This is a genomic window from Nitrospira sp. (genome assembly GCA_024760525.1).
Taxonomy (GTDB): domain Bacteria; phylum Nitrospirota; class Nitrospiria; order Nitrospirales; family Nitrospiraceae; genus Nitrospira_D.
In genome coordinates this window covers 3,433,536-3,491,206 of record CP060499.1, presented here as the reverse complement: position 1 = coordinate 3,491,206, position 57,671 = coordinate 3,433,536, and the positions used below count along the sequence as shown (strand labels likewise).

Genomic DNA, 57,671 nt, shown 5'->3' with positions numbered 1-57,671 from the left:
CTTGAAGGCACAAGCGGGAAAGATTCTTCCCAACGAGAATCAACTTGCCCATCTCAGTGCCCGTGTCCCAGGGCGGATCGTGGCCGTCTATGCCAATCTGGGCGACCGAGTCAAATCCGGCGACCGTCTGCTCCTGCTTGATAGTCCGGCGTTCGGAGAGGCGCAATTGGAGTATCGTAAGACCAGGACGGCGGTGCGGGTGACGGAAAAGGCGCTCGAACGGGCTCACGCGCTCTTGGATCGTGGTGCCATCGGGGCCGGTGAGTATCAACGGCGCGAGGCTGACTCCGAAAACGCCAAAGCCGATCTCTACGAAGCCGAAGAGAAACTGCATCTCCTTGGCATGACGGAGCGGGAGATTGAACGGCTGGGGACTGAGAAATTGCCGCATGCCGAGGTCGCGCAGGTATTTCTGCGAGCACCGTTCTCCGGTGAAGTGGTCGAACGGAATGCGACGGTCGGAGAAGTTGTCGATCCCAATAAGATGCTGTTCGCCGTTGCGGACCTCTCGACGGTCTGGGTCCGCGCGGATTTTCCGGAACAACAGGCCGGGCGATTGCAGGCCGGACTTGGCGTGGAGGTGCGTGTGGCGGCCTATCCCGATGCCGTCTTTCGCGGCGCCATTAGTTATGTGGGCGCCATGGTCGATCCGGCGACTCGCACAGTCATGGCGCGCTCGGATATTGCCAACCCTGACCGACGCCTGCGTCCGGAAATGTTCGCCGACGTGACGTTGCTCACGCCGGACCAGTCGGTCTTGGCCCTGCCCCATGCGGCCGTCCAGCAGGTCGGCAGCCGGACAGTGGTGTTTGTCGTGCAAGGCCCCCGCCGGTTCGAATTGCGCGAAATAAAGGTCGGAGAGTCGTCGCAACATCATATCGAAGTCAAGAGCGGTGTGAAGGAAGGCGACGAGGTGGTGACTCAGGGAAGCTATGCCTTGAAGTCCGAGGCCCTCCGCGAGCAACTCTCGATGGGAGGCCCGCTATGATGGAACGGCTGATCCGAATCTCGCTGAAACAGCGGCTGATCGTGCTTCTTGCGGTTGCGGCGTTGATCGTGGCAGGGGTCGCCTCGTTCAACCGTTTGCCCATCGATGCGTTTCCGGACGTGACGCCCGTTCAAGTCCAGGTCATCACCCGTATTCCTGCGCTTGCCCCCCCGGAGATCGAGCGGCTCGTGACCTTTCCGCTCGAAATCGAATTGACCAACCTCCCAGGCAAGACGGAGTTGCGGTCGGTCTCGCGCTTCGGGCTCTCGGTGGTTACGGTCGTATTCGAGGATGCGGTCGACATCTATTTCGCCCGGCAACTCATTTTGGAACGACTACTCCAGGCGCGATCCAAGCTCCCGAAAGGAGCTGACCCGATGCTCGGACCGGCAAGTACGGGTCTCAGCGAAGTGTTCATGTATCTCGTGGAAGGGCCATCGCGCGATCTACGTGACTTGCGCACGCTTCAAGACTGGGTGGTTCGGCCCATGTTGCGGTCGGTGCCGGGGCTGGCGGATGTCGACACCTTGGGCGGGTTGGCGAAGCAGTACGAGGTTCTGGTGGATCCGAACAGACTGACGAGTCTGGGGCTCACCCTGCGCCAAGTTCAAACGGCCGTCACGGAGAACAACCAGAACGCCGGCGGGAGTTATATCGAGAAGGGCGGCGACAAGCTGATTGTCACCGGACAAGGACTGGCTCGATCCTCGGAGGATTTGGAACGCATCGTCGTCGCGGCGCATAAGGGGACGCCGGTGTACCTCCGAGACGTGGCGCAAGTTCGCCAAGGGCATGCCGTCCGGTTAGGAGGCGTCACGCGAGATGGAGAGGGGGAGGTGCTCGAAGGCATCGCCGTGATGCTGCGGGGAGGAAACAGCCGAGAGGTGGTATCTGCGGTCAAGGACAAGGTTGTGCTGATCAATCGTGTATTGCCGGCCGGCGTGACGGTGATGTCGTTCTATAATCGCATCGAGCTCGTGACTCGGGCCCTCGATACGGTCGAGCGCGCGTTGTTGGAGGGGGCCGCGGTTGTGGTCTTGGTCCTCTATGTGTTCCTCCGGAATGTGCGCGGCGCAGTCGTGGTCTCCTTCATGTTGCCGCTGGCAGCGTTGGCCACCTTCCTGATTATGCAACGCACGGGTCTTTCGGCCAATTTAATGTCGTTAGGCGGGCTAGCGATTTCGCTCGGGATGATCGTCGATGCGGCGATCGTGCAAGTGGAAAACGTGGAGCGTCACTTGAGTGAGCAATCAGAAGGCCGGGCTCCTCTGACGACCGTGTCAGAACGGCTGCCCGTGGTGTTGCGCGCCGTGCTGGAAGTGCGGCGACCAAGTCTATTCGGGGAGTTGATCATCGCGCTGACCTTTGTCCCGCTCCTGACCCTGCAAGGTCTGGAAGGCAAGATGTTCGTGCCGCTGGCGTTGACCGTGGTGATCGTCCTGCTGAGTTCGCTCATCCTCTCCATGACCGTGGTTCCGGTACTGGCCGTTCTGCTCATGCGGCCGAGCAAGGCGGCAGATGGAGGACGCGGGTTGACGACGGTGCGCAGACTGTATCGGCAGTTCTTGGAGTGGGCTATTCGCAGAACGCGGCTTGTGGTTGTGACCGCGGTCGGAGTCTTGATAGGAGGCTTCGCGCTGATCCCTTATATCGGGCGAGAGTTCGTGCCCGTTATGGACGAAGGGTCGATTGTGGTGAATCTGGTACGGCTGCCAAGCATCAGCCTCAACGAATCACTCAAGATAGCGGGACAGGTCGAACGTCTGTTGCTGGATATTCCGGAGGTGCGTTCCGTGGTGTCGCGTACCGGCGCGAACGAATTGGGGACGGATCCCATGGGGATGGAACTCAGCGACATGTATGTCTTGCTCAAGCCTGAATCCGAGTGGAAAGTCCGTAGCAAGCGTGCCATCGAAGCCCAAATCCGCAGCCGGCTGAGTCAGATGCCCGGCATTGCATTCGGGTTATCTCAGCCGATCTCGATGCGTGTGGATGAATTGGTGTCGGGAGTCCGGTCACAGGTCGCGGTCAAACTGTTCGGCGACGACCTCGACATTCTATGGACCAAGGGAGAAGAGATCGCCCGAGTGATGCGGCAGGTCCCCGGTATGTCCGACCTTCGAGTGGAACAAGTCGCGGGTTTGTACTATTTGACACTCGACATCAACCGATCCATGGTTGCGCGTCACGGCATCAATGTGGCCGATATCACGGAAGTCATCGAGGCTATCGGTGCCGGGATCGGCGCCGGGGAAGTCTTCGAAGGGCAGTGGAGGTTTCCCATCATGGTGCGATTTCCGGATGATCGTCGGGGTGATGTCGAATCGATCGCGGCGCTATGGGTGACGGCGCCGGACGGCTCCCGCATCCCGCTGAGAGAACTTGCCGACATTCGAATTGTCGAGGGACCGGCGCAAATCAGCCGGGAACATGCCAGCCGCAGGATTGTCATCGAGGCGAACGTCGTCGGGAGAGACCTGGTCGGCGCGGTCCAGGAGGCGCAATCGGCAGTCTCCGAACTGGTCCAGCTGCCGCCTGGTTACTATGTAACCTGGGGCGGGCAGTTTCAAAATCAGCAGAGTGCCATGGCTCGCCTCACCATCGTTGTCCCGTTGGTCATCGGACTTATTTTCATCCTTTTGTTCTTTACGTTCGGAAACCTCCGGCAGGCGGCTCTGATTCTTCTGGCCATTCCATTTGCCATGGTCGGCGGCCTCGCGGCGTTGCTGATCGGAGGACTCTATCTCTCCGTTCCGGCGTCCGTCGGTTTCATCGCTCTGTTCGGAGTCGCAGTGCTCAATGGGATGGTAAAGATTGCCTACATCAACCAATTGCGACAGCAGGGGATGTCGCTTGACGAGGCGGTGCTGACCGGTATGGTCTTGCGGCTTCGCCCGGTATTGATGACCGCGTTCGTGGCGGCGCTTGGACTTACCCCGTTACTCCTCGTGACGGGACCAGGCTCCGAAATCCAACGGCCGCTCGCGACCGTCGTGATCGGCGGATTGATTTCGTCGACAGCGTTGACCCTTGTAATGTTGCCGGTGCTCTATCGGTGGATGGAGCAGAAGGTCGTTCAACGACGGGAGACGCAGTCTTCCACACTTGCTCCAGGGCCTAGGGATTGTCTTACTTCATGAAAGGTTCCGGAATGGTTACGGGCACGGTGTTCAGTCGACTTCTCCACCCTAGTTTCCAGCGTTGATGCAGTCACAGATGAACCGTTCACAAAGTCACATTCCATCCGGTATCTGGGCACTGGGCTTCGTCAGCATGCTGATGGACATCTCATCGGAAATGATTCACAGCCTGTTGCCGTTGTTCATGGTCACAACGCTTGGCGCAAGCACCATTGCCGTCGGTCTTGTCGAAGGTTTAGCCGAATCCCTTGCTCTGGTCGTCAAAGTATTTTCCGGCACGCTGAGCGACTATCTTGGAAAACGTAAGGCGCTGGCCGTGTTTGGCTATGCGTTGTCCGCAATCACCAAACCCCTCTTTGCGCTCGCTCCGGGGGTGGGCATGGTGTTAAGCGCACGATTGCTGGATCGAGTCGGAAAGGGAGTACGGGGGGCACCGCGGGATGCATTGGTGGCGGACATCGCACCGCTACATCTCCGAGGCGCAGCGTTCGGTTTGCGGCAGTCGCTGGATACTGTCGGCGCGTTCGTTGGCCCATTGGTGGCCGTCGGATTGATGCTTCTTTGGGCCAATGACTTTCGGGCAGTTTTCTGGGTAGCTGTTATCCCGGGCGTGATGGCCGTGGCCCTCCTGGTTTTCGGGGTTCGGGAGCCTGAATGCCGTCAAACCGAGACAAGGACAAACCCGATTCGGAGGGATAATCTCCGGCGGCTCGACTCCGCCTATTGGTGGGTGGTGGGAATAGGATCGGTCTTCACGTTGGCACGGTTCAGTGAGGCCTTTCTTGTCCTCCGCGCCCAGCAAGGGGGAATGCCCATCGCTCTCGTCCCTTTAATCATGGTTGCCATGAATCTAATCTATGCATTATCGGCGTATCCGTTTGGCAAGCTCTCGGATACGATGAGCCACACGAAGCTGCTGGTATTAGGACTGATCGTCCTGATGGCCGCCGATGTGGTGTTAGCCGTCAACAATCACTGGGGTGTGGTGCTGGTGGGCGTCGTCTTGTGGGGTGTACATATGGGGATGACGCAAGGTTTGCTCGCCGCTATGGTTGCCGGTGCCTCACCCGCGGATTTACGCGGGACAGCATACGGCTTTTTCAATCTGGCCTGCGGGTTGGCTCTGCTGGCCGCAAGCGCGCTCGCGGGCATCGTATGGGAACAATTCGGCGCGCCATTCACATTCTATGTGGGGGCAACGTTTGGTGCTTGTGCGATCGCGCTGGTAGCCTTTAAGGAGGGCCAATCTTCACGTGCCTGAATGGTCCTGCAATAAAAGCCATCGTGAGTGTCGGGCCACTCGGAAAGGATGCAAGAATGTCCGTCTTTAGTTCGTTAGGACTGTTTGTGCTCGCCGGCTTATGTGAAATCGGCGGCGGATACTTGATCTGGCTCGCGATGAGAGAGGGCAAGCATTGGAGCTACGGCGCGGCGGGCGCTGCCATTCTGATTCTGTATGGCGTGATTTCAACCTTACAACCGGCACACTTCGGACGAGTCTACGCGGCATACGGTGGAATGTTTATCCTGCTGTCCTTACTGTGGGGTTGGGCTCTCAACGGCGCTCGCCCGGACCGATTCGACATCATTGGAGGTGTTATTTGTTTTGTGGGCATGGCCGTCATCATGTATGCGCCCCGCACGACTGTCTAGGAGCAATCTCCTCCCGGCCATTACTCATGGGCATGCTCAGCGCGCAATCTGGAGTTTAAGATCGTCGAAATAGGTGATGGCATCCGATTTCGTCCAGAGTCCGATATGGCCGGAGGTGAAGGTCTGGTCACACAGATCAAAGACCGGCTTCTCATCGAAGAATACTTGGATCTGGCATCCTTTCGTGACGACACGAAGTGTATGCCACTGTCGGATATCAATGATCTGATCGAAGTTCTTAAGCATATGCCGGATGCCCTTGACGACCCGGTAGATGCGAACATTCTGTTCCAGTGGATTCGCTCTCGTCAGGTAGTAGTTGCGATCATCGGTGGCCCGCCAAATCAGGCCGCCTCCCATATCGGCTTTGCCCTCAATCGGCAAAAATGAGACCTGAAGCTCGAGGTCGGATGCATTGATCCCCGTGATAAGTACCGTCTTATACGCGTGCTCTGCACCCTTTCCCATAAGTTGACCCAGAACGCGAGAGGGACTTGGTGCGCGATCAGTTTCAAGGACCTTCCACTCACCGGCGGGTCTTCCATCAAACAAGGTACCCACCTGAAACTCAGTGGGAAGTGCTTGTGGTGGATCGTTGTCAAACGTCCACAGACGCGTTGGGTCATCAGGCGGTGACCCAATCGCCGGCACGGCAATGGCCGTCGCCACAAATAAGACGGTGGTACTGAGAAAAGTCAGAAGCTACTCCACCTGACGCTGAATGAACACGAAGGTTGTGTTGCCGGTTCCAGTCCTACGTGATGCCGACCATACCACAGGTTGGCAAAGTGGCTCGGTGGCCTGTTCCGACAAGCGCTGGGGTTCATGTATAGGATGTTGGCCCGATCCAGCGTGTAAGCTCTCTCCTTTTACAATATCATATTTCGTTTCAGTCGTATTCATACCTACTACTGCCTTTTCATGCTCCACCCTTGCTATTAACTCAGGTAGCGCACCTTGTCGGTTGGGTGGTTATACCTGAAAACATACGTCGCTGCGTGAACCAGGCGTATGATGAGAAGATAGATCTTTCCTGCTATTGCTATTCAACCCTCCTGCCTCGACGGAGCTCTTTCCCTTTGGCGTGGATCCCGGCTTGGATTCGAACGGAATTTACCTATGCACAAGCCTTGAAGGAAGGAGAGTATCATTTTTCTTAACCTGTCCGCATACGTTCCAACAACCAAGGTAGGTTCGAATGAATCACTGATGCGTTTCGCCTCTTTCAGAGCTCCTGCTGTGGCATCCGGGCGGGATGCGAAGATTCCGTCAGGCTGTCCCTGGCGATATCCCCAGGACGTTTGTCTGAATTCAATAATCACATACTGACAGCTCCAATTCTCATCACTATGTCGTCTGGGAGTCAATTCGATCTTGCGATGATTATAGTCCGGCATTGACTGTCCCTCCATCGCATCAAACAAAAAACCCGTTCCATTCAATGCCTTCCCTCCGTGCGGTGTGATCATCAGCGATCATCTGATCGATCCGCTAAGGGGTCCACGTACATCGATCACATCTTGCGCAGCTTTGAGGGCCGCCGACTGGGCCTCTTTCCTGGTCGGGAACCTGATTTCAGGGTGCCCCAGTATGGAACCAGAAGTGAGGTGCCCCTTTTCAGTAATGAGGTATCGGCAAACCCATGTGCCGTCGTCCTCCAGGTTTGGTAGGAGTTGGATGGACCGTCCTTTATAGAAATATTCGGTCATGGTCGATTCCTCCAATGATCAGAATCGAACCCAAAGATTTCGTCCTCCTCACACCGTGAGAGGCGACAGTCGCACTGACTGAATTGCGGTGGTGTCAGGCCGTCCTGCACAGCTCAGGGTGAGCCAGCGACTGGAATGTGTAAGAACTAGATGAGCGGAGGATGGAAGAGGGAATTCGGCAGGAGCGGGGTATCAACTGTCAAGGGCATTTCAGGGAGCATGCTCGATCCATTGTGGACGAGCAAAGCGAGTGGATTCGGTGGGAGAGACAACCCTTCTAGGGCAGTGGCGGCGGAGAGATCAGCGGAGCCTTCAAGATCCAAAAGCGTCACAGGCACTCCCAACATTTGAAGGGCGACGCAGAGACATAGGAACAGGATCAAGAATGCGCCTTGCAAGCTATAAGAAAAACGGCAGCAACCGCTGATGGAAAGCATAGTGATCAAATCCTACCATAAGAAGGCAGCAATAGAGGTTGAGTTCCCGTTAGGCACCCTAGTGCTCCTCAATAATTCTAGATCTAATGCACTCATTCTACATAGTGTTTTCGTTCGATTCAATCCGCATCGAGCCGATTTGTCCGTCCAGTTCACAAGGACTAACTATACTGGATGGTTATCTTTTAGAGGGGTTGCAAGTACGTGGGCCGTCAGGCGAACTCTTCCGCCCTCATGGCAAGATGACCAAGGAAGGAGGCTGGAACTGTATATCCACGAAGTAGAACGCATGGCCTCAGACGTTGAGCTTTCGTCCGGCAAAATAAAGCTAAGTCTCATTACTGCCGTTGGCGACGAGTAGGAAGTAGCTTCTGCTGGAATAGGTAGCTTGCCACGATGCCGCAGTTCTTAACCCCTATGGTTTCAACTGCCTAAGCGAAAAATGAGCCACATCCCCAACACATAGCCCACGATCATCAAGAGACTGTCCGGCTCGATGAGCATGAAGCGTTTTTCCGCTCGATAGATCATCCCCATAACCCCTACGCTCATCAGTAATATACTCACAAAGGCCGTTACAGCGTGGGTCGATTCGACTGCTGCGAGCAAGGGACCTTTCTGGTAAGCGACATCTGCGAGCAACAAGATCGCCATGTTGAAGGCATTGCTCCCGAACAGATTGCCCACCGCTAGATCAAACGCACCCAAGCGCACGGCTGCAAACATCGTGACCAGTTCCGGTAGCGAGGTCGCTCCTGCTAGCAGCACCACCCCGATCCACAGTCGTCCAAGACCGGAGTGCTCGGCGATCCGGTCGCCGTACCGGGAGAGTTTTCCGCAGCGATGATGAGGAGTCCGCTTAAGAAAAAAATCCCCCAAGTCATGCCCCATTCCATTTCTTCCTGATCGGATCTGGGATAGATGGCCACGGCCGATTGGAGAATTGGCGCGTGTCAACAATCATGGCTTCAGACCACTTTCATCACGGAAGATCCTCGAACAGCTGTCACAGCGAGTTATTATTGCGGTGCTTAGGATGGTTCCACGACACAAGCGTAATTTAGTTGCGCACAGGGTTCAGTGCTTCGGCGAGAGTGCAGGTAAAGCTGCCACACGGCCGCCGATCTCCTCGATAGATATGCTGCCTGGACCAGCCATTTTCCTGGCTGCCGTCAGCGGAAGGACAGAAGGTGCCCGTTCATCACTAAGTGAAGGCCGATACTGGCCGCATAGCCCAATGCAATCGCCCAAGTCCATTTCAGGTGTGCCCTAAAGGTATAGATCCCCCGCGCTTGGCCCATGAGCGCTACTCCGGCAGCCGAACCAATCGACAGAAGCGACCCCCCGACCCCCGCGGTCAGCGTGACCAGAAGCCACTGGCCGAGGTTCATATCGGGGTTCATGCCCAATACGGCGAACATGATGGGGATGTTGTCTATCACCGCTGACAAGACTCCCACGAGGATGTTGGCGGCCGTTGCACCGAGGCCTTGATACAGAAAACCGGACAGCAGGGCGAGATACCCCAACGCCCCAAGGCCGCCGACGCAGAGCATGATGCCGTAGAAGAACATCAGCGTGTCCCATTCCACGCGTTTCATGCTGATGAAAATATCAAACGGCTTTATGGCAGGTTTCAATAAGCCATTCTTCTGCCCCGCATTCTCGTCATCAAGCACGGGAATATCCGTCCATTCGTCCAGTTCCTTCCGCCGGATAAAATGCCCATAGGACTTAAGGACACCGAGCCCGGTCATCATGCCGAGAAACGGAGGCATCTCAAGAAAATGGTGCAGCACCACGGTGCCGGCGATGGTGAGTAAAAACAACAGCACAATGAGATAGCTGCCATGCTTGACCTTCACATCCTCCATTGTGGCTGCCGGCTTGTCGCGCGGGATTGTCATTGACATCGCGGTCGCCGGCACAAGCCAGTTGACGAGTGATGGAACAAAGAGCGCAAAAAAATCTCCGAATTGCACCACGCCTTTTTGCCAGACCATCAGCGTCGTGATATCTCCGAACGGGCTAAACGCGCCGCCGGCATTGGCCGCCACGACCACATTGATACATCCCAAGGCGATGAAGCGCCCGTTCTCTCCGCCGATTGCCATGACCACCGCGCCCATCACCAAAGCCGTCGTGAGATTATCGGCCACAGGGGAGATAAAGAATGCCAGGATACCTGTCAGCCAGAATACGCTGCGCAGTGACAATCCCAACGAAATAAGCCGGGTCCGCAAGGCCTCGAAGATGTTCCGCTCGCTCATCGTATTGATGAAGGTCATCGCGGAGAGAAGGAACAGCAGCAGCTCCGCATATTCGAGCAGGTTATGCCGCAGTATTTCTGCAGCGGCGTGGGATTGGTTCTGAGCGCCATACGCAAACGCCGTTAAAATCCAGATCATGCCCGCCGCGACCATGACCGGTTTGGATTTACGAAGGTGAAGCGATTCTTCGACAATAACCAGAAAGTAGGCGGCAACAAACACGGCCAGCGCCGCATACCCCGTCCAGTGATTGATAAAACTCGGCATCTCATGTCCTCTCATGCCGTAACTCTAAACAAAAATGGGGTTAGGTACGGAACTACATAGCGCAAGCGCAGGTCATGTGGAGTTCGTTCTCGAACACTGAGGCCATCGATCCCAAAGTAGATCATTTGTCTTGGGTTTTGCAGCATCATCGGCAGGACCTCGGTTTCCATGAATGGCTTAAGCTGTTGCAGGCGCATCGCTTCCATGACAGGGCGAAAGAACCCAAACTCGAAGTGCGCTGCGCCCGTAGTAAAAATCCAGAGTTCACCAGACCTTAGGAGTGAGCACAACAAAGGATTTGGCCAGGCACTTCTGTATGATGCTGATCTTTTCCGCAATATCATCTTGCACGTGAGGCATCCTCTCTCAGTATGGTGCGTCATCAGCGATCACATGATCGGTGTGCCGGGGGGGTCACGCGCATCGATCACGTCTTGCGCCGCTTTCAATGCGGCCGCTTCCGCCTCTCTGCGCGTGGAAAAGTAGGCGTCAGGGTGGATTAAACCCGAAGTGATTTTCCCAGTTTCAATAATGAGGTAGCGGCATAGCCATGTCCCATCATCTTTCAAGCCAGGCCATAGTTGGATGGACCGTCCTTTATAGGAAAATGCGGTCATGATCGTTTCTCCGTTACGTAGACAGCAAACACGTGCCTGATGAAGACAGGCGCAGGCTATTTTGCTTTCGTGAGGGGCACCTTCAGTTTGTGATACCCGGGGGCCTCCGGACGACAATAGTATTCGGCGAGGACTCCATTGCCATTCCTCATCGAGATGCGGAAGTTCTTGCCATGGGTCTCGATCTTCACCGCATCCGTAATGTTGAGGTGGAGATCCTGATTCAGCTGTACGATGTTATCCATGATCTATTTCCTTCAACTCGTCTCCTTCCTCCAGGTCAAGGAACCGCTTGATTCCTGCGGGAGAAACGTCGCAGTCGAGAGGTGGATGCCCCGAAGACAGAGCATTGCCTGCACGCAGGCTTGCCACGACGCTCGCACCGATTGAATGCGGTGGTGTCTGGCCGTTGTGCACTCCACATAACCCAGGCTGGCCAGCGATTGGAATGTGTCAGAAACTAGATACGTGGAGGATGAAAGAGGGAATTCGGTTGAACCGCAGCAGCAACTGTCAAGGGCACGTCAGAGAGCATTCTCGATCCGTGTTGGACGGGCGAAGCGGGTGCATTCGGGGGAAGAGAGAACCCTTCCAGAGCTGCGGCGGCGATGAGATCGGCGGAACCTTCAAGATCCAAGAGAGTCGCAGGCACTCCCAACATTTGAAAAACGACGCAGAGACAGAGAAACAGAATCAGGAACGCACTGTGCACGCTACGAGAAGAACGGCCGCCACCGCTGGAAAACATAATTGCTCGATTCCTATCGTCACCCGGCAGCAAGAGTTTTGGGTTCTCGTAAGGCACCCCAATACTCCTCAATGATTTCAGATCTAATAGTGGAGCATTCTACATAATGTCTCCGTTCGATTCCAGCCATACGCACGGGCCTTTGATACCTTCGACGAACGTGTTGACAGCGTGCGAAAGTCCGAGGGCAGAGGAAACGCAATCTGCTCGCCACTAGCAAGGGGAAGCGCTATGTTGCAAAATAGTCGTGCCTTGAGGATCAATTCCATCAGTTGGCATTCAACGCTGCATGCGACGCTCAGCCACTCGGCTCACTGAACATGTTGGGCGTGGGTCAGAAAGGGATTCGTGTACAGTCCTTGCTAAGAGTCTCCCGAAGACATGAAATCAGCGCGTGCTCGTGCCGGTCGACTTCTCCTCTTATTTCAGCCTCCGCCTTGACACCACCACGATCTGTGATGAAACGATACGGCTTTACCTTGCCTGAGGAGATGGACAGCCTTAACAATCAATTCCCCAGCCCTCTTCATACTTCATAAGGCTAGGTACTTCGTTCAATCATTCGACAATAACAATTGTCGAGGTAGGATTCAGACTCGCCCGGACCGATTCGACATCATAGGAGGCATCGTGTGTTTTGTGGGCATGACCGTCATCATGTATGCGCCTCGCCCGACCGCGTAAAAGCGATCACCTCTTGGCGTGCTGGGCGCATTCAAACGCTTTTTCCCTCATTCCCGCAATCCTCTTGTACTTATCGCCAGGTCACTTCTTCCCAGCAGAGATGGACAAAGGTCTCGAAGGGAGGAAAGTTGTTCGTGTTTTGTTCCTTAGACCGTACCCAGAGATCGATCTCCATCCCGGCGGGATCGGTTTCGCCACCGGGTAAGGTGCGTTTGATCGGGTATCGGACTTCATGGGTCTTGGGGTCGCGAGAACGCTCCATGACCATGAAGTGCGCGTCATAGTCTTGGTAGAGGACTTGGTCGTTCTTAAACATCGTCCCCGTGCCCCACCCGCCCAAGTACAACCAGGTTTTCGGGTACAGCGGATCGCCATGGTTCGAATCCCCATGTTCGTAGATTCGGGTGGCAATGCCTCCATCCTGGAACGGTGCTTTTGCGGCAAACCGATCAAAGACGATGCGATACCGATCACTGCCTTCGACAAATTCGGCCACCACCCGACCGGTGTTGGTGTGTTCGTTTACCTCGATCTCGATCGTCCCTTTCACAGGATTCAGATGCTTGCCTGCATAATCGAGATGGTCCCAAGGCGCAGTGTCGTTCATGCTCCCGATGAGGGTTGCCCGATCGCCTTTGATGCGAAACTCCCCCGAATAATGAGGGTGCTCCATGGCTTTGAAAATCCTGGTGCCTTCATCCCCCTTCGGGGTTCCGAATTTGCCTTCTTCGGTATGTCCAGGTGAGACAAGAATTGCTGACGCAGTTATCAGCACAGGGAGGGTAATGAAGTTCGCGGCGAGACGTGGCATCTTCTACCCCTTTAGCTACAAGTCGGCTTCATACAAGAGTTAACGAAGAAAGAGACTGTGGCATGTGATCGTAACACAATAGCCCGCCCGCCGCCCAAGTGTCACCTGGGTGCCGGAACGGCTGGTGTTAGCGCGAAGCTCGCGCAGTATTTACAGGCTGCCTGACGCTGGGTACTATCTTGTCAGTGGGGAGACATACGATGCGTTGGCAAGAAAGCATACATTTGCAAGATGTCATATCGAATATGAATGCGCGGGCTTGGTCTGCATGATAGGCTGGCGCATGGCGTCTCTCAAAGCTCAGCACACACGCCCGAACAAGAGAGGCATCTTGGTGAGAAACAGTGGGTTTGTGATGCCGCTTGCCGTCTGGGGATTTCTGGTCAGTCTGGTGGTTCCGGGTTCGGGCCTTGCCGCCACCCAACAAATTCCTGCGACGAACGGACACGATTTACAGAGCCAAGTCAAAGGTACGGCCAGTAAGGTCATTCCGGCGGTGGTGAGCATCGCGTCGACCGTCATGGTGCGCGACCAAGCCTTCAGCGACGAAGCGTTGCCGTTCGGGCTGTTCAAAGAGCCTCCGACCCGCCGACAGTATGGGCAAGGTTCCGGTGTGATCGTCTCGGCGGATGGATACATCGTGACGAACAACCATGTGGTGGCCGATGCCGTCGACGTGGAGGTGATCTTGGCGGATCGGCGTCAGTATAAGGGAAAAGTCGTCGCGACCGATCCGAAGACCGACGTCGCGGTCGTCAAGATTCAAGCCTCGAATCTTCCATCGGCGGTCTGGGGAGACTCGAGTCACCTCGCCGTCGGCGACTTCGTGCTCGCTATCGGTAACCCTCTGGGATTGAGCCGTACCGTCACCTTCGGCATCGTGAGCGCGGTCGGCCGCGCGGATGTGGGTGTGGCGGATTTCGAAGATTTCATCCAAACAGATGCGCCGATCAACCCTGGGAATTCCGGCGGAGCCTTGGTCAACATCCACGGCGAACTGATCGGCATCAATACGGCGATCGCAAGTCCGACCGGCGGCAGCGTGGGGGTCGGGTTCGCGATCCCCAGTAACATGGCCCGTGCCGCCATGCAGAGCCTCATCAAGACGGGCCGCGTGGTGCGCGGATTTCTGGGAGCTTCGACACAAGACGTCAGTCCGTCGCTTGGAAAACTGTTTCGGCTTCCGGATGTCAAGGGCGCGATCGTGACCGATGTACACTCCAAGGGCTCTGCCGAGCGAGCCGGTTTGAAACGAGGCGATGTGGTGGTGCGCTTCGACGGGCGAGATATTATGGATAGCGGTCAGCTGCGGAACCTGGTGGCGCAATCATCCATCGGCAGCAAGCACCGCTTGGATCTCATTCGTGACGGGAAGCAATATCAGGCCGATTTGGTCATTCAGGAAGCGCCGCGTGAACGTGCAAAGAAAAGCCAGGCCGCCTCAGCGGCCGTGTCGACGGTCCATCCGCTCTCCGGAGTGGTCTTCGATGACGTGACTCCTCCTTTGGCGCGACAGATGGATTTACCCGTAAATAACGGGGTGGTTGTGACGGATATCGAGGAAGGCAGCTTGGCCGAAACCTCGGGGCTGCAACCCGGCGATGTCGTTTTGGAGCTCAATCGGCAACCTGTCAACAACTTCACGACCTTTCAGCGTCTTGCCGATCCACTGAGACCTACCGATCTCGCCCTCCTGCTCGTGAATCGACAGGGGAACGTCATGTACGTCCCGATACAGGGCGAGTAATCGTCCTGCTTGTCCCTGTCATCAAGAAATCGGTACGGCGGGAACTCAGCTAGGGAATTCCTGCGGTATCGTCGCATATCCTCGGAGTTATTATGATGAGGAGCAGGAGCGTGCCTTGGTCGTTCCGTCCGCCGACCGCCAAGATTGACTAACGGGACCAGTTGAACGGAGGTTCCGATGGCTCAGAAAACCAAGAAACCGCGTCCGAAAAAGCGGCCGCAAGTGGTCGGCTGATGTCATGAAGCGCAGTGATGCGTTGGACTTGGAGCGTAGAAATGATTCGTTACGAATAAGGAGCTTTACAGAGCCATTTGAGGCAGCGTTCATAATCCTCCCAGGTAATCCCAACCCTTCATCTTGATTTCTCTGTGACTATCGACCAGTCTCTTAGGGTTCAAACAGTAACGCTTTGGCACGCACATGAACCGTCAACAACACTGGAACCACGTTTATCAGACTAAGGGGGCGCAGGATGTGAGCTGGTATCAGCGCCGCCCTGAGCTTTCACTGGCGCTCATCACCGCGTCAGGGTTGCGCAAGGATGCCGGAGTTATCGACGTTGGCGGTGGGGCATCCATACTCATTGACTGCCTGCTTGATGCCGGGTACACCCAGCTCGCTGTGCTCGATGTGTCCGGAGACGTGCTGACTCAGACCCGCGCTCGCCTCGGGGCCCGAGCCGCTGATGTGGAGTGGTTTGAAACTGACGTGACCACGTTCGAGCCTCCGCATCGCTTTGGCCTCTGGCACGACCGGGCAGTATTCCATTTTCTGATAGCTCCGAAAGACCGGCGCGGATACGTTGCGGCATTGCGACGCACCTTGCAGCCGGGCGGCACGGTTATTGTTGCCACCTTTGCGGTGGATGGGCCACCACAATGCAGTGACCTCGCTGTCATGCGCTACGATGAGCAAACCCTCATCATGGAGTTGGGGTCAGAGTTCACTCTGCAGGAGGTTCGGCGAGAGACACATCTTACTCCGTGGGAATCCGAACAGCGGTTCATGTATTTCCGTTTCCGGTGGTCGCCTGCTCGATGAGCGACAAGACGCCTCCCACCGCACTAGAGCCAACAGCCGCCGGCCCTTGACCCTGGAGAAAAGTCTGCAGTTGCTATGTAGCTATTTCAGCTCGATCTACCTTTAGATTATCTGGCATAGTCCCAAATCAGTGTTCTTGAGCCACTCCTATAAACCATCACAGCCTCAATATTTAGTGCTTTCACGATGACAGGCATAGCAGAGGTTTTTGGATTCACCCTTGCAGATTGAAAATTGAGTCTAGAAAATCTCTTTTCGATATCTCTTGCCAGGATCGTTATCCTCACTGAGACTTCGATGCCAGAGGCATGAGGAGATGGAAGCGAGGAAATTTACATTTCTTGGCCTGTCTCAGCTCGTACATCATCACCTCCTCTAGTTCCTCCTCGGTGTCTATGCGCTGGCTGCGGTCTATCCCAGGCCAGGGCTTGCGATCAGACAGATCTCTTTTGGCACCCTTTCATTCTCCGGAACGGGGACCCCCATCTCGGTTCTCTTGGTTCTCCTTGCAATCCTCATGTTCAATGCCGGGCTCGGGCTGAAAGCAGCTCACCTGAAAGCACTCTTTGATCACAAATGGCTCTTGATGACCGGGTTGGTCGCCAACGTCCTTATGTATGGACTGGGAATGAATAACAACGGAACAGGCCTCGTATTGGCCTCGCTCGTGCTGGCCGCCTACCCCCGCGTCATGGTTCCCATCATCTTTTATAACTTGGTGCAGCATGTGGTAGCCGGGAGTATTCACATAGCACTCGACAGGAAGAGGAGAGCTCAAGAAGACGGATGAGCCAAACACTCCCCGGCCAACGCTTAATTCCAAACTGTCTCATCCAAGGGGTTCACCCCAGCCGATTGTGCTCATCTTGTGCTCAAGCCCACCTCACTCCACCCCGCTCAGACCTATCCCAGCCAAAATTGAGATCTCGTCTAACTATTGGATAGGCTTGGCCTGAATGAGGTTGAGTAGGCTTGAAGAGAGCGATGAGGAAGCTTTCCTAAAGCGCGGGTCTTAGTAACCGGCTAAAGGGGAAACAGCTGGAGATCGAAAACTCGTTCGGTGAACCAGACGAGCGCGATGGCAATCACCGCCCACGAACCCCCGATGAGCACCAGCCTCGGATATGACCATGAGTGGCGGAGTAGGTAGGCCAGTGGTAAGAACGCGGCGACGATAACGAGCTGGCCGAGTTCGACCCCTATGTTGAAGCTGACCAGACTCAGCAATAGTGAATGGTGGGGCAACCCGAGATCCGTGAGGACCGCTGCGAATCCGAATCCGTGAATAAGGCCGAATCCAAATGCAATCATCCAACGGCGATGTGTCATCAGCGGATGGAGATTGCCAAGTGCGGCGAGTACAACCGAGACGGCGATGGTCGATTCCACCAATCGTGATGGTAAGTGGACGACATCTAGCGCAGCTAGGCTCAGTGTGAGGGAATGGGCGACAGTAAACGCCGTGACGATGCTGACGACATTCCACAAGACCGATGAAAAGTCAGCCGATGCTTGCCAGCGATTTTCGACTCGAATCAACACCGCAGGAAGCAAGAGGGCAAGCAAGAACAAGACATGATCGAACCCCAGCCAGATGTGCCAGATGCCCTCGCGAATGAACTGAATGCCCTCGGTCCAACGTGACTGTTCAGCGACGGAGAATTCCTGTTCCGGTAAGTCCCGGCTGAAAATGGCGGTGCTGGTGTGTCCGCCCTGTGTCAGACGCAAGAGTCCTTTATGCTGAGCGTCGATGTCGAACAGAAGCCGGTACTCGACGTGAAGCCGTTCGATGGGTCCGCCGCAATCGGAACGGAAACGCAGGACTGAATAGGCTCCATCGGTGTGATGATCGATGAGCTGCTCCGACAGCTCAGTCTTGCAAGGTTGTTGGTCGGCCGATAGGACAAGATGAGAGAGTGCGTAGGTGCCGATCTCGCCATGCTTGTTCCGAACCTCTCCCCAGGTAATTTCTCCGCTTCCGTCGCTATCTAATCCGATCGCGTTGTCGAGATCGCGTAAGGCGATATTCCACTGCCCCTCAACGCGATCATTCTGAACAGACATCGAGAGATAGCTGTCGCTGGGCTTATGAGCCCATGCGGGAAGACTCAGGAGCAGCCACGCGAGAACGAGAATGATACGCATCAGAATGTTGCTTTCTCAAACTGTTTGGCGAGTTGTTGCAGGCGATGGTCTTCCACGTGGTTGGTGGTCAGCCATTCAAGCACCGGATTGGCCGCAACTCGGTTCCTGTCGGCGAGCGCGCTCTCCAGGAGAATCCTGGCATCAGCCGGTTCCCGCTGTATGTTCCAATTGGCCTGGGCCAGCGGCAACGCCCGTTTGGCATCATGCAGCAGCGCCAATGTAAAACGCGCTTCTTCCCGGGCATGTGCCGTCGTTCTTCGCTCCCGAGCGGCGGCGAAGCGGGCCGCGAGTTCGGCTGTATGGTTTTGGAACCAAGGCAGCCCCAGCGCCTGTTCCGCAAGCGCCAGCCGCAAGAGTAATCCATCGGTTCTCGTCTGATGTTGAGCGAGGGAGACGACGTCTTGATAACGACCTTGATCCAGCAAGAAATCTGCGTAGGCGCTCAGCAAGTATTGATCCTTGATGTCGACCTTGAAGGCTTCTGCGAAATACTGCTCAGCCTCTCGGATGGCCCCGGTGCGGGCGGCTATTTCGGCCAAGATTGTCACAATCCAGATTCGCTCGCGACCGATGAGGTTTGCATCCAACAGCACTGCGCGGAGGAATTCCAAGCTCTTCACTGATTGACCCGTCACGCCGGCGATATCGCCCAGACATCCGAGCAGCACATGAGAGACCGCCAACCGTGCGAGCCGTTGACAGGCCCGTCGCGCCTCGTCGTAGCGTGCCTGTACCTGGAGAATGGATGCTTTGGTGAGCCATGCCTGGGCATTGGTCGGCTGTACCGCCAGCACCTGGTCGAGGTCGGCTAGGGCCTCGTTGAACTCGTGGGCGTTCTGTCGGATTGTTGCTCGTAAGAGGAGAGTCGCAGGGGGAGGCGTCGGCTCATTCCACCAAGGGGTGAGAACTGCCTGCGCTTGTCCAAGGTAGCGAGGGTCGCCTTCCGATCGGGCTTGTTCGATGTAACGAGTCGCTAGCTTTGCAGCGGATTCAAGATGCTGAGGATTGTGTCGCAGGCTAGCGCGCAGGGTTTCGAGTTCTCGCGCGACAGGATCGGACGCTTTAAGACTGAGCCGCTCGAGGACCTGTGCGTCATCCGTCGGACGATAGGGTTCTGAAAAGGCGATGCTGACCTGGTTCAGCGTGAGCCATCCAAGTACGACAAGCGCCATACGAGACCAGAATCGAGTCATTGGGTTGCGTTCGTAGATGATGGGATTACGCATGACGATCTGCCCTCGGTCCTCGACATGGAGCGGGTGCCGCACTGCGCGGCACCCGCTCGCTATTGATTACTGCGCCTCTCCTGGATCGATATGCCGGCGATCCCGCCCGTCGAACGGCGTGGGAAGGAAGGGAAACGCCGTGGCGATGCCGTTCGCAGTCTTGTTGCTTCCGACTGCCCCGACGTTGAAATTCACACCATCCCCGAGATTTGGAACACCGGGGTTCGTGAGGATTCCGGCCACCACCCGCAACGCCACATCCGTGACGTCATCGTTCGGCCTTCGGCCGTTCGGCCAGCCGGCTCTGTCCGGTGTCGCATTGCCGCTCTGGTCATGCGCGAGAGGGCCGAGGCGTTTCTGACCCGTGGCCGGAGTCGGCGGAACGTTCAAGTCGACCCGAAGGAAATCGGCAAGCGCTTCATTGGTCTTCCCGGAGCCGCATACCGCTGGCCCCGGCGCATACCGGAGCAAGGCGTTCACGAGATCTTCACGATTCATCGTCGGGAAGCCGGTGCCGAACACGGCATTGAGCGCCGTGGCCAGCGCTGAGTTGCAGTAAAACGAAACGAAGTCATTCTCGTCTTCTGCATCTGTGGCGTTCCACTTATCTTTCATGTTCGTCGCGATGATCAACTCGTTGACGAGGGGATTGCCCATACGCGCCACTTGGACGAAGCGAGCGCTGTTCTGACGGTCGCCGTCTTTCCTGAGCACGGTCACCTTGGGACGGCTGGTTGAGGCATAGGCCCCGATCAGTTTGTTATCGTTAGGGCCCATCAGCTCTTCAATGGGGACTTCCAATGCGATTGTGTTGACATTGAAACCGCTGAACGTATCGGCGGTGCCGGAGCCCGGTGCTCCAACGAGGATGGCGTCGTTGGCATCGTGAGCATCGGAAAGAATCGGCGAGATATGGAGATTCAACGTGTCGAATGTCCCTCCCAAGTCAATGTAGAAGGTCTCATCCCGCTGTCCCGCGAAGACTCGCCCGCCGTTCTTCAAAGGATAAATACCCTTGGCTGCCAGCTCTTCGTATTTCGGCATCGTGCGTGGGCCGACGTTGGACGGCACGGCGAACATGGGACCAGTGCCGAGATCGCGCGGCGGTTGGCCATAGCGTTGCTCGGTGACCGTATAACTTTGGCGAAGGAGCAGTCCTTCTGAGCCACCACCGGCAAGGGCCGTGATAGGGGGCAACGCCACATACGACAATGGGAAGACGTTTCCCGGTTGGCGGATTTCCGTTTTGAATCGAACTTGATAGACGATGTTCGCGGCGATGTTGTTCCTATTGTTGTCGACATGGATTTCGTACAGCACGTCGTCCGCGAAGTTGAAATAATTCGGACCCGATCCCGGTTCCTGACCGGGAATCACATTCATGATCAGGATCGCGTTGTCGGGGTCCTGCCAGCTGCGAAAGAAATAGAAATCGGTGATATCCGCCGTCGGGTCATTTGAGATCAGCGGAGCTTCGCGATGACTTGCCGCAAAGACCGGCGTCGTCATACACAGTGCCAGTATCGTCAGGGTAAGTGATCGAATTCGAGCGAGCATGATTTCCTCCTTGTGAGCAAAATACGCCGACGTGTGAGTGTGGCTACAAGTCCAGTAGTGGCGCAGGAACCGGTTCTGAATTGGCTTGGCTGACCAGCGCCGCCTCTTGTGGCGTCAGTGCATCCGATTGCGACACGCGCTGCTCCTCAACGGCCGCAGCTGGGCCGCTTGGAGGTACGATGGGCATGGTATCGCTCCCGCTGCAGCCGGACATCAGCCCGACAGTGAACGCGATACCCAGAGATGAATAGATTCGTGATTTCATAGTTTCCCTCCTCCCGAGAAATGTCTTGGCGCACTCACGGCGCCAGCGGATGCGGTTTTCACAGCCATGGGTCGGTTCTCCTCATCTGTCAAAATGGTTGTGGGCAATCTGTCCATTGAAGCGAGCACCTGCCGGCGGTCTGTTCTGCACTACGAGATGTGTTGTGGTTTGGATCTCTCGTGATGGTGGTCTGCTTGCCGGGCTATATCCGCAGTGCTATAGTTCGACCTCCATCAAGGTGCACAAAGCCTCGCAATCAGCAATCCAATCTTCCTCATGTCCTCGTAGAGATGAATGGGGGAGACTGTATGTTGATCATGTCCTCGGAGACGGCCAAGCAGATTCAAGACCAAGAGTTGGCGCAACTGATTGCCCTGACGGCACAAGGTGATCAGTCGGCGCTTGCCACGTTTTACGATCGTACGAGCCCTCAGGTTTTCGGGCTGGTCGTCAAAATTCTCAACAATCGCGAAGCAGCAGAAGAAGTCACCTTGGACGTCTACACCCAGGTATGGCGTCAGGCCCATACCTATGACCGAACACGAGGGGCGCCGGGAGCTTGGTTGATGATGGTGGCCAGAACGAGGGCGATCGATCGTTTCCGCGCCGGGGCGGTCGAGCATGGGCGCGTCGAGTCACTGGACGCGGTCGAGTTCTTTGCCAGCGACGACGAAACGCCGGAGCAGGACGTGGAAGGACAAGAACGGCGGCGGTATGTTCAACAGGCATTGGCTCTCCTGAACGAAGAGCAGCGGCAAGCCATTGCCCTCGCGTATTTCTATGGCTTAAGCCAGAGTGAGATTGCGGAAAAGCTGCAGCTTCCTCTGGGGACCGTGAAGACGAGAATTCGGTTGGGTATGATCAAATTGCGCGAAGCGCTCGCACCTTATGAGACGGGGTTAGTATCGTGACCGAGGCTAGGTTGCCGGAAGAATTGGAAGAGCAGGCCATGCTCGATGCGCTTGGGATCTTGGATCCTGTGGATCGTCTGGCTTTTACGGAAAGACTACCAGGAGAATCACCTCTCCTCAGCCAAGCCGTCGCGGCCTATCGAGCGGCAACGGATGCCTTGGTCTCAGTCGTACCTCCTGTCACGCCTCCGGCGACCCTACGCGAACGCCTCGTCAATCAGGTTGCCACGGAAGCCGCTCGGGAAGTCGAACAGTTTGAGTTGACGGCCGACACGTTGGCGTTGGGGTCCGTTCCCTTAAAGCCTCGGGATTCTTTGCGAGAACGGCTCATGTCCCGCATCGAAGGGCAATCGGAGATCCGACTTGATCTCAAGGTCTCAACGCCTGGCCTGGTGGAAACGTCTGTTTCGGCAGGCGGAGGATGGGTAGGTGAAGGTCGGGCAGGTGTTCCTAAAGACAGTGTGGGTTCACCGTCTCGCCAGTTTGCGCATGCGTGGCACCACCTTCTCGTGACTTCATACACGTCGCTGCGGCTTTGCTGGAAGGCTTTTTCGAACCTCTTACGGACTATGCTGATTCGTTCCGGGACCTCCAGATTATCGAGAACCAAGATCGGTTTTCAGCAGTCTGGGAAGGGACTCACCTTTATCAAGGCGGCGGAGGGAGTTTGGCGAGAGCTGGCACCAGGAGTGACGGCCAAGGTGCTCTCCTTCGATATGGCTTCCCGAAGAACCACCGCGCTCCTACGTTTTGCGCCGGGCACCAGCTATGCGCCGCATCGTCACACTGAGGCAGAGGAACTCTATGTGTTGGAAGGCGGGTGCTCCATCGCCGGTCGTGAGATGACGGCCGGGGACTATCAACACGCCGAAGCCGGTACGGAGCATTATGACACCTCCACCGACGAGGGTTGTCTACTGCTGGTTGTTTCCTCTCCTCAAAACGAGATCTTGCAATAGTCGTTTATCGGGTACACGTCTCCACTGCTCTCACAAATCCGACCAGGATCGAACACTCGTAAGATGGTTAGAGTCGAGAATCATAGGTTGATTTCCACGCCGGTACAGTGCTATTAAATTTAAATTCGTGCCACTAAAAAGAAGAGGGAAGGCGATGAAAAAACTGGTTCGTTTCGGCGTATCGCTCGATCATCATTTGTTGGACGCCTTCGATCGCCACATTCAACGTCGGAAGTATACCAACCGATCGGAAGCGTTGCGGGATTTGATCCGTGACAACTTGGTCGGCCAGGAATGGGATGAGAATAGGGAAACGGTCGGAACCATCACCTTTGTGTATGACCATCATGTGCGGGACTTGACGAGCAAATTGACCGACATCCAGCATGACCATCACGGACGAATATTGTCCGGCATGCATGTACATCTCGACCATGACCATTGCCTGGAAGTGTTGGTGGTCAAGGGGAAAGGTTCTGAAATAAGAAAGATCGCCGATGCGCTGGTGAGCGTCAAAGGCGTGAAGCACGGCAAGTTGACCATGACCACGACCGGCAGAGGGCTGGTTTAGGCCATGCGTGTCTGTGTCATCGATGGGCGTGGCGGAGGACTTGGGCGGTTGTTGGTGGCCGGTTTGCACGGTTCCTTGGGAAGAAGCCACAACATCGTGGCACTGGGAACCAATGCCGTGGCAGCCCAAGCGATGAAAGAGGCCGGCGCATCCTGTGTGGGGGTTGGATCACAAGCCATCGCGCAAACTGTGCCGACTGTCGATGTGATCGTCGCAACGTTGAATTTTGTTCTACCTGGGGCGATGCTCGGTGAAGTGACCTCCGATATCGCGCAGGCTATTCTCAGTTCCAAGGCCAAGAAGGTCTTGTTGCCGGTGAATCGCGCGCACATGGAGATTGTAGGGTCGGAGGATCATACGCTTGATGTGCTGATTTCGCGATCTCTCTCAAGGGTTTGCTCCTTGGTTGGTGTGTCTCGGCCATCCTAGTCGAGGCCTTTCCCCGTCAAAACTGTCGCCGGACCACGAGGGTCTGTACCGGCCGATGCGTCGGCCCTCGTCAGATCAGCGTGGGCGTCTCATCCGCCCATGATCTTTGATCAGGAGAGTAGGTGTATGTGGCATCTTGTCATTGTCTTAACAGCCATAGTTGTCAGCATGACCGGCAGCCAACTCGCATGGGCTCATGATCCTGACGAGCCCGTCTTGAGCATGCCGGAAATTTCAGTGAAGGCGGAGCGCCCTGTCGCCGCTTCCTCGCAGCAATTTATTCCGGACAAAGAAATCGTGCTCCAGCCTCAAGGGAGACCGGCCCAGATTCTGCGCTTGATCCCCGGCATGCTGGCCGTTGAGCATTCCGGCGGAGCGGGAAAGGCAGACCAGTATTTTCTGCGAGGCTTCGATGCCGACCACGGAACGGATGTCGCGTTCTTTCTCGACGGCATGCCGATCAATCTGCGCAGCCATGCGCATGGCCAGGGCTATGCCGATTTGAATTTCATCATCCCCGAAACGATAGAAGGAGTTGCAGTCAATAAGGGCGCCTATCTGCCTGAATACGGAGACTTCGCGACAGCGGGGGCGATCGATTTTCGGACGCGTCAGGTGGTCAAGGAAGGAGTGATTCAAGGCGCCGGCGGAGAGTTCACCACACAGCGATACATGCTGATGTTTTCTCCGACCAAGGAGCGGGTGCGCAGCCTGTTCGCCGCCGAAACGTATTACACCAATGGCCCGTACATCAACGACAATCAGTATATTCGGACCAATGTGTTGGGCAAAATCACGACCTATCTGACCGGGCGGGACGAGCTCAGCATAAAAGGGACGTTTCTCTATTCCAATTGGGACGGTTCCGGCGAAATCCCATTGCGCGCTGTGACCAACGGTTTGCTGAACCGCTTCGGTGCGATCGATCCGTATGAGGGGGGAAACACGCTGCGCACGACCGGCCAATTGGACTACCACTACGACACGACTTCGGGCGGCCAATTCTATATGAAGGCGTACGGCCAATATTACCGGCTGGATCTGTTCACGAATTTCACGTTTTTTCTCAACGATCCCGTCAACGGCGACGGCTTTGGGCAATTCGATCGCCGTGCCATCTATGGCGGTGACATCGGGTACAAACAGAGAGGGGAAATTTGGGGGGTGCCGAGCATTGGGACCGTCGGGTTCCAGACCAGAGTCGATGACGTGCATGCGAGACTCGGTACGCAGCTTCGAAAGACCGTGACCGGCACCACGATCGACAGCGACGTGTTCTCGGCGTCCTATGCGCCGTTTTTCAAGGCCGAAGTGCAGCCGTTGCCATGGGTCAGGTTTACAGGCGGCGTGCGAGGCGAGGTGTTCACCTTCGACGTGAGTAACCGCTGTCCCGTATGCGCGGAGCAATCGGCCGGACAGAAGAGCTCCGGCATCGTCTTGCCGAAAATGAACATGATGCTTGGTCCATGGGCGGGGACGGAATTCTTCATCAACTACGGCGAAGGTTTTCACAGCAACGACGCGCGTTCTGCCGTAAGACCGGGGTCTTCTCCCATCTCCCGTTCCATCAACTATGAAATCGGGGTACGATCCCGACCTTGGGGACCGGATAAGCTCGAATTGCTCGCGACGCTCTGGCGAATGGATATCAAATCGGAACTGGTGTTCGTCGGCGATGAAGGAACAACGGAGATCCGGGGCGCAACCAGACGCCAAGGTGTGGAAGTCGCCGCGCGCGGCCGGGTGTGGGGGCCGCTCTATGTCAACGGCAGCTTTACGTGGACGCACGCCGAGTTTCGAAACGGCGACGCCATTCCTTTGGCGCCGGAGTACATCGCCTATGGAGCCGCGATCTTGAAATGGCCGGAAGGATTGACTTCGCAACTCCAGGCGACGTATATGGGAGTTCGGCCTCTCATTGAGGATCGCAGCCTCAAGGCGCCGTCGTGGATTACGTTGGATCTGTCCGAGCGGTACCTCATTCCGATGCGACTCCCTCATGGCCGGATGGAAGTGTTTTTGTACGTCCAGAATCTGCTGAATACGGAGTGGGAACAGGCGATTTTCGCATTTGAATCAAGACTGAGGAATGAACCGGCGGCAGTCAACGACATTCATTTCGTGCCGGGGAATCCCCGGACGTTCTTGGGAGGCCTTGCCTATTATTTCTAGGGAATTCGATCAGGGGGGACATTGTTGTCTAACTGCAACGGGGAAGGGATTTGAAGCACCGTGAGGATTGTGATACATCCGTGATCTCTGTGGTCTCAACAGTAGGGAGCCTTGTATGAAACCGACATCTATTTCGCAATTCATTGACCATCATTATCGACATTTCAACGCGGCGGCGATGAAAGACGCGGCGCACGCGTATCGGGCTCACTTGGACCGAGGCGGGGCCATGCTGGTGACTCTGGCAGGCGCGATGAGCACGGCCGAGCTGGGTTTGTCCCTGGCCGAGATGATACGCCGGGACAAGGTGCACGCGATTTGCTGCACAGGCGCCAATCTGGAGGAAGATTTATTCAACCTCGTCGCGCAGAAACATTACGAACGTATTCCCCGCTATCGGGAACTGACGGCACAGGACGAGCAAGCCTTGTTGAATCGGCACCTGAATCGGGTGACCGACACGTGCATCCCGGAAGCGGAAGCAATGCGTCGCATTGAGGCCGCAGTGGCGACTGAATGGACGGCGGCGGATCGGAACGGCGTTCGATCGTTCCCTCATGAGTTTCTGTACCGACTCTTGCGCGACGGGAAGCTCAAGGAATACTACCAAATCGACCCCAGCGACAGTTGGATGTGCGCGGCTGCGGAGCGGGATCTTCCGATGTTTGTTCCCGGTTGGGAGGATTCCACGCTGGGCAATATGTATGCGGCGCACTGCATGACCGGATCGATCAAGAACGTGAACACGGTGCGATCCGGCATCGAATACATGATGCACTTGGCCGAATGGTATGTGAAGGCAACGGGTAAAACTTCGCTCGGATTCTTCCAAGTCGGAGGAGGAATCGCCGGTGATTTCCCGATCTGTGTCGTTCCCATGCTGAGTCAAGATCTTCGGAAGGAACAAGTACCGCTCTGGGGATATTTTTGTCAGATCAGCGATTCCACCACGAGCTACGGATCGTATTCCGGCGCCGTTCCGAATGAAAAGATCACCTGGGGAAAACTGGGTGTGGACACACCGAAGTTCATCATCGAATCCGACGCCACGATCGTCGCGCCGTTGATCTTCGCGTATGTCCTCGGGTGGTAGCGAATTGAAAAACCGAGATGGCCGACACCATCCTCTCGAGGAGATACTTCGATCGTTCCACGCTGACCATCGCGCGGTCGCTGGTCGGTAAGTATCTCATACGTGAGAATGGAGCGGGGCGGATTGCCGGCAGAATCATTGAGGTGGAGGCCTATGTCGGTTGTCAGGACAGAGCCTGCCATGCCTCCAAAGGCAGGACCGCAAGGACAGAGGTGCTGTTCGGCCCTCCAGGAATGGCCTATGTCTACTTCATCTATGGCATGTATCACATGCTGAATGTCGTGACAGAGCGGGTCGAGTTTCCTGCCGCCGTGTTGATTCGAGCGATTGAGGTTGACGGTGAGCTGATCGATGGCCCTGGAAAACTCTGCCGGGAGCTGGGTATCGATCGATCATTGAATCGGCACGACATGACGAACGGGCGATCACTCTGGTTCGAGGATCGAGGGGCACGGGTTGCTCGCGACCAGGTGGAAGCCTTCCCTCGAATCGGTGTCGAGTATGCCGGCGATTGGGCGAAAAAACCGTGGCGATTCAGATTAGCCGAACGTGGCTAATTCTTCACCCACTGTCAAGGCCAGTGCTTCCACTTCCTGCCAATTCTCAGCGTTCGTCAGGACGGCGACTGTCACGGGTCTCGCCCCTCGGGGTCGGATATGGAAAGCCGAAGCTGCGTATCCCGGGCCCGCGCCGTTGTGTCCATAGAGCAGGCCGACTCGATTGTCTGGATCGGCCATGAGTCCAAGGCCATAGCTTGGGGTGACAAACGACGGATGGGCATGTCCGATCGGTTTCACTCGGCACATCTCACCGAGCAGAGGAGCCGGCAGGAGTTCTCCCGCAAAGAGACCATTATAAAAGCGAACGACCTCAGAGGCTGTTGAAGCCGCGAATCCAGGTGGCGCCCAACCAGGATCATAGCGAGGCCGGACATCGACCGGCTGTCCGTCAGAGCTCAAGTCGAGAGAATAGCCTACGGTAAGACCGAGCATATCTTCGCGTGTTTGGGTCACAGACGTATCAACAAGACCGAGAGGGTCGCATACCTCTGCTTTGAGGATATCGGCAAAAGTTTTCTCACACGCGGTCTCGGCTAATTTCTTCAAAACCATATAGCCGATATTGGAGTATGACCAGCCGGAGCCTGGCGCAAATAACAGATTCGCCGCATGGACGCGGTCCATGAACTCTGAAAAACTCCACGGTGTCTCTCCCCTCCTGACGGCCGCCTGATATTCCGGAAGGACCCCATAGTCTGACCATCCACTCGTATGCTGAAGGCACTGGCGGATCGAAATCAGGTCTGCGTGAGGAACTTCCGGTAGCCAGGCGGCTAAAGGAGAATCAAGCTCGATGCGGCCGCGAGCCACCAGCCGGAGGATGAGGGCTGCGGTCAGAGTTTTTGTAATGCTCCAAATGGAAAAACGCGAATTGGCAGGAAGCTCTGTGTGTCCGTACCCCACCGTGCCGGACCAGCAGTCCTGACCGCGTTTCCAAGCGATGCACGCAGCGACATCCGGAACGCGTTGGGCCGTCATTTTCAAATAGGAGCGGCATCGATCAATCGACCAGTGCGTCATGAAGCCAACTTTGGCAAGCCGTGTCGGTCAGATTACATGCTGATTCTCACGGATCCTCCGTCTGAGATTGTCGGATGGTGATGGGACTGCCGGGCGAAACACAGGCTGATGAACGGTGTGGGACTTGAAAAGAAACGAGAGAGTTGAAACGGAGGAAGTCCTGCTTTGCCGGGCTTCCCCCGTTCATTGGAGGAGAGCTTAGTCGATCTTACGATCGTCGGTGATCTTCGTGGCGGATGTTACCGGTGGCGCAATCGTGATCTGAGGCCCCTGAACGTTCGGAAGCCTTCCCGCGCCCTGCCCTTCGGTAATTCGCGCGTTGTCGGTTTTCATGAGTTCCTGCTTGCTATGTTTGTCGTCGAACTCCGCCGCCTTCAGCAACGAAGACGTTCCGTGGCCGTCCTTTTGACCGGGATCATTGGCTGTCGGCTGGCCGGTCACGGGACTTCCTGAGTTCTTCATAGGATACCCTTCATGTTTGGGTAGCAGCGCCGGGTTGGCGGACGCCATCGAGCACGCCAGCAGGATTGAGGAGATTGTTGCAACCGCACCGGTAAGAAGTTTCATACCCGTTCTCCCTTTGAGCTATGACGATGATTGTGAATCATGAAGCTTGCACATTCAATTGGAAGATCAGTCATGCGGGCTGAATCATAGCGACGGATGGTCGTTCTGTCAAACGCCACACAAGTATTCCCTTGCCTGTTTGAGTCATTGCGTCGAAATAGGGAGGACGAGACGAGAATGGATAGGTCAATTCGGCCGACGAGGATGACGCCGGCCGCGCCCACGGTGCCGAAACGCCGGTCCCCGGCTGACCCCGGGAAGACGAATGGTGACCGTCGTGCCTTCACCGACGGCGCTGCCGATCGCGATCGCTCCGCCGTGTTCTTCGATGATTTTCTTGACGCTGGGAAGACCCAGTCCGATGCCGGAGCTCTTGGTGGTGAAAAACGGCTCGAAAACCTTGTCGACGATTTCAGCCGGGATGGGCACTCCGTCATTTTTAATGAGAATCTGCACTTCCAGCCCTCGCCCGGCGCGATGTTGCGTCACCTGGATATGGAGATGGCCGCCGGGAGACATGGCCTCGCACGCATTTCGAAAGATGCTGAGGAAGGTCTGTTGGAGCTTGGCCTCGTCGCCGCGCACCGGCGCGATGATATTGGCGTAATCCTTGGTGACTTGAATACGGGTTGCTTCCAGATCGGTTCCTACCACCACCAAGGCGCTCTCAAGCACCTCTGGAATGCGGCACAGATGGCGATTCAGCTCAAGGGGTTTTGCGAAGTCGAGGATCTCGTTCAGGATCGCTTCAATCCGAATCAAGTCGCGCATCGCATTCTCGACGCGTGTCTGTGGGTCGAAGTCGAGAATCCCCTCACCGGTGACTTCTTCGAGTTGCGACCGTATGGAGGCCAGCGGTTCTCGGATCTCCGTCGCCAAGAATGCGCTGAACTCGCCGATCGCTGCCTGGCGTTCCTGCTTTCGAATGATGGGTTCGGATGGAACAGCCGGGACGGGTTGGAGCCCCGGCGTTCCGACTTCGTCCGTCGGGGGAGGACCGGCAGCCTGCGGTGCCGGTGTCTGTAATAGTTCTGCAAGTTTGAGAATGATGGGCTCCAGCGTACGAGCATCGGTGGTTTGATACCGTTGCGGGTCCTTCGCTCCCAGCGTAAAGGTTCCGCCGACCTGACCCTTGACGAAAAAGGGAATGACGAGCGACGACTGAAACCGGTCCTTGAAGAGATGTTTGTGATCGAGAAAGCGGCCCTGAGTGGAGGCCAGGTCGTGATCCACCCGCGGTTTCCGATGGCGGACGGCCCATCCTGCCGCCGAACTATCCAAGGTGAGGCGCTGGCCCGGTTTCAACTCTTTCTTGGCGTCTTTCTGATCTCCCTTCCCGTCTCCGACGATGCCCAATACCTCGACGTTTCCCGCCAATGGATCGTAGTAGCAAGCCCAGGCACGGTCATAGGCCACATATTGATGAGCTTCAGCCAGGACCGTTTCGATCTTTTCTTGAAGTTCCGGGGAAAAGTGCTTGATCATCGGCGGAAACAGTTCCGCGCCGGTTTGCTGCGGGGGTGGCGGTTCTTGGGCGACGTAGGGACGGCTCAACACCACGTTGGTGTTGAAGAGACCTTCGCGGTCCAGCGCTTTGGTCATGCTCTCGCACATCTGGTCCAGCTGCAATCGATCCTTCTTCGAGAAAGCGGCGCCTTCTTTCCGTCCGATGACCAAACATCCATAAGCGCGGTTGAGATGACGGAGCGGGACGACGAGCAGAGACTTTGCACCGGGGGTGATCAGCCGCAGGCGAACCGTGCGTCCCCCATCCGGATCCTGAGCAGCCGGTGTCAAGGCGGCGGTCCGTTGAGTCGAGAGCGTACGGAGGATCGCCTGGACATCTCTGGGCGTGAACCCGCGCGAAGCATGCTCGACAAGCGGTCCATTTTCTTGGTGGAAGATTGCCGCCAACGCCGAATCGGTTCCGATGTCGTTCAGCGCGGAATTCAACGTCCGTTGAAGATGAGTCTCCGGTGCCGGCTTTGCTTGAGGAGGCGACGTGGTCATACGTTCAAATGTAAGCGAACGCATTGTAGCCGGAACGTTCATGAATAGCTACTCTCTCTCAGAACCGGAACAACAGGCAGACTCTGGCGGCCACGGTTATTGCAGCGTCGTGATCTCGAAGTCTGGGTCAACACCGGCAGCCATACGGTTTTCTTTTTGCTGATGCCCTGAGCTCACTCCGGCGGCATTTTGTCGGGATCGATTTCGAGCAGCCGCAAGCGACCATTGACGATGTGCTCTGTCTTATAGAGCCGGTCTCCCATCAGCATAGTTCCTATAAGGAGATTGCCCGAGACCACAAATGTGAATTCCCCTTGTGAGGGGGGCTTGAGGGTGCCACGGATGACAGAGGTGTCGTTGATCCGAGACACCGTGGAGATGATGTCCAATTCGGGGTTGGCTTTGTCAAAGAGTTCAACGGTGATCCTGGGATGAGGTCTGGCTCCTGCATCCCTCACGACTTGAAGGAGTGGGAGGTCGAGCGCAATCTCGCGATCGCGGAGCACCCAGGGCCTTCGTGGCGGTGGTTGATCGTTGGCGGGAGGAGTCAGGACGGTTTGCCACAAACTCTTTGGTGCGGGGCGCTCATCGGCCCGCACGATCGGAACGAAGAGACCGCCCAGCGCCACGGCGAGGAAAACATAACTGAATTGGCGGATCACAGCATCGTCTCCTTGTTACCACGCCGATACGAGACGCCGGTAATTGGAACACAAATGAGGGGCGCTCTTCCATTGAGAACTGACGGAGAAGCCCTGTTCGGCCAATCGCCCTGAAAATCGTCAGATCGCTCAGTCCGGATTGATGATTTTGGGAGGGCGGCGAGGTTCCAGTTCGACTTCTTGGGGTTCAAAAGGATGATGGCGGTCAACCGTCCAACTGTTGAGGATGGTGGTGACCAGGCTGATCACCAGGGCACCGCCGACGGCGGGCCAGAATCCCGAGACAGTGAACCCTTTCACGAAGTACGCGGTCAATTGGAGCAGGAGCGCGTTCAGGACCACGAGAAACAGCCCGAGGGTAAAGACGATCAAGGGTAGGGTGAGGAGAAAGAGGATCGGACGGAGGATCACGTTCAGGAACGTGAGGACCAACACGGCCGCGATGCCGGCGGTGAGGCTTTCGGCTTCCAACCCAGGGATCGTCGAAATAGCAAGAAATACCGCGATGCCGGTGATCAACACGCGCATGAGGGCGGTGCGCACGCCGCCGTGGAACGGCGATTCGTGGACAGCTCTTGCAAAACGGAGGGTAGGCATCGGCTACCTTGCTGGTGACGCGGTCCTTCCTGGTGAATAATGAACGACCGTTGCAGTCACCTTCTTGGTCTTGTCGTCTTTTGACGCCTCAATGATCACACGGTCGCCCACCGTGGGTGAGTCGGTCGATTTCGGGTTACTCTTGTTCTTGAACCTCACTTGCTTATTGAGCAGAACTGAGACGATCGGCCCCTTAGCTGTCTTGACTTCGATGTGTTTCGCATCGATAGCCGTGACGATGCCTAACACATGAATATCTGTGCCGGCAGCCATGACGGCGGCAGGCAACAGGCACGCTGCCATCAGGATCATGCAGCCTTTTACCAGGTCATCATAATTCTTTAACATAATCGACGTCTAGTGATGGTGTTCGCCGCTTTCACCTTGGTGGGGCGCTTTGGGGTTCAATGACTGCATGCGATCCAGTTCCTTGTGGCTCAGCTGCGGCAGATGCCGAATGAAATGCACGAGCTTCCAACTCCCTCTGTCGTGATCGATGTCGCCTTCTCCCCAGGCCGGCATGGCGGTGAAGCGGATGCCGTTGTGGATTGTGAAGAACAGTTCTCCGTCGGACATCGATTGAATCTCTTGGCGACGCAAGTCCGGTACCCTTGGATGCACGTTCTTACCGATCTGAGTCTCCCCGCTGCCGTCATTGGCATGGCAGCCGGCGCAATGGTCGGCGAAATGATCGAGCCCTTCACTCAACACCGCCGGACTTATAGGAACGGGATTCGGCCTGTCGCGGATCGCGTTTGGAATGGTAAAACGGCGAAATTGCCGAACCACGGCGACCTCTATCGGATGCGGCTCAGCCATGGCGCTGAAGCCACTCGTGTAGATATCATACCCCAGCCACAGCGCTCCGCTGAACGCCACCAGACCAACTATTACCAGTAGTGACAAGAGGATCTTGAGCATAAGAAAAGATCCTTTTGATCACTATACAAACTCCACAAAGTGAATACCACCGATTCGTTGTGTGGGAGGAATTAGTTGGCACGGGTGAGACGCAAGATCAGAATGGTCAAGACAGGCAGGTGCATCAACACGCCGCTCATTCCCATGAAAGATTCGCCGATCCAAAACGTCATGCCGAGGTTAAAGGCCAAGACTCCATAGTACAGTCCGATCCCGAGCAACAGCCGCTGCGTCATCGACTGAGGTAATGAGAGAGAAGGGAGCCGCCGGTCCAGTGGGAAATATATCGCCAGCGAAATCAGCCCGACCACAGCCCAGCCGACATAGTTCGCGAACGGGACCCCAAAATGCCAACCTGGGTCGGGATAATAGTAGATCTTGCCCAAGAACCAACGGTCGCCACGCAGGGCGACCGGATCAATCACCATGTCGATAAAGGCGAATAAAAACGCAGTCAGCGCATAAACGGTCCAGCTCGTGCGGGCCTCCACCTCGAAACACAGCGGTTTCAGCACAACAGATTTGATTCTCGGCGCGGAATCACGAGGCAGCAGGAGCCCAAGCGCCACACAATAGGACGCGAAGAGAAGAAAACTGAAGGAGATGGAATCCATGAACGGCACGTTGGAAAAGTAGAGCTCCTGACCGACCGTCGAGCCGTTGTAGAAGTACCAGCCGAAGGGGATGCCGGTTCGCGTCGATAAAAACTCACAGACGAATGCCGTGGCCCAGCTGATCAGCCAGAAACGCCAGGTGCGTGGCCAACCGATCAATTGGATGGCGGAAAAGAGGAAGGCGGCCAGAAAGACGAAGACGTAAGGGCGCAGGAGGATCGTTTTGAGGAACAGCAGAAGAACGTCCATACCACTTACGTGTCATTCGTGGAATTGCGGCCCGCGAGACGTCATACGTACTGGTGATCGCGGAACCAGCGCACGGCTTTTCCCAGTGCGACCTCGGGCGGATGTTGGGGCAGGCCCAGTTCTCGAATCGCCTTGGAGCAATCGTAGTGCATTTTGTACTTGGCCATTTTCACGCCCTCCAGCGGAATGCGCGGGGGATACCCAGTCAGGTTGGCGAGCCAGTGATTGAGATAGGCGAGCGGTAGCACGGCGCCTCTCGGCAACTTGAGGGCCGGGGCCTTGAGGCCGGTCAGCTTGCTGAGAATCTCGAACACTTCGCGAAGCAACAGGTTCGTACTGCCGAGTATGTATCGTTCCCCCTGCCGGCCCTTCGCCATTGCGAGGAGGTGACCGGTGGCTACATCGTCGACGTCGATGATGTTCATGCCGGTTTCAATATACGCCGGCATCCGGCCCTTCATAAAATCGACGATCACTTGGCCGGTCGGCGTCGGTTTCACGTCGCCTTCACCGACGGGCGCGCTGGGGTTGACGATGACGACGGGCAACCCTGCTTTGGCCAGCTTGTGCACCTCCTGCTCGGCCAGATATTTCGAGCGCTTATAGTGGCCTGCCATCTGTTCGAGGGAGACTGGGGTCTCCTCTGTACCGAGTCCTCCGCCCGGCGGCAAGCCGATCGCGCCGATGGTGCTGCAGTAGACCGTGCGTTCTACACCGACATCACGCGCGGCTTCCAGCAAATTTCTGGTGCCGGCCACATTGATGTCATAGAAGATCGAAGGGTCTTTCGCCCACAGGGCATAGTGAGCGGCGACATGGTAAAGGTGTCGGCAGCCGGCGAGGGCTTGCTGAAGAGATTCTTTATCGCGGAGATCGCCAAGGACGTTCTCGACGTTCAGAGAGCGGAGATTGGTCGAATCGCTTCCAGGGCGGGCAATCACACGGACGTCGACGCCGGTCTTGAGCAAGGCACGAACGACAGCGGCGCCGACAAACCCGGTCGCTCCGGTCACAAGCGCTTTCATGAGAAAGACGTGCAGCGTGCAGCGTAAAGCCCGCTTCGCCAGCCTTCAGTGAGGCCTCGCTTTCTGCGCGAGGCGAACATAGAGCGACTCAAATGAAGATGAACGCTCGATTGTATGGGTGTACGTGTCACGTGATACGTTTCACGAACGACATCAGTTCTTGCGGTTTGTGATATAGCGAGCGATCTCTCGCAACGGGTCGGCGGAAGGACCAAATGATGAGAGCCGGTTGATGGCGTGGCTTACGCAGTCGTCGGCCAGTTTCTTGGCCCCATCCACTCCGTAAAACGTCGGATAGGTCTTCTTCCCGCGCTCGGCATCGGTGTTGGGATTCTTGCCAAGTTCCTCGCGCGTGCCCGTCACATTCAACACGTCGTCGGCGATCTGAAAGGCCAGCCCAATGTCTTCGGCATAGCCGGTCATGTCGTCAAGTTGCCGGTCGTTCGCTCCGGCGGCAATGGCGCCCATACGGACCGCGGCGCGAATGAGCATGCCGGTCTTGTGCTTGTGAATGTTCTGAAGGGTAGGGAGGTCGATGTCCTGATTTTCCGCTTGGATATCGAAGACCTGGCCGCCCACCATGCCCAGATTGCCGGATCCAAAGGCCAATTCTTGAATGATTCGAACCTGCCGTACCGGATCGCAGCCTTTCATAAGATCCGGCCTGCTGATCAGATCGAAGGCCATCGTCAACAGCGCGTCGCCGGCGAGGATGGCCATTGCTTCGCCATACACTTTATGGTTCGTCGGTTTGCCACGCCGATAATCGTCATTGTCCATCGACGGCAGATCGTCGTGGATCAGCGAATAGGTGTGGATGAGTTCCAGCGAGCAGGCAACCGCCATGAGGCCGGGCGGGGTTTGGCCCAGGGCTTCCGCCGCCGCGATTGTTAAGATCGGCCGAACCCGTTTCCCACCCGCCATGAGACTGTACCGAAGGCTGTCATGCAGTGTCGTAGGCGGCACGGCGGCCGGTGGGGCCACTTGATCCAAGAAGCGATCGACCTCGATTCGTTTCTGTTCGAGATACTCCGCAATATTCATGAACGCTCGCCTGTGTTGAGGGACCGGCTCCAACCCGCGCGGAGAGTAACAAACGATTTGGGGATGAGTCAAACGGGGGGATGGGGGAGGGATCTCATGGTCTCCTGTGCTCGCGCACCGCGTACGCGGGACTGATTAAAGTGTAAGGTTATGGGAGGTGCTCGGTGCATGCGCGCAATGAGGAGACCACCGAGCTCCCTCTCATGAAATGGGGTAAGCAAGGGCGAAGAAAGCACCAGACAAGAAGATTCAAAAGTAGTTGGTCATCGGTGGTCCTAGGTGAGTCTTGACGGAACCACAGGGTCGGCGGAAAATGTGCCGCATTTCATCGTGCTCCCGTCTACAAGCGAGAAGAAGGACACAGATCAGCCCTAAATGAAGCAGGATGAGGAAATGAGCATTGAGCGCCAGAAGATGCTGGCCGGCGATCTCTACAACCCGCTCGATGCCGAGTTAGTGGCTGCGCGTGAACGGGCGCGTGATTTATGCCGTGAGTTGAACGACACGCGGGAATGCGAACACGCTCAGCGACGCCGAATTGTGCAGGATCTCTTCGGCACAGGCGGTGACACCGTGTGGATGCAGCCGCCGTTTTATTGCGACTATGGATCGAACATTCATCTCGGCTCGCGCGTGTTCTTCAATTTCAATTGCATCGTGCTCGATGTCTGCGAAGTCCGAATAGGAGACCACACGCTGTTCGGCCCGGGAGTGCAGATCCTCACGCCACTGCATCCTTTCGATGCCGGTCTGCGTAGAGAACGGGAGTTTGGAAAGCCGGTGCACATTGGGGCGGATGTCTGGGTCGGCGGCGGTGCGCTCATCCTGGCCGGCGTCCATATCGGCGCGCGCTCGGTAATCGGAGCGGGAAGCGTCGTGACGCGGGACATTCCCGAGGGTGTTTTCGCCGCCGGCAATCCATGCCGGGTCATACGAGAGGTTTCCTAGACGCCAGCAGGCCCACAGCTAGTGGGACAGGTCACATTTTCCCCAGAACAGATGTGCTTCTACCGTCTTTCGGACCATCACACAATGATCCTAAGGCTCTGTCATGCTGAGTCGTGTGAATCAGAAGAGCGCCTCGTTGGAGTCGGCAGATGGTCCGAAGCAGAACCACCCTGCCAACTCGACGAGAAATGACCAGCTATTCTCCGATTGAGGCGTGCTTGCCGACTACGGAAAGCGTCAGCGGGAAATAGGTGCGTCTGTAAGAAACGAAACTGCGTGACCCTTAGCATCTACTTTCGCAAGAACATGTTCTCCCACTTTAGGAATGATGCTTGATCTCTTTTCGGTGCTGGAATTAACATGCATGCGTACCTCAGCCCCAGAGGCCTCTCTGACGACATAGTTCTCACCATCGATCTTCACTATTTCGCCCTTGACCTCCTTGCCCGGCACAAACCTGTCTTTATCATCCACCGTCAATACCTTTCCCCCCGATTCGCCTATGTTGAGCTTGTCTGCAGACGATGCGACAGTGGACAAGCTCAGGCACAGTAAGAAACTACATGACAGGACACCAACAACTTTTGGAATAGATACCATGGCAACCTCCTCGTTCAGATGAATATTGCAGTACCTCCTACGATAGGCGTTCCAGAGTCTTGGAAGCTGAGCAATATTGAACAAGCTGAGGAGATTTCTAGTGGGCGTATTCAGTGAACCCATCACGTCTGTGAAGAAGTGGCGTACTGCATGACGAGAATTGGGAAGCTGGTGGGCTAAAGCCGCCGAACAGGAAGGGGAGAAGGTGTTGCATGAGATCCGCAAGGACATCCGTCGTTAGGATTTAGGTTCTATCTCGCCATCAGACGTCGATTTAGCAAACCCATTCAGTCCACGCATCTGTTCCCCTTCGCTTGTTTTTCCGTTGGTCGCCCCGTTATACTGACCTGCTATGAGTATTCGAAAAGGCGGCGGCGAATGGGAGCCGATGTTGCTTCCGGCACAACCGCGTCTGTGCAGAGTTTGCCAAGAAGACCTCTATCGGGATAAGACTCTCTTGCGGGGAGGCTGGTCCCGTTGCACAATCTGTGACGAGTTCGTTCATTATAGCTGTCTCGCCAGCGGGAAAGTCTCTTTTCTGAAGGCCCGACCTCGGGTGTGCAAAACTTGCCGTTCGGTTCAGGAAGGGACTGTCTCACCTTCTCCTAAGCAGGAAGTGTCTCCTGTGGCCGCGGTGTCATGAATTCCGGTTGGCCATCTTCCACGATGCGCTCATCGTACAAAGTCTGGTCTGCAGCCTTATCATTGGCGAGTGGTGTTCCTGCTTTTTCGATCTCAGATCGAGTCAGCTGAACCTTGTGAACGCTTCTCGAGCCGCGTGACTGTTCCTGGAAACGACTATGGCGCAGGTCATCCGAAGCGGGGCGTTTCTACAACAGTGTTGGTCTGTTCACCCCCTGTGCGTGACGGTACGGCGGATGACAGATGAACGCGTGGTCGTCCTCTCCTGCAGTTCGTGTAAGTCGGCCCATCATCTGACGGTCGCCAGGATCATATCGAAAGTACCTTTGGCTCAACAAACCGCCCAAGAGGATGCATGTCATGATGAAGGGGATGGTGAAGCTCTCCTGAAGGCGTGCGTGTCGACTCATCATGCGTCTCTGACGCTTCGTGAAATGGATGTGTTTCAGGATCTCGTGCTCTTGCGGTGTACTGACTGCCGTCGGCAGTACGAATTGATGGTCGCGGCATTTGAGACACGCCAGAAGTAGCCGAACGTCAAGCAGGCGAGAGCATCACGCGCGCCCGGCCCTATTATGACGGCTCCTCCGACATTCACCCCTGAAGAAACCGAGCTTCTCGCCGATGCTCAATTCTTCAGGAAGAAGGCGGCCGTCACGACAAAGATCAGAATTCTGCTCGAAGCGACACGCGGGGCGTTGCAGCAGGAACTCGCCGGTCTGTCGCTCATCACGCCTCCTGATTTCGATCCGAAGGTCCATCAGCTGGTGAAAGGCGAGCATCTGGAGGATTTTCCGTATCAATACCTCGATTGCCCAAAATACTTTGCCGGCGTAAACAAATTCACGTTTCGCACATTGGTCTGGTGGGGACATCACGTGGCTTGTGCACTCTTGCTGGAAGGAGCTGGAATTCAACGCTACAAGCGGCAGCTGCTCGGCCGATTTCACCAGCTTGCGGGAAAAGATTTGGAGCTCTCACTGGCACCGTCATTATGGGAGTGGAAACGAGGCGAAGGCTATACACTGCCCATCACCCACGACCGCAAGGCCCAAATCGCCGCCGTGCTGGCGGAGCGATCGTTCATGAAAGTCGTCCACTGTGTGCCGCTCGGGGACCAGCGCATCCAGTCCGGCCACTTGGCCCGGATGGCGTGTGAGACGTTCCGGTCGATGCTCCCCATCGTCACCCCATGACCCTGTTCTAGCAATTGTCTCTGAAACCTAACTTGGGTAGACTGGGCTCCACTGTTTGTGAACCTTGAGAGGGAGGATGCTGTGAAGGATTGGCGTGTGCGGTTGTCACTGTGTGGATTCATGTGTGCTCTGATGCTGGGCGGTTGTGCGGGGAAAGGCGATGTTCGGCAGGTCGATCTCCAGACGAAACAACCTCAAGCTCAGGTGTCCGACGCCGAGCCTGTGAAAATCGTGATTGAACCGTTCGACGATCGGCGGGCGGACAAGAGTCGAGTGGGTATGCGCACGCATATCTGGGGAGGAGCCACGTACTTCAACGTGGAGGGTGAGCGGCTCGGTGATGTGATTGCCCAGCGGTTGGCTGACCGGCTGAAAGTCCGTGGGTGGCGGGAACGCCCATGGGACGTTCGGGCGGCACCCGCCAGCACGGTGCCTGACGCGGATATCGTGATCAGCGGGCAGGTGCAGGAGTTCTCTACTCATGCAAAGAGTCGGATTTTTTCAACGGTCATCGATACCAGCAGCCGGTTTACGATCCAGGCCAGAAACCTGGCGGATCGAAGCACGACGACTCGTACCATTGAAGGCGGGCGGAATCGAACCGTCTTTTGGTTCAATGAAGATGATGTGCAGGAGCAATTGGCGTCGACCTTGAAAGACGGAATCGACCGATTGATCGGCGACACGACGATTGAACAGAAGGCGCTACGTCCGGTACGGTAACACGCTGAACGTGCGAGGCACAGGGAACCTGAGGACGGTGGCGTTCTCTTCCTGAGCGTCGACCACGATCTCGCGTTGATTTCGAGGAACATTCACCGTGCGTGAGCAGCGTTGGGAAACGACGGCGCCATTGACCTTCGGCCAGGCCCTTGCGGTGGGGGATCGGCTTGGCACGCTGGGATTGAAGCCGATCGCGCCGGCCCACGATGTGATCTGCTACGTTGAGGAATGGACCGTTACTTCTCCCGACGACTTCGATCACCTGGATCCCTGGGCGACCGAGGACGTTACCCAGATTCATGTGCGGGAAAAGTGGCGCGGCGATTTCTTTCTCCTATCCGGGGCCTATCATACGGTCTACCAACGTCATCAAGACATCGGCACGTATTGCTCTATCAGCCATCCCTGGCGAATTCGAGAGGTGTTGCGCTATCACGATCAACGCGGCATGTTCTGGATCGGGTTTCGGCACGCTCACTCGTTCATCCGCATTCGTCTCCAAACCCAAGCGGTGATCACCCCCGGGGAAACGCGCGGCGACGCCGACCGGATGCGCTGGTTGGATGAGCGGCGGACGGCGTTTCTGGAAGCGATTGCCGTCTTGGATTTGCCGATTGAAACTCATGTGGAGAAGAATGTGGTCGTCCTCCGGTCTTCCGACTCTTCTATTCCGTTTTTCTGCTCATGGCCCGATGCGTTCGGTCCCTGCCAGTTCGAGTACAACACATCCGATGCGTTTGAATTCCTCGTGCCGGCCAGTAAGCTTGCGGAGACGTTCAACCCGGAACCGGCTGGAGTTCGGGCCTATCTGACGGGGTTTTCTGAAGCAGCCTTGACGGAGTTCCAGAGTATCGAGCCGGGATCGAGACTTGCCTATCGCTGCTCGGTCCACTGCCCACTGGATGATTTACCCGAGGTGCTGAACACGATTCAACCCGACGGTGTTCTGTACGCCACGCTGTGCGAGTTTCAGACACAGGCGTTGTTGCCTGACGGTGAGGATGCCTCCGCGATTATCGGGATCGTCGGACTCAAAGGGCAGTTTAAGATCGAAGCCCGCCTCAATCAAACACCGCTCCCCGTAGACGCCATGGCTGCATGGTTGGAACGGGTGATCGGCCATCCCGTTGTCTATGCGCCGCTGCCGGCGTTCATCTGATCAGTTGAGGACACCGACCAGCTAAACGCACTGTGGTTTCGGAACAGCATTTTCGTTGATCAATTCACGCGGATTTTGCACAGTGGGGACATGAGCCCCTTTGTGAGAATCCAATCTCTGCTCGCCAAACCCTTCATGCCGGCAGTGTTCTTTCTCTCGGGCGTCACCTATGACACCGTGACCCTCACACGGATCGATCGGCTTCAGGACAACCTGATCCTGATGTTGTATCTCGCATTGCTCGGTGCGCTGGTTGTGCTGACGGGGCGATTGGGCAATGAGGCGCTCCCGGATCACGAACAGGGTTCCCCCGTTATGCGCTGGGTGTTGAAGAGTCGTCCGTACTACCCGATGGCGAGTCAGTTCCTGCTGGGCGGTCTGTTCAGTGCCTATGCGATCTTCTATTCACGCAGTGCCACGTTGACCGGGACCGCGGTCTTCTATGCCCTCCTCATCGTGCTTCTGGTGGCCAACGAGTTTATACGTGATCGATTGTCGAATCTCCGGCTGCTTGTCAGCCTGTACGCGGTGGTGTGTTTCGCTTTTTTCACATTCTTTCTTCCAGTGATGACGGGGTACATGAACGCGGTGGTTTTTCTGATCGGCGCCGCCCTGACCCTGGCCGTTACGTTCCGGGTGGTTCATCTGATCTACCGCAATAACCCCGACCGGTCGAAACGGGAAGCGATCGGGGTCACCGTCCCTGCGGCCGGATGTATCGCGCTCCTCGTAGGTTTCTATTTTCTGAATTGGATCCCGCCGGTGCCGCTGTCCCTCAAGTTCGGCGGGATGTATCATGAAGTCAAGCGAACCGGAGATCAGTTCGAGCTGTCTTTCGAGAAACAGTGGTATCAGGTCTGGAAACGTTCAGATACGACCTTCCCTTCCGACGAACCGATCTATTGTTTCACGGCGGTGTTTGCTCCCGTCGAGCTCAACACGACGATCTATCACCACTGGTATTTCCGTCCGAATGATAAGGCACCCTTCATGCATGCAGACAGAATTCCCATCAAGATCTCAGGCGGACGCGAAGGAGGGTATCGGGCCTATAGCTTCAAGCAGCGTCTCGATCCAGGGGACTGGCGGGTGGATGTAGAGACCGAAAACGGCCGGATTGTCGGGCGCATATCGGTAAAAGTCGAAACTCAAGCTGAAACACCCCCGACACTGGCGACCGTATCCTATTGACCTCTTGGTCAAGAGATATCAGCGGCGATCTTGGGGTCAATCGTCAGCGTATGGAGCCGGTACGAACGTCGGTGAAAGAACTCTAACGGTTTCGCCAATTGTCTTTGGCATCGTCCATCCTCCTGCTATGATGCCGCCAACAGGAAGGATTGCCGATGGGATTCAAACGAAAGCATTCTCGTGTTGATGTCGGCCGTATCGGTCGGTTGCAGCGAGGAGCGCTCTCGGCACCCTGCAAGGTTCTTGATGTCAGCGAGGCCGGAGTGCGCCTTGAGAGCCGTCTGTATGTCAAGAGTGGGGAGGAACTCCGACTCGTGATCGAGCTGGAGCGCGGAAAGACCTTAACCTGTGAGTTGGAAGTTATCCACGTGCGGCCTCCCAAATTGGGCGCCAAGATTATTTCGATCAGCCCCGAAAATCGAGACCGATTGACCCACATTCTCGATGACCATGTCCAGCGTAGTTTCTCACGTGGCTGAGCGGTGCCGGCATTAAGCCAGCGGGCCACATTCGGCCGTGGTTCCTCATCTAAAGCATTGCAGAGACGGGGTTCGGTCATCAGGTCGTGTAGGTCGCGGTCCGCTTCGAACTCCTCCAGGCCCTATCACTGGAAATCGTGCTTGATTGAAAGAATTCTTCATTCTCGGAAGACGCCACAGCTCCTTGCTCACCTTTTTCCGGCGACCTGGGTCGTGCACGTGCCTCGTCGCTCATAATCTGCGGGAAAAGCCAGTTCAGGTGAGAAGCCTGAGGTGGGTGATCGATACCGGCGAATAATCGCATGTGTTACGGTAAAGAGTGCAATGAAGGTCGGAAGAGAGATGCAGGATGGCAATAGCATCCTTTCAATCTACGGTGAGTCGGATCAGGGACTTGACGCACGATGTCCGGGAATTGGAGCTGACGCTTCGCGAGCCGAAGGAAATCGCCTTCAAGGCAGGTCAATTTATCTCATTTGACGTGCCGAAGGACGGCTATCCATATCCGGTTACGCGTCCCTATTCGATTGCTTCACCTCCTTTCATTTCTGACCGGTTGCTGCTGCTCTTCAATTTGGTACCGGGAGGGCCTGGGTCGACTTTCCTCCATGGTCTTCGGGAAGGCGATCCGGTGACCTTTAAGGGGCCGGCCGGGTCTTTTGTTCTACGGGATGACCTAAACAAGCGGATCCTGTTTGTCGCAACCGGAACAGGAATTGCGCCTTTTCGATCCATGCTATTGACGTATCTTGAACGGAACAGTATTCAGCCGGTGACGCTTGTTTGGGGGCTACGGTACGAGCGCGACCTGTATTACCAGGACGAGTTTCGAGCATTGGCAGACCGTCATCCGCAGTTCTCATTTGTGACGACCCTGTCTCGCCCTGGACCGGGTTGGACAGGAGCCAAAGGGCGGGTGAATGGGCTCATCGAGGAACGAGTCACATCGATTGGCGATTTAGCCGTCTATCTATGCGGCAACGGGCACATGATCAAAGACGTAACGACAAGTATTCAGGCCAAGGGGCTCTGTCCTATCTATCGCGAGAAGTACTATTAATGGTCAAGGTGGACCACCTGACGGGAGCGATGTTTATCGGTGCGATGTCTGAGGCTTCGGCCCCAGCCTGGTCGTGTGCTGAAAGACGCACTTGGGGCAGGTGTAATGGATGAACCGCTCGCCGCCGACCAGTCGCTTCTTCATGGGAACCTTGCACCAGGTGCAAAGGCGATCGGGAATTTCGGTCCGGGACATGTCTAAGGAAGATTCCATGAGGATGTATTGTTTCCTGAGCATGGAGACCTTGTCAACCGATCGACGAGGGTTTCGCCGATAGAGCCGAAATTTTCTTGACCTTCACGTGCGCGGCGAAAAAATCATGGTATAGTTCACGCATGACAGTTCCTGTCCGCTCAACCCTCTTACAGAAAGGGAACAACCCTCTATGAGTACCTCGGCTAGTTCCGAGTCCACGATCTTACCGACCAACGCCCCTGCGGCGGCTGCTCGACCTGTCCAAGACATGGTGGGAAGCGGCAAGGCATGGGGACTCTGCACGGCAGTAGACCTCCACGATTGCAATCCCGATCTTATCCGTGATGCCGCCTATATCAAACGCTACGTCGTTGAGTTGTGTGAGCTCATCGATATGAAGCGCTTCGGGGAATGTCAGGTCGTCGATTTCGGCGAAGGCCCTGTGGCCGGGTATTCCATGGTGCAGTTGATCTCCACCTCATTGATCAGCGGTCATTTCGCCAACGAAACCAATCACGCCTACCTCGACATTTTCAGCTGCAAGGGCTATGATCCCACGGTCGTCGAGTCCTTTTCGAGGGAGTTCTTCGGCGCCCGGCGCAGTGTCGCGACAGCGACTCTCCGGTACTAGAGGGTTTCAACCACATGAAGATTGCTTCGGGGGCGCGATAGTGCGCCCCCGGCAGCGTTCATTGTTATTGAGGGACTACGTCTATTCATGAAAGCCAAGACCATCAGAGAAGTGCTCGATGCGCTTCCGTCAAAATTGGATAAGGATGCAGCGGAAGATGTCGAGGCGGTATACCAGTTCGATCTGCAAGGCACTCAGGGCGGCCAGTATCAACTGCTGGTGCACAACGGCACCTGTGTCGTGAAGGACGGCACCCACGCCGATCCGCATGTGACCCTGTCGATGGCCGGAGAAGATTGCATCAAGATCCTCAATGGACAGATGAGCGGCATGGCGATGGCGATGTCCGGGCGTTTGCAGATCACAGGAGATATCGGGCTGGCCATGCAGCTGAAATCCTTGTTCCCAAACGCTGTTGAGAGCTGACGAGCGTCACTCCGTGACAGGAACCTCGCCGGCCGAAGTTTGCACGTGATCTCCCGTCTGCAAATCCAGTCTTCTTGGGAACCGTTCTTCTAAAATCGCGTACAGCGTGGGGACGAGAAACAGCGTGAGGAGCGTGGAGACGCTCAAGCCTCCGACGACCGCCCGTGCCAAGGGCGCGTTGGTTTCGCCGCCGGTTCCGAGGCCGATCGCCATGGGAAGGAGGCCGAAGACCGTGGCCAGTGAAGTCATGAGAATCGGGCGCAGTCTGGTTCGCGCTGCGGTCACGACCGCACGGTGAAGTGGTTCGCCTCTACGGCGGAGCACGTTGGTGTAATCGACCAGCAGGACGCCGTTCGAGACGACGATTCCGAACATCATGATGATGCCCATCATCGATGTGGTGGACAGCGTCGTATTCGTCAGGAAGAGGATCAAGATGACACCGGGAAAGCCCATCGGCACCGAAAACATGATGATGAATGGATCGATGAGCGACTTAAATTGTGCGGCCATCACCATGTAGACCAACACGAGCGCCAGGACGATCGCAAACTGCAACCCTTGGAAGGTTTCGCGCTGCTGCTGAATTTGGCCCGCCAGCTTGATGCTGAACCCGGCCGGCAGCTGAAGATCGGCGAACGACGACTCGAGGTCATCGGCGATGTCGCCGAGCGGTCGATTGATTGGATTCGCCGTAATATGGACCACGCGCTGGAAATACTTCCGATCGACTTTCACCGGTCCGGCATTCAACTTGAGCGACGCCACGTTCTTCAGCAAGACCGGCTCACCGAGTTTGGTCGTGAGTAAAATATTCTCCAGATCAGTGAGATTCTTCCTGTGCTCCTCGGCAAGCCACGCGCTGATGAAATACTCGTTGCCGTTTTGCGGGTCCGTGTAAATGATCGGGTCGGTTTGGCCGTTTCCGTTCAATGAAAAGAGCACGGCGTTGGCGACATTGGCTTCGCTGATGCCGAGTAAGGCCGCTTTCTCTCGATCGACGGTGACGTTGACCTCCGGGTAGTTCTCTTCCCGGCTCGGTTCGATATCAGCCAGGCCGGGAATCCGCTCCATGATCTCCTTGACGCGGGCGATGACGTCCCTCGCTTTGTCGAAGTCATATCCATAAATTTCCACGTCCACGGCCTTTTGCGAGCCGAAGCTGGTAACGCGTTTGACGAGACCCCCGGGATCGAAATACATCGACACGCCGGGGAAGAGTTTGACGATCTTGGGACGCACATCGTTCATGATCTCGACCTGATTTCTGGTCCGCTTCGCCGGGTCGGCGAGGTACACTTGAATCGAAGAGGTGTGGGGGCCCGTATTGGGATTGAAAAGGGACGAGCGGCCTTGCGACAAAATCCCCGTGCTGGAGACAATCGTCTCCAGTTCGGCGGCTGGAATGTTCGCGCGAAGGACGCGCTCGACTTCCGAGACCTGCTGCTCCGTCTTTTCAACTCGTTGGCCGACGGGAGCCCGTAGGACGATGCGAAATTGGCTCTCATCGGACACCGGCAGGAATTCCGTTCCGATCATGGGAACCAACGTCAGCGATCCGAGGAAGATCAGCAGGACTGCGATGATGAAGATTCGGCGATGGCCCAGTACCCACCGTAACGAGTCTTCGTAACTCCTATCGAGGGATTCATACCGGTTACGGCTCCACTCCATCAGGTTGACAAACCAAGTCGGCATCGACCGCCAGGCCTCTTGCTCAGGTTTGAGAAATTTGTAGCAGAGCGCCGGCGTGACCGTGCGGGACACCAAAAAAGACGTGAAGAGCGCAATGGCGATCGTGACGGTCAATGGAATCAGCAGCAGACGCGCGACGCCGACGACGAAAAACATCGGGAGGAAGACCACCACCGTCGTGACGGTGGAGGCAAAGATCGGCATCGCCACCTCCCGTGCGGCGTCCAGAATGCCGGTCCACCGATTGGGATTGGCATTGAGATGGCGTTGGATATTTTCCAGTTCCACGATGGAATCATCAACGAGGCGGCCGATGCCCAGTGCGAGTCCCCCGAGCGTGAAAACATTGAGCGTCTGTCCGGTGAAATAGAGCACGATAAACGTCACCAGCATGGACAGTGGGATGGCAACGGAAACGATCAGGGTACTGGTGAGGTTGCGCAGGAAGATGAGAATCACAGCCGCTGCCAACAACGAGCCGTGGAGGGCTTGTTCAACGAGATTGTTGATGGATTGCCGAATATAGAGGGATTGATCGAACGAGATGCCGAGCTTCACTCCTTCGGGAATGCCGAACATCTTGGGGAGCGCGGCGCGCAGGGCGTCCACGACTTCGACCGTATTGGCGATCGGTTGCTTGTTCACTCGAAGAAATACCGATTTGGCTCCATCGGCATGCACGATGTTCGTTTGAATGTCGGACGAGTCCGTCACGGTCCCCACATCGCGCACGCGAACCGGGTTGCCCAGCGGATTGACTTTCACGATGACGTCTTGGATCGGCTCGACCGTCCGAAACTGATTGTTGGTGAAGACGTTGTAGTCCAGGTTGCCTGCTTTGATATCGCCTGAAGGCAAAATCAGGTTGGCGGCTTTGACGGAATTCACGACGTCGAGAATCGAAAGCCCGCGCGCGCTGAGCAGTGCCGGATCAAGGTTGATGTTGATTTGGCGGATCTTGCCCCCCTCGACGGTCGCCGCCGCGACATTGGCGATCTGTTCGATTTGTGGAGCGATGGTGTTGTATGCCAAATCGTACAGTGCGCGTTCGTCCAGCTCGTCGCTCGATACCGACACGATCGAGACGGGAATATTGGAGACGTCGAACTTGACGATAAAGGGCTGCAGAATGCCGGGTGGGAGGCTGTTCAGAATCTGTGTGATGCGCTGCATCACCTCCATTTGTCCGACGTTGATGTCTGCTCCCCAATTGAACCAGATTTGCACCGCGCCGATACCCTGCTTACTGAATGACTCGACGTGTTCGACATTGGAGGCTGAGCTGACCGCTTTTTCGATCGGGTACACGACGCTCTGTTCAATATCGAGAGGAGGCGCCCCTTTGTAAATGACCCCTACGAAGGCGACCGGGACCTGGATTTGCGGGAACAGATCAACCGGCAATCGCTGGAGGGACGTCAAGCCCAATACCACCATCGCGAGCGATAGCATCAGGATGCCGATGCGATTGCGTAATGCGAGTAAGGTCAGCCACATATCGGAGCAACGGAGTAATGATCGCTGAGTGCTGATCAGGAGGTCATCTTAAGAAATAGGGCAAAGCGTATGATGGCTCCCGTTCAGCTCTTCCCGTCAGTATTCAAGTCCGATGGCTGAGGAAGGGGTTGAGTGCGCACGGGTGTGCCGTCGTGTATTATATCTTTGCCGGAGACGATGACCTCTTCGCTGCCGGTCAGACCTTTGGTGATTTCTACGCGGTTCCCGTTACGGGCACCGATTGCAATATCTACCCGTTGGGCTTTCCCCTCCCGAACGACATAGACGTACTGCGTATCCTCCAGCCGACTGACGGCGTCGATGGGAATCTGCAACGCCTGAAGATGGGTCCCCACCATCACCTCAACCCTCGCGAACATGCCGCCTTTTAACCGGAGATCCTTGTTGGGTAAATCGACTTCCACAGTCATGGTACGCGTGGCACGATTCAGGGCTTGAACGATACGCGTGACGGTTCCCTCGAACACGTGATCTGGATACGCTTCGGCCCGAAGCTCAGCCTTTTGTCCGATCTTCACCAGCGGAATCTCTTTTTCGACGACTTCGATCAGCACCCGGACGGTATTGATGTCGTGCAGGCTCATAATGCCCCGCGACATGGTCGATGTACTTGCGGTCGCGCCGGTGACATAGGCACCGGTATCCAGATTTCGTTCCGCGATATAGCCGGAAAACGGGGCGCGGATATAGGAGTAGGTCAGATTGGTCTCCGCTTGAGCCAGTGCGACCTCCATCTGTTTGACCTGCGCGTGCAAGGATTCTTGTGCGGCGATAGCGGCATCAGAGTTGACCTGCGCGTTGTCCAAATCTTGTTGTGAAACAAATTGATCTTTGATGAGGGCTTGCATGCGATCGAGGGTCAGTTTGGCGTTGCGCACCGCGGCGTCTTGTTGTGATACTTTCGCCTTGGCCGCTGAAAGATTGGCTTTTGCCTGATCGACGGCATGTTGATAGTCCGTATGGTCGATTTCGACGAGCAACTGATTGGCCCTCACAAAATCACCCTTATCGACATGCAGTTTCGCGATGTAACCGTCGACCCGTGAAAAGACATTGACGACTTGATAGGGTGAGATGTCCGCCGTATAGGCCAGGCGAATGTCGAGATCCTGCCTCAGCGGGGATATCACTCCTACCGTGATAAGCCGTGTCTTGTTGGTGTCGGTTTTAGCGCCTGTGCTCAGACGGAAGACGACAAGAGCCGTGACGGCGAAAAAGATGATGATCCCAAGAATCACAAATGGATATCGGGATAGTTGGCTCATGTCAGTGCTGGTCGCTTACGCGCTCGGCGATTGTCGAACGAGCCCGCCAAGGAAAAGCGACACATATTCCGCCACCGTTTTTTCGTGGGTCAGGTGCATCGGCAAACCAAAGATATCGTGCAGCAGTCGATGGTGGACGATGATCCCAAAAAACGCTCTGGCCGTAAGCAATGGATCGACCGGACGGAACGCGCCGTCGTCAATGCGTCGGCGAATATAGCCGGCGAGGAGATCGTGAAAGACGCGATACTGCTTCTGAAAAAACATGTCGGACAATTCATGTCCCTCCAAGGCACTGAACAGGAGCAAGCGAAGCAATGTCGGATCCGCGCCCTTTCTGATCCGATAGCTGGCCAGCAACGTGAAGAGCCGTGCATCATCTTGCCTTTTGGCGGCTTCTTCGACTGCCTCTCGTAGCCCGGAATATTGGGCTTTTTCCGCTAGAATTGCGGTATACAGTGCATGCTTCGTCGGGAAGTGTTTGAAAAGCAGGGCCTCACTGACGCCGGCTGCCTTGGCGATTTCCTTCGTGGTCGTTCCGGTAAACCCATTGGCTGCAAAGAGCGCCGCCGCGGCACTGATCAAGCTGGCTTGTCGCTCATGACCTGATGTTCGCGAGGGGGAATGAGGTTGGGGAGACGGCTTTTTTGTCCTGTTCATGGTGAGTAAGTGGTTACTCACCAAAAGTTAGCATGTGGCTAAGTGAAAAACAAGGTCAGATGACACATCAACATGAAAGAGAAAGAGGCTCGGCGATTACATAACAGTCAGGTGATTGTCGCGTTCTATGTGATAGGGACCACATTGCCAAAACACAGCCTCCATTTCCCAGTCGCGATCACCGACAGCGAACCAACTAGGCCTGACCAACACCTTGGGAGCGGAGGAACGACTGCAGGCGACCGCCGTCGCGGAGGCTGTGTTCGTCCGGGATGACACCAAACAAATGTCCCTTTGTCCAGGCAACCGTCGCCTCTACGACGAACAAGAGATCTTCACTGTCAGCTAGATATAGGAACAATGTGAGGTCCATACCAACTTGGACAGGGGCATCTCCACGAATGCCCAATCCACCATCAGACAGGTCTACCACCGTACCGTCTCCAATCAAAACATCTTCTTCTGTGATTCCAGAATACATCAGGCCGAAGGACACGCTGGTCCTTGTCATTCTTCGGCGTTCGATCGAGCCATGGGAGTGATGGGCTTTTGAGCCGCTTATGTGTTTCATCTGTCTCATAGTCACCCTCCTCCTGTTGGGACTTCGTTATGGATGAAAGCTACCGCTGAGCACCGACCTTGCCTTCCCCCTAGGGGAGGGGTACCCGTCCATCCGGAAGTGGGGTGAGATATGAGCAGTCAATCAACAAGTCGGTATCAATTCGAAAGACACGCGTGACGATGAAACAGTTTACGAGTGGCTTGGACCCGATGTGCCGTTTGAACGCGCTATGGAGTAGGAGAAACCGACAGGGTGTAGTGGAGGCGGGACTATATAAGTCGGAATCGTGTTCGTTGATCACTCACGGTGGTGTGGGAGATGCTCTTCCAGATGAACGCTTGCAGCCGTTTTCGGTGGTCGCGACTCAGGTCCATAAATCGGACGGAAAACTGGCAACCTGAGACCCATACAACATGCGCCGATTTGATCGAGAATTGCGGTAACCCATCGGGCAGGGCAATGATAAGGGTCAGTAGTGTCCCACGCGTGACGGGGCGGTCACTGATAACATGGCATCCGGAAACTGATATGTTCTTGGTGAGCCCTTCGCCTTGGTGCGGCTGTGTTGGGACCTCACCGACGTAACGCACTCGACACGTGACAGCGACGCGTTCGGCGTAACGGCTGTCCAGTGGCACGTAGGATTTTCGACTATTCATCTTAGGCCTCGTCATCATAACCGCGTTCAGGATATTTTCCTAATCAATTCAATAATCGGGATGGATGCCGGAAAGCCAGCGTATAGAAATGGAAATTCTGGGACAGCATGGAACATCCGATGCCAGTCAAAAGGCTGTGGAGGAAGTGCCGTCGGCCAGTTTTTCAGCAAGTGTCCGACTTTCAAAGAAGATGATCCCGCGATCGATCCCGCTCTCGAATCGCAACGTCACTTCAGTGAGAAGACCATGCCACGCATAGACCTTGACCGGCCCGACGGCGATCTGTCCCGGCGTTCGATCGAGTGGGCCATATATTGCTTGAAGATAGGTCAGGATTCCGTCATGGGTATCTTTGCCGCTGTAACGAACCGTGACTCGACCGAACTTCTTCTCAAACGTGGTAAATCGTATGGAATCGACCGGTGTCGCGCCAAGCGAGGGACTTCGTTCTCTCCGCTCGTAAATCTGTACGCGACCTGCATCCTCGACCTTCACGAAGTGCTCCGTCTCGGACAAGATTGTCCCCCAGGAGATGTCTTCGAATCCATTGGGATCGTTCACGATGGGGACCCCCAATGCTGTAGGCACCGATCCCAACAGACAGAACAGCATTACTGTGATGGGCATGACCCGCTCGGAAAGATGCCTGTCCATTGACCTACTCTGCGGAATCGGTAATGTCGTCGTTGAACCGCGGCGCGAGTGTGCGACTATCGATAAAGATGTAGCCACGTTCCGTACCGGCTTGGTACGTCAAATTGATTTCGGTGTCCGAACCACGCCAGTTGTATTGTTGAGTGAGTCCACGCGCCATTTGTCCAGGAACCCGCTCCAGTCTTCCAAAACGGGTTTCCAAGAAGTCCAGCACTTGCCTATGGACGTGGTTCCCTTGATACCGAATCGTGACTCGCGCGAATTGGTCATCCACCGAAATATAGAGGATACTGGTCATCTCGATTCCGGCAAAGGATGCCGGCGCTGCCTTTGGAAAATACTCGACGATATGCGGGCTTGTCCGGATTGTTTCCAGGTCCTGGCGGGAAGACAAAGAAGCTCCCCAAGGAATATCCCGAAATCCTTTCGGGTCGTTGATCATGGGAACAGCCCATGTCGTACCGGCACCGATCATGGCCGTGAGCATCACAACTAACGGCCACGTGCGGGTTGCTAGGCGGGGGGGACAGTTCATGTGCGCTGATGCATTGGAGAGCACATCGGGTGCACTCACGCTAGCATGCTGCTGGAGCGAACACAACCGCCGATCGTCCTTGAGAAGGCGCCGAGGCGTATTTTATAATGCGCCGGCTTTCGCAGGCGTGTGCCCGTGACTTCTGGGAGGGAGCGCTCGGTGATCGAGAGTGACGTGTTCGTACAGGCTCTGCAGGACATGGGAGTAAATTTTTTCACCGGTGTGCCGGATTCGATTCTGGGAGGAATTATCGCGGAGTTGATGACCCGCCGGCTCTATGTCCCTGCGGTCCGGGAGGATGAGGCGGTCGGCATGGCTGCAGGCGCATACATGGCGGGGAGAACTCCGGCTGTGTTAATGCAAAACTCAGGGCTCGGCACCTCCCTGAACGCGCTCATTTCCCTTAATCTGATTTATCAACAACCCTGTGTGCTGATTGTGTCATGGCGGGGCCAGGGGGGGAAGGACGCTCCAGAGCATCTGGTGATGGGAGAAGTGATGCCGCAATTGCTCGATACAGTCAAGATTCCACACCGTACCTTGACGGAACACACAGCGATCGAAGATTTTAGATGGGTTGCGGCGACGTTTATGACTCAGCGGATTCCGGTCGCGCTTTTCATTACGAAGGGTGTGGTGAAGGGGTTGCACCCATGAGGCCCGAACAAGGCACCTTGGTCAGTCGTGCGCAGGCCATGGCCGCCTTGCTGGAGTTGCTGACGAATCAGCCGGTCATTATCTGCAACGGGTTTCCCTCTCGGGAGGCTCACAAGATCGCGGATCGGCCCACTCATTTCTACATGATCGGTTCTATGGGCAATGCGCCGGCTATCGCACTTGGGGTGGCACTCGCAAAGCCGAATAAACAAGTCGTCACCTTTGACGGCGACGGAAATGTCTTAATGGGCATGGGCACACTCGCGACTGTCGGGGCGTTGAAGCCGAAGAACTTCATTCACGTGGTCTTTGACAATGAAGTGTACGGCACGACCGGGAATCAGCCCACCATCTCCAATGTGGTGCCGCTGGAAAAAGTGGCGAAGGCGGCAGGTTATGTCAATGTCGAGCGGGTCCTCGATCGTGATGATCTGGTCTACGAATTCAAGGACATGCTGAAGAAGGATGGGCCCAGCATGCTGCTCATCAAGGTCAATGAATTTGCGGAGGATGCAGGCCGTGTCGTGCACGATCCGCCGGACATTACTCGCCGGTTTATGAAGGCGATCGAGGGGTAGTAGACGCGACGCGCTTGTACGCGCTGTACGTGCACGACTCGCGCAAGACGCAGTCTCTGTAAGAGGAAGGGTCGAAGAATGGTTCTCCTGAATCCTGGGCCGGTGAACGTTTCTGAGCGCGTTCGGCAGGCGCTGCTCAGGCCCGATATCTGTCATCGCGAAGCCGAATTTTCAGAACTGCTCCACCGTATCCAAGCCAAGCTGCTCAAGGCTTTCGTCCCAGGGGCTGAATCCGAGTACGTCGCTGTCGTCATGACGGGGTCGGGAACGGCTGCCGTCGAAGCGGCTTTAATGTCGTCGATCCCGCACGGCCGTCGTATGCTTGTCCTGAACAACGGTGTCTATGGCGAGCGGATATCTCAGATCATCGGGCTTCATCGCCTCGGTGTGAGCGAGTTGAAGTATGACTGGACGGCTCGGCCGGATCCTGAACGGCTGCTGCTTGCCTTACGGCAGCACCAGGAAGTGCACGTTGTCGGCATGGTGCATCACGAAACGACGACCGGACTTCTCAACCCCGTCCACGAGATCGCCGAAATTGTCGATAATCAGAATCGCGTGTTTGTGCTCGATGCGGTGAGTGCGTTGGCCGGCGAGACGCTCGACATCGCCAAATCGCACATCTACATGGTGGTGGGGACGGCCGGCAAATGCATTCAGGGATTCCCGGGCGTGTCCTTTGTGCTGGTGCGGAAGGGCTTCGTCGAAAAAATGCGGTCATATCCGAAGCGGTCTTGGTATCTCCATCTGACGCATTATATTGACAACGACGGCCAAGGCACGATTCCGTTCACCCCGGCGGTACAAGTGTATTATGCGTTCGACGAAGCGCTGAATGAATTGCTCGAAGAAGGTGTGCCGAATCGCATCCAGCGGTACAGGAAGATGGCGACCATGATCCGCGAGCGCATGACCAAGCTTGGTGTGAAAGCTCTTCTTCCGGTGGACCGACAATCGAATACCATTACGGCGTTTCATCTGCCCGAAGGCGTTTCATACCAGTCGTTGCACGATCGCCTCAAGCAGCAGGGTTATGTGATCTACGCCGGGCAAGGCAACTTAGAAAACAAGATTTTCCGTGTCGCTAATATGGGAGCGTTGACTGAGGCGCAGTTTGGCGGGTTTCTCGATGCCTTCGAACAGGCGTGCAAGGCAGCATGAAGGCGATCATTCTGGCAGCGGGAGTCGGGAAACGGCTGTGGCAAGTCACGCAACATCGCCCCAAGTGCCTGATTGAGATCGGTGGACGGTCGCTCCTGCATCGCTATCTGGAGGCACTGGCCGGTGTCGGGGTCCGGCGGGCGGAGATCGTCGTCGGATACAAGCAGGAGATGATTCGTGCTGCGGTCGAACACGATTCGTGCGGGGTCGGCGTCACCTTTCTGGTCAATGAGCAGTTTCACAGGGGCAGTATTTCCTCCCTGTGGATTGCGCGAACCGCGCTCGACGACGATACCATCGTGATGGATGCCGATGTGCTCTTTCACCGGGAGATCCTCCGGCGTCTGGTGTCGTCGCCCTTCGAGAATGCGCTGTTGATGGATGAGACGGTCAAGCAGACCGGAGAGGAATGCATGGTGGTTGTGGCGGGTGGTCGGGTGATTGCGCTGACCAAGAGAATGCCGGAACAGTACGACTATGCCGGCGAAGGCGTGGGATTTCTCCGGGTTCGGCATGCCGACACGCCTCGGGTCGTTTCCTCGCTCCAGAGCTACATCGATCGAGGTGCGTGGGATATGGAATACGAAGACGCGCTGCTACCGTACTTTCAGGACGTGAGAGTCGGCCATGAAAAGATCGGAGGCTTGCCCTGGACCGAGATCGATTTCATCGAAGATGTGAAAAAAGCTGAGTTGGAAGTTTTGCCAAAATTGTGAGAAAGTCTTCACCATGAGATGTTCGATGCAGAAGGGACCTGCATCGTGGATCGATGACTGGCGCGTTCGATTGCATGTGGAATCATGAGTAAGAGTATTCTTCAGCGCAGAGCCGAGATCCACGGGTTGGCGACCGCGATCCTCCTGCCTTCCGTCGGGGTCTTTGGCGGATCGGCCGGGCCTGAGGTCGGTGAAGTCGGACCTCTGACGAGCGTCGTGGGAATTGGGCTCTTTCAACGCACCGTGCTCACGTTGCAACGGGCGGGGATTCGCCAATTGATCGTCCTCTCCGGTTCCGAAGAGGAACAGCTGAAACAGGCATTGGGGAGAGGGCCGCGCGTGACGATTCCTGTCCGGTGGATGCCGATCCGAGAGTTTCCACTGGATGACCCTCGGACATGGGAAGCGTTGGCGGCAGAAGTGCACGGCTTTGCGTTGGTCGCGAGCGTCAATAGCGTGTTTTCGCGCGGATTGATCGAACAATTGCGCCGCGACGTGCGGGAAGGGCAGGCGATCGTGGTCGCCCAGCCTAGACAGGGGGTACCGTTGAAAGTACCGCCCGGTCGCTCGAAGACTTTTGCATCGACTCGTCTGGACGATCCGAGTCTACGGGTCGCTGAGCTGGTTGTCGTACCGGCGACTCTCATGAACGCCGGGAATCCCGTGGTTAATGAGAAAGGAAGCCCTCCAATCCGTCAGTGGATCGAGCGGGCGGCAGCGGACGGTCGTGTGCGTGTCGTCGCGACTGAAGAGAAGCGGGGTACCTGGTATCAGAATGTCCGAACCTTGTCTGATGTGGAGTCGGCCGAAAAGAAGCTGTTCAATTCGCTCAAGGGGGAATTTGAAGGGTTCGTCGATCGGTACTTCAATCGGAAACTCTCCCGTTGGTTCACGCGCCTGTTTCTCGCCGCAGGGCTCGCACCTAATTCCATCACCGTTCTCGCCGGATTGATCGGTCTGGTCGCCGCGGCGGGATTTGGGCTGGGAACATACACCGCCGGTATTGTGGCGGCGGTGTTGTTTCAATTGGCCGCCGTCATCGATTGCTGCGA

At 56.1% G+C, this 57,671-nt stretch carries 56 protein-coding genes and 2 pseudogenes (2 of these 58 cut by a window edge); 30 read left to right on the top strand and 28 right to left on the bottom strand.

What is annotated here, in order from left to right:
- From H8K04_16465 to H8K04_16450, 4 genes are all read left to right on the top strand, one after another.
- On the top strand, positions 1–988 hold the 3' portion of the coding sequence (locus tag H8K04_16465; GenBank protein ID UVT15387.1) for an efflux RND transporter periplasmic adaptor subunit. 233 nt of this gene lie to the left of the window's left edge; only the last 988 of its 1,221 coding nucleotides appear in the window; the start codon falls outside the window, past its left edge; the stop codon is at positions 986–988.
- Positions 985–4,128, top strand: a complete 3,144-nt coding sequence (locus H8K04_16460; protein ID UVT15386.1) for an efflux RND transporter permease subunit — start codon at positions 985–987, stop codon at positions 4,126–4,128. The genes H8K04_16465 and H8K04_16460 overlap by 4 nt, the downstream gene beginning before the upstream one ends.
- 64 nt (positions 4,129–4,192) lie before the next feature.
- Positions 4,193–5,389 (top strand): MFS transporter, encoded by a 1,197-nt coding sequence (locus H8K04_16455; protein UVT15385.1) that lies wholly within the window; start codon positions 4,193–4,195, stop codon positions 5,387–5,389.
- Between the two features lie 56 nt (positions 5,390–5,445).
- Positions 5,446–5,781, top strand: a complete 336-nt coding sequence (locus tag H8K04_16450; protein ID UVT15384.1) for a YnfA family protein — start codon at positions 5,446–5,448, stop codon at positions 5,779–5,781.
- Positions 5,782–5,817: 36 nt separating this feature from the next.
- Here the strand turns inward: H8K04_16450 and H8K04_16445 are convergent, their stop codons facing one another.
- The 5 genes from H8K04_16445 to H8K04_16425 form a co-directional block, all read right to left on the bottom strand.
- Positions 5,818–6,450, bottom strand: coding sequence for a DUF1080 domain-containing protein (locus H8K04_16445; GenBank protein UVT15383.1), 633 nt, complete (start codon positions 6,448–6,450; stop codon positions 5,818–5,820).
- A gap of 1,900 nt (positions 6,451–8,350) precedes the next feature.
- Positions 8,351–8,818, bottom strand: coding sequence for a hypothetical protein (locus H8K04_16440; GenBank protein ID UVT15382.1), 468 nt, complete (start codon positions 8,816–8,818; stop codon positions 8,351–8,353).
- Positions 8,819–9,099: 281 nt separating this feature from the next.
- Complete coding sequence (gene nhaD, locus H8K04_16435) at positions 9,100–10,479, bottom strand: sodium:proton antiporter NhaD (GenBank protein ID UVT15381.1); 1,380 nt, start codon at positions 10,477–10,479, stop codon at positions 9,100–9,102.
- Between the two features lie 374 nt (positions 10,480–10,853).
- Positions 10,854–11,081 carry a hypothetical protein gene (locus tag H8K04_16430; protein ID UVT15380.1) on the bottom strand — a complete coding sequence of 76 codons (228 nt, stop codon included), beginning with the start codon at positions 11,079–11,081 and terminating at the stop codon, positions 10,854–10,856.
- Between the two features lie 56 nt (positions 11,082–11,137).
- On the bottom strand, positions 11,138–11,326 hold the full coding sequence (locus tag H8K04_16425) for a hypothetical protein (protein ID UVT15379.1): 189 nt from the start codon (positions 11,324–11,326) through the stop codon (positions 11,138–11,140).
- A 1,100-nt stretch (positions 11,327–12,426) separates the two neighbouring features.
- On the opposite strand from H8K04_16425, the pseudogene H8K04_16420 reads away from it, so the two are divergent.
- A pseudogene (locus H8K04_16420) lies at positions 12,427–12,513 on the top strand (hypothetical protein).
- A gap of 70 nt (positions 12,514–12,583) precedes the next feature.
- Here H8K04_16420 and H8K04_16415 read toward each other — a convergent pair.
- Positions 12,584–13,324 (bottom strand): hypothetical protein, encoded by a 741-nt coding sequence (locus H8K04_16415; GenBank protein ID UVT15378.1) that lies wholly within the window; start codon positions 13,322–13,324, stop codon positions 12,584–12,586.
- A gap of 283 nt (positions 13,325–13,607) precedes the next feature.
- Between H8K04_16415 and H8K04_16410 the strand changes: the two genes are divergently transcribed.
- The 3 genes and pseudogenes from H8K04_16410 (at position 13,608) to H8K04_16400 (ending at position 16,902) form a co-directional block, all read left to right on the top strand.
- Positions 13,608–15,071, top strand: coding sequence for a Do family serine endopeptidase (locus H8K04_16410; GenBank protein ID UVT15377.1), 1,464 nt, complete (start codon positions 13,608–13,610; stop codon positions 15,069–15,071).
- Positions 15,072–15,491: 420 nt separating this feature from the next.
- Complete coding sequence (locus tag H8K04_16405) at positions 15,492–16,112, top strand: class I SAM-dependent methyltransferase (GenBank protein UVT15376.1); 621 nt, start codon at positions 15,492–15,494, stop codon at positions 16,110–16,112.
- 604 nt (positions 16,113–16,716) lie between these two features.
- Positions 16,717–16,902: pseudogene (locus H8K04_16400) on the top strand (hypothetical protein).
- 233 nt (positions 16,903–17,135) lie between these two features.
- Here H8K04_16400 and H8K04_16395 read toward each other — a convergent pair.
- The 4 genes from H8K04_16395 to H8K04_16380 all read right to left on the bottom strand — a co-directional run bounded on the left by H8K04_16395 (position 17,136) and on the right by H8K04_16380 (position 21,305).
- Positions 17,136–18,257 (bottom strand): HupE/UreJ family protein, encoded by a 1,122-nt coding sequence (locus H8K04_16395; GenBank protein UVT15375.1) that lies wholly within the window; start codon positions 18,255–18,257, stop codon positions 17,136–17,138.
- A complete protein-coding gene (locus tag H8K04_16390; GenBank protein UVT15374.1) occupies positions 18,257–19,483 on the bottom strand; it encodes a hypothetical protein in 1,227 nt (408 codons plus the stop codon). Before H8K04_16390 ends, H8K04_16395 begins: the two co-directional genes overlap by 1 nt.
- A 66-nt stretch (positions 19,484–19,549) precedes the next feature.
- Positions 19,550–21,040, bottom strand: a complete 1,491-nt coding sequence (locus tag H8K04_16385) for a DUF4331 domain-containing protein (protein UVT15373.1) — start codon at positions 21,038–21,040, stop codon at positions 19,550–19,552.
- 43 nt (positions 21,041–21,083) lie between these two features.
- On the bottom strand, positions 21,084–21,305 hold the full coding sequence (locus tag H8K04_16380) for a hypothetical protein (GenBank protein UVT15372.1): 222 nt from the start codon (positions 21,303–21,305) through the stop codon (positions 21,084–21,086).
- A 308-nt stretch (positions 21,306–21,613) separates the two neighbouring features.
- Here H8K04_16380 and H8K04_16375 point away from each other — a divergent pair, with 308 nt between their 5' ends.
- From H8K04_16375 to H8K04_16345, 7 genes are all read left to right on the top strand, one after another.
- Positions 21,614–22,216 carry a sigma-70 family RNA polymerase sigma factor gene (locus H8K04_16375; protein UVT15371.1) on the top strand — a complete coding sequence of 201 codons (603 nt, stop codon included), beginning with the start codon at positions 21,614–21,616 and terminating at the stop codon, positions 22,214–22,216.
- Entirely contained in the window at positions 22,213–23,175 is a 963-nt protein-coding gene (locus H8K04_16370; protein ID UVT15370.1) for a cupin domain-containing protein, read from the top strand. The genes H8K04_16375 and H8K04_16370 overlap by 4 nt, the downstream gene beginning before the upstream one ends.
- A gap of 154 nt (positions 23,176–23,329) precedes the next feature.
- Complete coding sequence (gene nikR / locus H8K04_16365) at positions 23,330–23,746, top strand: nickel-responsive transcriptional regulator NikR (protein UVT15369.1); 417 nt, start codon at positions 23,330–23,332, stop codon at positions 23,744–23,746.
- Between the two features lie 3 nt (positions 23,747–23,749).
- On the top strand, positions 23,750–24,175 hold the full coding sequence (locus H8K04_16360; protein UVT15368.1) for a DUF3842 family protein: 426 nt from the start codon (positions 23,750–23,752) through the stop codon (positions 24,173–24,175).
- A gap of 126 nt (positions 24,176–24,301) precedes the next feature.
- Positions 24,302–26,347, top strand: coding sequence for a TonB-dependent receptor plug domain-containing protein (locus tag H8K04_16355; protein UVT15367.1), 2,046 nt, complete (start codon positions 24,302–24,304; stop codon positions 26,345–26,347).
- Between the two features lie 115 nt (positions 26,348–26,462).
- Complete coding sequence (locus H8K04_16350; GenBank protein UVT15366.1) at positions 26,463–27,440, top strand: deoxyhypusine synthase family protein; 978 nt, start codon at positions 26,463–26,465, stop codon at positions 27,438–27,440.
- Between the two features lie 17 nt (positions 27,441–27,457).
- The gene (locus tag H8K04_16345) at positions 27,458–27,997 is read left to right on the top strand and encodes a DNA-3-methyladenine glycosylase (protein UVT15365.1); all 540 of its coding nucleotides are present in this window, start codon (positions 27,458–27,460) and stop codon (positions 27,995–27,997) included.
- Here the strand turns inward: H8K04_16345 and H8K04_16340 are convergent.
- The 10 genes from H8K04_16340 to H8K04_16295 form a co-directional block, all read right to left on the bottom strand.
- Positions 27,980–29,020, bottom strand: a complete 1,041-nt coding sequence (locus H8K04_16340) for a beta-lactamase family protein (GenBank protein UVT15364.1) — start codon at positions 29,018–29,020, stop codon at positions 27,980–27,982. The two genes, H8K04_16345 and H8K04_16340, sit on opposite strands and share 18 nt — an antisense overlap.
- A gap of 198 nt (positions 29,021–29,218) precedes the next feature.
- Complete coding sequence (locus H8K04_16335) at positions 29,219–29,587, bottom strand: hypothetical protein (GenBank protein UVT15363.1); 369 nt, start codon at positions 29,585–29,587, stop codon at positions 29,219–29,221.
- A 186-nt stretch (positions 29,588–29,773) separates the two neighbouring features.
- Complete coding sequence (locus tag H8K04_16330) at positions 29,774–31,639, bottom strand: GAF domain-containing protein (GenBank protein UVT15362.1); 1,866 nt, start codon at positions 31,637–31,639, stop codon at positions 29,774–29,776.
- 131 nt (positions 31,640–31,770) lie between these two features.
- A complete protein-coding gene (locus H8K04_16325; protein ID UVT15361.1) occupies positions 31,771–32,259 on the bottom strand; it encodes a hypothetical protein in 489 nt (162 codons plus the stop codon).
- Between the two features lie 129 nt (positions 32,260–32,388).
- Positions 32,389–32,856 carry a phage holin family protein gene (locus H8K04_16320; GenBank protein ID UVT15360.1) on the bottom strand — a complete coding sequence of 156 codons (468 nt, stop codon included), beginning with the start codon at positions 32,854–32,856 and terminating at the stop codon, positions 32,389–32,391.
- A gap of 3 nt (positions 32,857–32,859) precedes the next feature.
- On the bottom strand, positions 32,860–33,204 hold the full coding sequence (locus H8K04_16315) for a hypothetical protein (GenBank protein ID UVT15359.1): 345 nt from the start codon (positions 33,202–33,204) through the stop codon (positions 32,860–32,862).
- 9 nt (positions 33,205–33,213) lie between these two features.
- Positions 33,214–33,777 (bottom strand): c-type cytochrome, encoded by a 564-nt coding sequence (locus H8K04_16310; protein ID UVT15358.1) that lies wholly within the window; start codon positions 33,775–33,777, stop codon positions 33,214–33,216.
- Between the two features lie 71 nt (positions 33,778–33,848).
- Positions 33,849–34,640: a carotenoid biosynthesis protein gene (locus H8K04_16305; GenBank protein UVT15357.1), complete on the bottom strand. Its 792-nt coding sequence runs from the start codon at positions 34,638–34,640 to the stop codon at positions 33,849–33,851.
- Positions 34,641–34,681: 41 nt separating this feature from the next.
- Positions 34,682–35,665, bottom strand: coding sequence for an NAD-dependent epimerase/dehydratase family protein (locus tag H8K04_16300; GenBank protein ID UVT15356.1), 984 nt, complete (start codon positions 35,663–35,665; stop codon positions 34,682–34,684).
- A gap of 153 nt (positions 35,666–35,818) precedes the next feature.
- Entirely contained in the window at positions 35,819–36,709 is an 891-nt protein-coding gene (locus H8K04_16295; GenBank protein UVT15355.1) for a polyprenyl synthetase family protein, read from the bottom strand.
- A gap of 393 nt (positions 36,710–37,102) precedes the next feature.
- On the opposite strand from H8K04_16295, the gene H8K04_16290 reads away from it, so the two are divergent.
- Positions 37,103–37,657 carry a sugar O-acetyltransferase gene (locus H8K04_16290; GenBank protein UVT15354.1) on the top strand — a complete coding sequence of 185 codons (555 nt, stop codon included), beginning with the start codon at positions 37,103–37,105 and terminating at the stop codon, positions 37,655–37,657.
- A 237-nt stretch (positions 37,658–37,894) separates the two neighbouring features.
- Here H8K04_16290 and H8K04_16285 read toward each other — a convergent pair whose 3' ends face one another.
- The gene (locus H8K04_16285; protein ID UVT15353.1) at positions 37,895–38,257 is read right to left on the bottom strand and encodes a hypothetical protein; all 363 of its coding nucleotides are present in this window, start codon (positions 38,255–38,257) and stop codon (positions 37,895–37,897) included.
- Between the two features lie 800 nt (positions 38,258–39,057).
- On the opposite strand from H8K04_16285, the gene H8K04_16280 reads away from it, so the two are divergent.
- From H8K04_16280 to H8K04_16240, 9 genes are all read left to right on the top strand, one after another.
- Positions 39,058–39,429 (top strand): hypothetical protein, encoded by a 372-nt coding sequence (locus H8K04_16280; protein UVT15352.1) that lies wholly within the window; start codon positions 39,058–39,060, stop codon positions 39,427–39,429.
- A gap of 45 nt (positions 39,430–39,474) precedes the next feature.
- Complete coding sequence (locus H8K04_16275) at positions 39,475–40,095, top strand: hypothetical protein (GenBank protein ID UVT15351.1); 621 nt, start codon at positions 39,475–39,477, stop codon at positions 40,093–40,095.
- 81 nt (positions 40,096–40,176) lie between these two features.
- Entirely contained in the window at positions 40,177–40,818 is a 642-nt protein-coding gene (locus H8K04_16270) for a hypothetical protein (protein ID UVT15350.1), read from the top strand.
- A 97-nt stretch (positions 40,819–40,915) separates the two neighbouring features.
- Positions 40,916–41,977, top strand: a complete 1,062-nt coding sequence (locus tag H8K04_16265; GenBank protein UVT15349.1) for a hypothetical protein — start codon at positions 40,916–40,918, stop codon at positions 41,975–41,977.
- Between the two features lie 102 nt (positions 41,978–42,079).
- A complete protein-coding gene (locus H8K04_16260) occupies positions 42,080–43,168 on the top strand; it encodes a DUF2914 domain-containing protein (GenBank protein ID UVT15348.1) in 1,089 nt (362 codons plus the stop codon).
- A gap of 155 nt (positions 43,169–43,323) precedes the next feature.
- On the top strand, positions 43,324–43,647 hold the full coding sequence (locus tag H8K04_16255; GenBank protein UVT15347.1) for a PilZ domain-containing protein: 324 nt from the start codon (positions 43,324–43,326) through the stop codon (positions 43,645–43,647).
- 349 nt (positions 43,648–43,996) lie between these two features.
- Positions 43,997–44,707, top strand: coding sequence for a hypothetical protein (locus H8K04_16250; protein ID UVT15346.1), 711 nt, complete (start codon positions 43,997–43,999; stop codon positions 44,705–44,707).
- A 385-nt stretch (positions 44,708–45,092) separates the two neighbouring features.
- Positions 45,093–45,533, top strand: coding sequence for an S-adenosylmethionine decarboxylase (locus H8K04_16245; protein UVT15345.1), 441 nt, complete (start codon positions 45,093–45,095; stop codon positions 45,531–45,533).
- An 87-nt stretch (positions 45,534–45,620) separates the two neighbouring features.
- Entirely contained in the window at positions 45,621–45,959 is a 339-nt protein-coding gene (locus H8K04_16240) for an SCP2 sterol-binding domain-containing protein (protein UVT15344.1), read from the top strand.
- Between the two features lie 6 nt (positions 45,960–45,965).
- On the opposite strand, the gene H8K04_16235 is transcribed toward H8K04_16240, so the two are convergent.
- The 7 genes from H8K04_16235 to H8K04_16205 form a co-directional block, all read right to left on the bottom strand.
- Entirely contained in the window at positions 45,966–49,151 is a 3,186-nt protein-coding gene (locus H8K04_16235) for an efflux RND transporter permease subunit (GenBank protein ID UVT15343.1), read from the bottom strand.
- An 83-nt stretch (positions 49,152–49,234) separates the two neighbouring features.
- On the bottom strand, positions 49,235–50,437 hold the full coding sequence (locus tag H8K04_16230; GenBank protein ID UVT15342.1) for an efflux RND transporter periplasmic adaptor subunit: 1,203 nt from the start codon (positions 50,435–50,437) through the stop codon (positions 49,235–49,237).
- Between the two features lie 15 nt (positions 50,438–50,452).
- Positions 50,453–51,097 carry a TetR/AcrR family transcriptional regulator gene (locus H8K04_16225; GenBank protein ID UVT15341.1) on the bottom strand — a complete coding sequence of 215 codons (645 nt, stop codon included), beginning with the start codon at positions 51,095–51,097 and terminating at the stop codon, positions 50,453–50,455.
- A 196-nt stretch (positions 51,098–51,293) separates the two neighbouring features.
- Complete coding sequence (locus H8K04_16220; GenBank protein UVT15340.1) at positions 51,294–51,677, bottom strand: PilZ domain-containing protein; 384 nt, start codon at positions 51,675–51,677, stop codon at positions 51,294–51,296.
- Between the two features lie 251 nt (positions 51,678–51,928).
- Positions 51,929–52,318 (bottom strand): PilZ domain-containing protein, encoded by a 390-nt coding sequence (locus H8K04_16215; protein ID UVT15339.1) that lies wholly within the window; start codon positions 52,316–52,318, stop codon positions 51,929–51,931.
- Positions 52,319–52,444: 126 nt separating this feature from the next.
- On the bottom strand, positions 52,445–52,945 hold the full coding sequence (locus tag H8K04_16210) for a hypothetical protein (GenBank protein UVT15338.1): 501 nt from the start codon (positions 52,943–52,945) through the stop codon (positions 52,445–52,447).
- A gap of 31 nt (positions 52,946–52,976) precedes the next feature.
- Positions 52,977–53,507, bottom strand: a complete 531-nt coding sequence (locus H8K04_16205) for a hypothetical protein (GenBank protein UVT15337.1) — start codon at positions 53,505–53,507, stop codon at positions 52,977–52,979.
- Positions 53,508–53,666: 159 nt separating this feature from the next.
- On the opposite strand from H8K04_16205, the gene H8K04_16200 reads away from it, so the two are divergent.
- The 5 genes from H8K04_16200 to H8K04_16180 form a co-directional block, all read left to right on the top strand.
- Positions 53,667–54,164, top strand: a complete 498-nt coding sequence (locus H8K04_16200; protein ID UVT15336.1) for a sulfopyruvate decarboxylase subunit alpha — start codon at positions 53,667–53,669, stop codon at positions 54,162–54,164.
- Positions 54,161–54,742 carry a sulfopyruvate decarboxylase subunit beta gene (locus H8K04_16195; protein ID UVT15335.1) on the top strand — a complete coding sequence of 194 codons (582 nt, stop codon included), beginning with the start codon at positions 54,161–54,163 and terminating at the stop codon, positions 54,740–54,742. The genes H8K04_16200 and H8K04_16195 overlap by 4 nt, the downstream gene beginning before the upstream one ends.
- Positions 54,743–54,820: 78 nt before the next feature.
- Entirely contained in the window at positions 54,821–55,903 is a 1,083-nt protein-coding gene (locus H8K04_16190; GenBank protein ID UVT15334.1) for an alanine--glyoxylate aminotransferase family protein, read from the top strand.
- Complete coding sequence (locus tag H8K04_16185; protein ID UVT15333.1) at positions 55,900–56,619, top strand: phosphocholine cytidylyltransferase family protein; 720 nt, start codon at positions 55,900–55,902, stop codon at positions 56,617–56,619. Before H8K04_16190 ends, H8K04_16185 begins: the two co-directional genes overlap by 4 nt.
- 84 nt (positions 56,620–56,703) lie before the next feature.
- Positions 56,704–57,671 carry the 5' portion of a CDP-alcohol phosphatidyltransferase family protein gene (locus H8K04_16180; protein ID UVT15332.1) on the top strand. The gene runs 442 nt beyond the window's last position, so only the first 968 of its 1,410 coding nucleotides appear in the window; its start codon is at positions 56,704–56,706; its stop codon lies beyond the right edge, outside the window.

Coding starts and splice junctions, on each gene's coding strand:
- H8K04_16330 (UVT15362.1), bottom strand. CDS start 31,639: ATGAACGTTCCGGCTACAATGCGTTCGCTTACATTTGAACGTATGACC.
- H8K04_16315 (UVT15359.1), bottom strand. CDS start 33,204: ATGTTAAAGAATTATGATGACCTGGTAAAAGGCTGCATGATCCTGATG.
- H8K04_16455 (UVT15385.1), top strand. CDS start 4,193: ATGCAGTCACAGATGAACCGTTCACAAAGTCACATTCCATCCGGTATC.
- H8K04_16255 (UVT15347.1), top strand. CDS start 43,324: ATGGGATTCAAACGAAAGCATTCTCGTGTTGATGTCGGCCGTATCGGT.
- H8K04_16305 (UVT15357.1), bottom strand. CDS start 34,640: ATGGACGTTCTTCTGCTGTTCCTCAAAACGATCCTCCTGCGCCCTTAC.
- H8K04_16250 (UVT15346.1), top strand. CDS start 43,997: ATGGCAATAGCATCCTTTCAATCTACGGTGAGTCGGATCAGGGACTTG.
- H8K04_16350 (UVT15366.1), top strand. CDS start 26,463: ATGAAACCGACATCTATTTCGCAATTCATTGACCATCATTATCGACAT.
- H8K04_16335 (UVT15363.1), bottom strand. CDS start 29,587: ATGAAACTTCTTACCGGTGCGGTTGCAACAATCTCCTCAATCCTGCTG.
- nhaD (UVT15381.1), bottom strand. CDS start 10,479: ATGAGAGGACATGAGATGCCGAGTTTTATCAATCACTGGACGGGGTAT.
- H8K04_16290 (UVT15354.1), top strand. CDS start 37,103: ATGAGCATTGAGCGCCAGAAGATGCTGGCCGGCGATCTCTACAACCCG.
- H8K04_16345 (UVT15365.1), top strand. CDS start 27,458: ATGGCCGACACCATCCTCTCGAGGAGATACTTCGATCGTTCCACGCTG.
- H8K04_16355 (UVT15367.1), top strand. CDS start 24,302: ATGTGGCATCTTGTCATTGTCTTAACAGCCATAGTTGTCAGCATGACC.
- H8K04_16295 (UVT15355.1), bottom strand. CDS start 36,709: ATGAATATTGCGGAGTATCTCGAACAGAAACGAATCGAGGTCGATCGC.
- H8K04_16375 (UVT15371.1), top strand. CDS start 21,614: ATGTTGATCATGTCCTCGGAGACGGCCAAGCAGATTCAAGACCAAGAG.
- H8K04_16225 (UVT15341.1), bottom strand. CDS start 51,097: ATGAACAGGACAAAAAAGCCGTCTCCCCAACCTCATTCCCCCTCGCGA.
- H8K04_16190 (UVT15334.1), top strand. CDS start 54,821: ATGGTTCTCCTGAATCCTGGGCCGGTGAACGTTTCTGAGCGCGTTCGG.
- H8K04_16310 (UVT15358.1), bottom strand. CDS start 33,777: ATGCTCAAGATCCTCTTGTCACTACTGGTAATAGTTGGTCTGGTGGCG.
- H8K04_16210 (UVT15338.1), bottom strand. CDS start 52,945: ATGCCCATCACAGTAATGCTGTTCTGTCTGTTGGGATCGGTGCCTACA.
- nikR (UVT15369.1), top strand. CDS start 23,330: ATGAAAAAACTGGTTCGTTTCGGCGTATCGCTCGATCATCATTTGTTG.
- H8K04_16450 (UVT15384.1), top strand. CDS start 5,446: ATGTCCGTCTTTAGTTCGTTAGGACTGTTTGTGCTCGCCGGCTTATGT.
- H8K04_16410 (UVT15377.1), top strand. CDS start 13,608: ATGGCGTCTCTCAAAGCTCAGCACACACGCCCGAACAAGAGAGGCATC.
- H8K04_16385 (UVT15373.1), bottom strand. CDS start 21,040: ATGCTCGCTCGAATTCGATCACTTACCCTGACGATACTGGCACTGTGT.
- H8K04_16205 (UVT15337.1), bottom strand. CDS start 53,507: ATGAACTGTCCCCCCCGCCTAGCAACCCGCACGTGGCCGTTAGTTGTG.
- H8K04_16285 (UVT15353.1), bottom strand. CDS start 38,257: ATGGTATCTATTCCAAAAGTTGTTGGTGTCCTGTCATGTAGTTTCTTA.
- H8K04_16440 (UVT15382.1), bottom strand. CDS start 8,818: ATGGGGCATGACTTGGGGGATTTTTTTCTTAAGCGGACTCCTCATCAT.
- H8K04_16430 (UVT15380.1), bottom strand. CDS start 11,081: ATGACCGCATTTTCCTATAAAGGACGGTCCATCCAACTATGGCCTGGC.
- H8K04_16215 (UVT15339.1), bottom strand. CDS start 52,318: ATGAATAGTCGAAAATCCTACGTGCCACTGGACAGCCGTTACGCCGAA.
- H8K04_16415 (UVT15378.1), bottom strand. CDS start 13,324: ATGCCACGTCTCGCCGCGAACTTCATTACCCTCCCTGTGCTGATAACT.
- H8K04_16185 (UVT15333.1), top strand. CDS start 55,900: ATGAAGGCGATCATTCTGGCAGCGGGAGTCGGGAAACGGCTGTGGCAA.
- H8K04_16395 (UVT15375.1), bottom strand. CDS start 18,257: ATGCGTATCATTCTCGTTCTCGCGTGGCTGCTCCTGAGTCTTCCCGCA.
- H8K04_16300 (UVT15356.1), bottom strand. CDS start 35,665: ATGAAAGCGCTTGTGACCGGAGCGACCGGGTTTGTCGGCGCCGCTGTC.
- H8K04_16220 (UVT15340.1), bottom strand. CDS start 51,677: ATGAGACAGATGAAACACATAAGCGGCTCAAAAGCCCATCACTCCCAT.
- H8K04_16405 (UVT15376.1), top strand. CDS start 15,492: ATGAACCGTCAACAACACTGGAACCACGTTTATCAGACTAAGGGGGCG.
- H8K04_16425 (UVT15379.1), bottom strand. CDS start 11,326: ATGGATAACATCGTACAGCTGAATCAGGATCTCCACCTCAACATTACG.
- H8K04_16390 (UVT15374.1), bottom strand. CDS start 19,483: ATGCGTAATCCCATCATCTACGAACGCAACCCAATGACTCGATTCTGG.
- H8K04_16380 (UVT15372.1), bottom strand. CDS start 21,305: ATGAAATCACGAATCTATTCATCTCTGGGTATCGCGTTCACTGTCGGG.
- H8K04_16320 (UVT15360.1), bottom strand. CDS start 32,856: ATGCCTACCCTCCGTTTTGCAAGAGCTGTCCACGAATCGCCGTTCCAC.
- H8K04_16360 (UVT15368.1), top strand. CDS start 23,750: ATGCGTGTCTGTGTCATCGATGGGCGTGGCGGAGGACTTGGGCGGTTG.
- H8K04_16280 (UVT15352.1), top strand. CDS start 39,058: ATGGCGCAGGTCATCCGAAGCGGGGCGTTTCTACAACAGTGTTGGTCT.
- H8K04_16245 (UVT15345.1), top strand. CDS start 45,093: ATGAGTACCTCGGCTAGTTCCGAGTCCACGATCTTACCGACCAACGCC.
- H8K04_16460 (UVT15386.1), top strand. CDS start 985: ATGATGGAACGGCTGATCCGAATCTCGCTGAAACAGCGGCTGATCGTG.
- H8K04_16235 (UVT15343.1), bottom strand. CDS start 49,151: ATGTGGCTGACCTTACTCGCATTACGCAATCGCATCGGCATCCTGATG.
- H8K04_16240 (UVT15344.1), top strand. CDS start 45,621: ATGAAAGCCAAGACCATCAGAGAAGTGCTCGATGCGCTTCCGTCAAAA.
- H8K04_16230 (UVT15342.1), bottom strand. CDS start 50,437: ATGAGCCAACTATCCCGATATCCATTTGTGATTCTTGGGATCATCATC.
- H8K04_16195 (UVT15335.1), top strand. CDS start 54,161: ATGAGGCCCGAACAAGGCACCTTGGTCAGTCGTGCGCAGGCCATGGCC.
- H8K04_16275 (UVT15351.1), top strand. CDS start 39,475: ATGACGGCTCCTCCGACATTCACCCCTGAAGAAACCGAGCTTCTCGCC.
- H8K04_16340 (UVT15364.1), bottom strand. CDS start 29,020: ATGACGCACTGGTCGATTGATCGATGCCGCTCCTATTTGAAAATGACG.